Annotated in this window: 42 protein-coding genes; 30 read left to right on the forward strand and 12 right to left on the reverse strand. The window is 67.9% G+C overall.

Going from position 1 to position 51,260, the window contains the following annotated elements; translation table 11 throughout:
* Nucleotides 1-987 (forward strand): hypothetical protein (locus tag MJ777_RS06690; protein WP_239374183.1); only part of this gene is annotated, 987 nt, incomplete at its 5' end.
* Between the two features lie 163 nt (nucleotides 988-1,150).
* On the opposite strand, the gene MJ777_RS06695 is transcribed toward MJ777_RS06690, so the two are convergent.
* The 4 genes from MJ777_RS06695 to MJ777_RS06710 form a co-directional block, all read right to left on the reverse strand.
* On the reverse strand, nucleotides 1,151-1,345 hold the full coding sequence (locus tag MJ777_RS06695; RefSeq protein WP_239311588.1) for a DUF5703 family protein: 195 nt from the start codon (nucleotides 1,343-1,345) through the stop codon (nucleotides 1,151-1,153).
* Nucleotides 1,346-1,407: 62 nt separating this feature from the next.
* Nucleotides 1,408-2,622, reverse strand: a complete 1,215-nt coding sequence (locus MJ777_RS06700) for a hypothetical protein (protein ID WP_239374186.1) — start codon at nucleotides 2,620-2,622, stop codon at nucleotides 1,408-1,410.
* Nucleotides 2,623-2,635: 13 nt separating this feature from the next.
* Nucleotides 2,636-4,228 carry a glycosyltransferase family 39 protein gene (locus MJ777_RS06705; RefSeq protein ID WP_239374264.1) on the reverse strand — a complete coding sequence of 531 codons (1,593 nt, stop codon included), beginning with the start codon at nucleotides 4,226-4,228 and terminating at the stop codon, nucleotides 2,636-2,638.
* Between the two features lie 33 nt (nucleotides 4,229-4,261).
* Nucleotides 4,262-5,755, reverse strand: a complete 1,494-nt coding sequence (locus MJ777_RS06710; protein WP_239311592.1) for an NAD(P)/FAD-dependent oxidoreductase — start codon at nucleotides 5,753-5,755, stop codon at nucleotides 4,262-4,264.
* A gap of 213 nt (nucleotides 5,756-5,968) precedes the next feature.
* Between MJ777_RS06710 and MJ777_RS06715 the strand changes: the two genes are divergently transcribed.
* On the forward strand, nucleotides 5,969-7,429 hold the full coding sequence (locus tag MJ777_RS06715) for a glycosyltransferase 87 family protein (RefSeq protein WP_239374189.1): 1,461 nt from the start codon (nucleotides 5,969-5,971) through the stop codon (nucleotides 7,427-7,429).
* Here MJ777_RS06715 and MJ777_RS06720 read toward each other — a convergent pair.
* A complete protein-coding gene (locus MJ777_RS06720) occupies nucleotides 7,387-9,330 on the reverse strand; it encodes a glycosyltransferase family 39 protein (protein ID WP_239374192.1) in 1,944 nt (647 codons plus the stop codon). The two genes, MJ777_RS06715 and MJ777_RS06720, sit on opposite strands and share 43 nt — an antisense overlap.
* Nucleotides 9,305-11,452: an AAA family ATPase gene (locus tag MJ777_RS06725; protein ID WP_239374195.1), complete on the reverse strand. Its 2,148-nt coding sequence runs from the start codon at nucleotides 11,450-11,452 to the stop codon at nucleotides 9,305-9,307. The genes MJ777_RS06720 and MJ777_RS06725 overlap by 26 nt, the downstream gene beginning before the upstream one ends.
* A gap of 170 nt (nucleotides 11,453-11,622) precedes the next feature.
* Here MJ777_RS06725 and MJ777_RS06730 point away from each other — a divergent pair, with 170 nt between their 5' ends.
* The 5 genes from MJ777_RS06730 to MJ777_RS06750 all read left to right on the forward strand — a co-directional run bounded on the left by MJ777_RS06730 (nucleotide 11,623) and on the right by MJ777_RS06750 (nucleotide 16,015).
* Nucleotides 11,623-11,847, forward strand: coding sequence for a hypothetical protein (locus MJ777_RS06730; protein WP_239374198.1), 225 nt, complete (start codon nucleotides 11,623-11,625; stop codon nucleotides 11,845-11,847).
* 22 nt (nucleotides 11,848-11,869) lie between these two features.
* Entirely contained in the window at nucleotides 11,870-12,589 is a 720-nt protein-coding gene (locus tag MJ777_RS06735) for a histidine phosphatase family protein (protein WP_239311274.1), read from the forward strand.
* 174 nt (nucleotides 12,590-12,763) lie between these two features.
* Nucleotides 12,764-13,753 carry an SCO1664 family protein gene (locus MJ777_RS06740; protein WP_239374201.1) on the forward strand — a complete coding sequence of 330 codons (990 nt, stop codon included), beginning with the start codon at nucleotides 12,764-12,766 and terminating at the stop codon, nucleotides 13,751-13,753.
* A gap of 139 nt (nucleotides 13,754-13,892) precedes the next feature.
* Entirely contained in the window at nucleotides 13,893-15,149 is a 1,257-nt protein-coding gene (gene mshC, locus MJ777_RS06745; protein WP_239374204.1) for a cysteine--1-D-myo-inosityl 2-amino-2-deoxy-alpha-D-glucopyranoside ligase, read from the forward strand.
* Nucleotides 15,149-16,015, forward strand: coding sequence for a hypothetical protein (locus MJ777_RS06750; protein ID WP_239311267.1), 867 nt, complete (start codon nucleotides 15,149-15,151; stop codon nucleotides 16,013-16,015). The genes mshC and MJ777_RS06750 overlap by 1 nt, the downstream gene beginning before the upstream one ends.
* Here MJ777_RS06750 and MJ777_RS06755 read toward each other — a convergent pair whose 3' ends face one another.
* Nucleotides 16,016-16,858 (reverse strand): PAC2 family protein, encoded by an 843-nt coding sequence (locus tag MJ777_RS06755; protein WP_239311268.1) that lies wholly within the window; start codon nucleotides 16,856-16,858, stop codon nucleotides 16,016-16,018.
* Between the two features lie 206 nt (nucleotides 16,859-17,064).
* Here MJ777_RS06755 and metH point away from each other — a divergent pair, with 206 nt between their 5' ends.
* The 9 genes from metH to MJ777_RS06800 all read left to right on the forward strand — a co-directional run bounded on the left by metH (nucleotide 17,065) and on the right by MJ777_RS06800 (nucleotide 29,756).
* Complete coding sequence (gene metH / locus MJ777_RS06760) at nucleotides 17,065-20,631, forward strand: methionine synthase (RefSeq protein WP_239374207.1); 3,567 nt, start codon at nucleotides 17,065-17,067, stop codon at nucleotides 20,629-20,631.
* A gap of 32 nt (nucleotides 20,632-20,663) precedes the next feature.
* Nucleotides 20,664-21,377 carry an HAD family phosphatase gene (locus MJ777_RS06765; protein WP_239374210.1) on the forward strand — a complete coding sequence of 238 codons (714 nt, stop codon included), beginning with the start codon at nucleotides 20,664-20,666 and terminating at the stop codon, nucleotides 21,375-21,377.
* A gap of 42 nt (nucleotides 21,378-21,419) precedes the next feature.
* Nucleotides 21,420-22,388, forward strand: coding sequence for a DUF5995 family protein (locus tag MJ777_RS06770; RefSeq protein WP_239311271.1), 969 nt, complete (start codon nucleotides 21,420-21,422; stop codon nucleotides 22,386-22,388).
* 132 nt (nucleotides 22,389-22,520) lie between these two features.
* A complete protein-coding gene (locus MJ777_RS06775) occupies nucleotides 22,521-24,521 on the forward strand; it encodes a PAS domain-containing protein (RefSeq protein ID WP_239374234.1) in 2,001 nt (666 codons plus the stop codon).
* 415 nt (nucleotides 24,522-24,936) lie between these two features.
* Nucleotides 24,937-25,920: an iron-containing redox enzyme family protein gene (locus tag MJ777_RS06780; protein WP_239374237.1), complete on the forward strand. Its 984-nt coding sequence runs from the start codon at nucleotides 24,937-24,939 to the stop codon at nucleotides 25,918-25,920.
* Nucleotides 25,917-27,488 (forward strand): fatty acid desaturase, encoded by a 1,572-nt coding sequence (locus MJ777_RS06785; protein WP_239312252.1) that lies wholly within the window; start codon nucleotides 25,917-25,919, stop codon nucleotides 27,486-27,488. Before MJ777_RS06780 ends, MJ777_RS06785 begins: the two co-directional genes overlap by 4 nt.
* Entirely contained in the window at nucleotides 27,488-28,228 is a 741-nt protein-coding gene (locus MJ777_RS06790; protein ID WP_239374240.1) for a 2OG-Fe dioxygenase family protein, read from the forward strand. The genes MJ777_RS06785 and MJ777_RS06790 overlap by 1 nt, the downstream gene beginning before the upstream one ends.
* A 5-nt stretch (nucleotides 28,229-28,233) precedes the next feature.
* Nucleotides 28,234-28,734: a GNAT family N-acetyltransferase gene (locus tag MJ777_RS06795; protein WP_239312258.1), complete on the forward strand. Its 501-nt coding sequence runs from the start codon at nucleotides 28,234-28,236 to the stop codon at nucleotides 28,732-28,734.
* 155 nt (nucleotides 28,735-28,889) lie between these two features.
* Nucleotides 28,890-29,756, forward strand: coding sequence for a ThiF family adenylyltransferase (locus tag MJ777_RS06800; RefSeq protein ID WP_239312261.1), 867 nt, complete (start codon nucleotides 28,890-28,892; stop codon nucleotides 29,754-29,756).
* A 126-nt stretch (nucleotides 29,757-29,882) separates the two neighbouring features.
* Here MJ777_RS06800 and MJ777_RS06805 read toward each other — a convergent pair whose 3' ends face one another.
* The 3 genes from MJ777_RS06805 to MJ777_RS06815 form a co-directional block, all read right to left on the reverse strand.
* Entirely contained in the window at nucleotides 29,883-32,423 is a 2,541-nt protein-coding gene (locus MJ777_RS06805) for an ABC transporter permease (protein WP_239312263.1), read from the reverse strand.
* 3 nt (nucleotides 32,424-32,426) lie between these two features.
* Nucleotides 32,427-33,392 carry an ABC transporter ATP-binding protein gene (locus MJ777_RS06810; protein ID WP_239312265.1) on the reverse strand — a complete coding sequence of 322 codons (966 nt, stop codon included), beginning with the start codon at nucleotides 33,390-33,392 and terminating at the stop codon, nucleotides 32,427-32,429.
* A gap of 258 nt (nucleotides 33,393-33,650) precedes the next feature.
* The gene (locus MJ777_RS06815; protein ID WP_239346643.1) at nucleotides 33,651-34,589 is read right to left on the reverse strand and encodes a PD-(D/E)XK nuclease family protein; all 939 of its coding nucleotides are present in this window, start codon (nucleotides 34,587-34,589) and stop codon (nucleotides 33,651-33,653) included.
* Nucleotides 34,590-34,960: 371 nt separating this feature from the next.
* Here MJ777_RS06815 and MJ777_RS06820 point away from each other — a divergent pair, with 371 nt between their 5' ends.
* Nucleotides 34,961-36,154, forward strand: coding sequence for a site-2 protease family protein (locus MJ777_RS06820; protein WP_239346617.1), 1,194 nt, complete (start codon nucleotides 34,961-34,963; stop codon nucleotides 36,152-36,154).
* The gene (locus MJ777_RS06825; protein ID WP_239346616.1) at nucleotides 36,151-37,089 is read left to right on the forward strand and encodes a tRNA (adenine-N1)-methyltransferase; all 939 of its coding nucleotides are present in this window, start codon (nucleotides 36,151-36,153) and stop codon (nucleotides 37,087-37,089) included. Before MJ777_RS06820 ends, MJ777_RS06825 begins: the two co-directional genes overlap by 4 nt.
* Before the next feature lie 61 nt (nucleotides 37,090-37,150).
* On the opposite strand, the gene MJ777_RS06830 is transcribed toward MJ777_RS06825, so the two are convergent.
* Nucleotides 37,151-37,480, reverse strand: a complete 330-nt coding sequence (locus tag MJ777_RS06830; RefSeq protein ID WP_239311195.1) for a ferredoxin — start codon at nucleotides 37,478-37,480, stop codon at nucleotides 37,151-37,153.
* A 120-nt stretch (nucleotides 37,481-37,600) separates the two neighbouring features.
* On the opposite strand from MJ777_RS06830, the gene arc reads away from it, so the two are divergent.
* The 5 genes from arc (at nucleotide 37,601) to prcA (ending at nucleotide 43,937) form a co-directional block, all read left to right on the forward strand.
* A complete protein-coding gene (gene arc / locus MJ777_RS06835; RefSeq protein ID WP_239311194.1) occupies nucleotides 37,601-39,406 on the forward strand; it encodes a proteasome ATPase in 1,806 nt (601 codons plus the stop codon).
* Nucleotides 39,407-39,818: 412 nt separating this feature from the next.
* Nucleotides 39,819-41,336: a depupylase/deamidase Dop gene (dop, locus tag MJ777_RS06840; RefSeq protein WP_370651647.1), complete on the forward strand. Its 1,518-nt coding sequence runs from the start codon at nucleotides 39,819-39,821 to the stop codon at nucleotides 41,334-41,336.
* Between the two features lie 289 nt (nucleotides 41,337-41,625).
* Nucleotides 41,626-41,844 carry a ubiquitin-like protein Pup gene (locus MJ777_RS06845; RefSeq protein WP_239311193.1) on the forward strand — a complete coding sequence of 73 codons (219 nt, stop codon included), beginning with the start codon at nucleotides 41,626-41,628 and terminating at the stop codon, nucleotides 41,842-41,844.
* 541 nt (nucleotides 41,845-42,385) lie between these two features.
* Nucleotides 42,386-43,210 carry a proteasome subunit beta gene (gene prcB / locus MJ777_RS06850; RefSeq protein WP_239311192.1) on the forward strand — a complete coding sequence of 275 codons (825 nt, stop codon included), beginning with the start codon at nucleotides 42,386-42,388 and terminating at the stop codon, nucleotides 43,208-43,210.
* Nucleotide 43,211: 1 nt separating this feature from the next.
* Entirely contained in the window at nucleotides 43,212-43,937 is a 726-nt protein-coding gene (gene prcA, locus MJ777_RS06855; protein WP_239311191.1) for a proteasome subunit alpha, read from the forward strand.
* A gap of 325 nt (nucleotides 43,938-44,262) precedes the next feature.
* Here prcA and MJ777_RS06860 read toward each other — a convergent pair whose 3' ends face one another.
* The gene (locus MJ777_RS06860) at nucleotides 44,263-45,033 is read right to left on the reverse strand and encodes a dienelactone hydrolase family protein (protein ID WP_239374243.1); all 771 of its coding nucleotides are present in this window, start codon (nucleotides 45,031-45,033) and stop codon (nucleotides 44,263-44,265) included.
* A gap of 162 nt (nucleotides 45,034-45,195) precedes the next feature.
* Between MJ777_RS06860 and pafA the strand changes: the two genes are divergently transcribed.
* From pafA to tatC, 7 genes are all read left to right on the forward strand, one after another.
* Nucleotides 45,196-46,554 carry a Pup--protein ligase gene (gene pafA, locus MJ777_RS06865; protein ID WP_239311189.1) on the forward strand — a complete coding sequence of 453 codons (1,359 nt, stop codon included), beginning with the start codon at nucleotides 45,196-45,198 and terminating at the stop codon, nucleotides 46,552-46,554.
* 13 nt (nucleotides 46,555-46,567) lie between these two features.
* Complete coding sequence (locus MJ777_RS06870; RefSeq protein WP_239311188.1) at nucleotides 46,568-47,206, forward strand: FKBP-type peptidyl-prolyl cis-trans isomerase; 639 nt, start codon at nucleotides 46,568-46,570, stop codon at nucleotides 47,204-47,206.
* Between the two features lie 154 nt (nucleotides 47,207-47,360).
* A complete protein-coding gene (locus MJ777_RS06875) occupies nucleotides 47,361-48,422 on the forward strand; it encodes a helix-turn-helix transcriptional regulator (RefSeq protein WP_370651646.1) in 1,062 nt (353 codons plus the stop codon).
* Nucleotides 48,419-49,408, forward strand: coding sequence for a YafY family protein (locus tag MJ777_RS06880; RefSeq protein ID WP_239311186.1), 990 nt, complete (start codon nucleotides 48,419-48,421; stop codon nucleotides 49,406-49,408). Before MJ777_RS06875 ends, MJ777_RS06880 begins: the two co-directional genes overlap by 4 nt.
* Nucleotides 49,409-49,417: 9 nt before the next feature.
* Nucleotides 49,418-49,675 carry a hypothetical protein gene (locus tag MJ777_RS06885; protein WP_239311185.1) on the forward strand — a complete coding sequence of 86 codons (258 nt, stop codon included), beginning with the start codon at nucleotides 49,418-49,420 and terminating at the stop codon, nucleotides 49,673-49,675.
* Nucleotides 49,676-49,803: 128 nt separating this feature from the next.
* Nucleotides 49,804-50,115 (forward strand): Sec-independent protein translocase subunit TatA, encoded by a 312-nt coding sequence (gene tatA, locus MJ777_RS06890; RefSeq protein ID WP_239311184.1) that lies wholly within the window; start codon nucleotides 49,804-49,806, stop codon nucleotides 50,113-50,115.
* Between the two features lie 42 nt (nucleotides 50,116-50,157).
* Complete coding sequence (gene tatC, locus MJ777_RS06895) at nucleotides 50,158-51,129, forward strand: twin-arginine translocase subunit TatC (RefSeq protein WP_239311183.1); 972 nt, start codon at nucleotides 50,158-50,160, stop codon at nucleotides 51,127-51,129.
* Nucleotides 51,130-51,260 lie beyond the last annotated feature (131 nt).

The following is a 51,260-nucleotide window of genomic DNA, read 5'->3' on the forward strand; positions in this document are numbered from 1 at the left end:
CCCGCGGCCGGCCCGGCAACCAGCCCGGCGCCGCTCTCCGGCGGGGCACGCGCGCGCGCGGACGCGCTGGCGGAACAGATCACGGCGCTGGCCGCCGGGCTCACCCGCGCGCTGGACGGGTTTGTCCAGGAGATGGCGGCCCTCGGCGATATGGCGGCAACGGAGGCACGGGTCGAGACCGTTGAGGCCGAAGCGGCCGAACGGGTCGCCGAAGCGGTCGCCCGGTCGGTCCGGGCCGAACAGGTCGCCCGCGAGGCGCAGGCCGCGCGGATCGAGGCCGAGGCCGTCGCGGCCGAGGCCGTCGCCGCGGTGGACCAGCTCGACGAGCGGCGGGCCGCTCTGGAGGCCGAACGGGACGCGTGTGCCGCGGCCCGCGACGAGGCACGGGCCGCCCTTGACACGGTGCGCGTCCAAACCGCGGCCGCCCTTGAGCAAGCCCGGCGGGAGGCCGACGCCCGGATCGAACAGGCCTGTACCCAGGCGACTGAGGAGATCAGCCAGGCTCGTCAGGCCGCGGATGCCGCTGTCGCGACGGCACGCGGCGAAGCCACGGCCTCCCTTGCGCGGGCCCGGGAGGAAGCCGCCCAGACCCTCGCCGCCGCCACCGCGGCTCGTGATGGCGCGCTGGCCCGGGCGGAGGCTTTCGAGCGGACCGCGACCGAGGCCCGGGCGGAAATCGAGCGGTTGCGCGCTGATCTGCTTCGCCAGCAAGAGGTCACCGATGCCGCGATCACCCGCATCCACGCTGATGCCGACAGGCGGCTGGACAACGCACAACGGGTGGCGGACGAACGCCAGGGGGTGCTCGTCGAGGCCAGGGCGGACGCCCGGGCCCGCGCCGAGCGCGCGGAACGGCAGGCCGACGAACTCGCCGCCGAGCTGCGCGCGGTACGGGCGGAGCTGACCGCGGCCCGTGACAGCCTCCGCGGGACTGGGCAGCCCGCATCCCAGATACGTCACCCCGACAGTAATGGTCAGTCACAGTGAGAGCGTGTGTGAGATCGGGCGTTCGATCAGGCAGCGGCGCCGGGGCGGATGGATCGCGAGGCGGCGGAGGGAGCCACCGGAGGTGGTGGGTGGCGACCGACGACAACACAGCGAGGTGCGTGCCCCAGCCCCGCGACGCCGCGTCCCCTATTGCCGGGCGCTCTCAGGTCGGCAGATAGCCGGGGAGCCCGCTCCGGCACCGCGGGCGGCGCAGAACCACCCGCCGGGAACCGTCTGGCAGCAGGCGGAGCCGCTCCAGCTCCCAGTCACCGAACTCGGCATGCAGGGTGAGTACCGCCAGCGCCTGAAGTCGATCCGTTCCGGGCGGTAGGTACAAACGTTGATACTCCACGTCCATGGCGCCACCGTAACGACACGGTGGGCGGTGAGAGCGACGAACCCTCGGGTTCACCCTGCCTGTCACGGCACGTAAAGACCAAGGAACGCAAGCGTGGCATACACCAGCATCATCGCGGCACTCACCGTCAGGACGAGACGTACGACATCATCACGCCGGGTAAGAGCGGCCGCGACAAACAGGAACGGGAAGGTTCCGTACGCATACCGTTCACTCGAATCAAGATTACTACCAGTGAGTACGGCGGCCATCGTGATGGCGGCCCACAGCGTGTACGAGGCCGGTAGCGTCCGCGCCATCATGACGAGCAGCAGCGCGAACAGCGCCAGCCATGGAACGTGCAGGCCGGTGCCCACTTCGCCATGGGTGATTCCCCGGGCCGCCGTCCACAGCACAGCGGCGGGATTCGACGAGCTGCCATGCAACGACTGCTGCCGTTGCACCCGCAGCGGCAGCAGCGCGTCCGCATAGGCGATCCACGACCACAGCCCGAACAGCGCGCAACCGGCCGCGGGCGCGACAGCCGCCGCCGCCCGCCGCAGCCGCTCCGCGACAGTGGCTGTCCCGAGCCCGCGAACGGTCTCGACAGCCGCCGGTAGGACCAACAGGATGCCAACGGGACGACACAGCCCCGCCAGCAGGCCGCAGGCGGTGGCAAGCTCCCACCGCCGGGTGCGCAGGCCCGCGAACACGCCAACGGCCAGCAGCCCCCACAATGCCTCGGTATAGCCCATGACCAGCACAAATGCGGGCGGCGCCAACGAGGCCAGCCACACCAGGCGAGACGTTGCCGCCGCGTCGAAGCCCTCGTACCTGGCCAGCCAGGCGAGGGCTGCCACAAAGACAAGGGCGATCACGTTCACGAGGAGCAGCAGCGTGATGCCGGTGTGACCGCCCAGCCCGGGAAGCAGGGTGACCCCACGGACCAGCAGCGGCAGTAACGGGAAGAAACGCAGCCCCTGCCCGCCGGCTCCGGCGTACCCGTGTTCGGCGATACCCGCGTACCAGCCGGCATCCCAGCCAAGCAGCCCGGTCAGCGTGAACGGTCTGCCCGTGGCTGGCTGCCCCGCGCCAAGCTGCCCGGTGATGCCGCCTTGCCCGGCGATGTAGCGGGCCAGGGCATAGGCCGCGCCAGTGACGACCCGGGTGGCACACCAGGCAAGGACAATATCACGCAGGGGCAGCGTCCGCCATCCCCGCCTGCTCGGCGTGCCCTGGCGGGGATGCGGCTGCGGCTGTGGCTGCGCGTGAAGCGCGGCCCGCGGCTGCGACGCCAACAACCATCACGCCCTAGGGCTGGAAGCGCAGGAGGGTGAAGTTCTCCCACACCCTGGCCGGTGTGCCCTGCCGCATGACCTCGTCAGCCCGTGGGCGGCTGTCCTGTAGACGGCCACGGACCTGGGTGCACAGGGTCTCATACGTCCGGTAGGCACCGGAGCCGGCGAGGAACACGGTGTTGGCGGGGCCGGCCTCGGCGAGCGCCCTGTCCGCGACGATCACACCGTTCGCCTTCGCGTTACGCTCCTCGTAGTCCGTCCAGTCAACCCGGTCCGGCGGCGCGTAGGTCGGAACGACATGTACGCGCATCCAGGCCGGGACGGTGCGGGCGAGTCCCGGGCCGAGCTGGTCCGGGCAGACAAGCAGCACATCACCGGGACGGCCGAGACGTGCCAGCGCCGACGCGGCCTCGCCCGCCTGGGTGCGGGTCCGGGACAGGTCGCCGTAACCACCGACGAGCCCGAGCAGCGCGCACACGACGATGATCCCGCGGAACAGCCGACTGTCCACGGCGACAGTCGCGCCAAGCCCGATGACCAGCAGGAACGGAACGAACGCGGTGGCGGTGTAACGATCCGCCCAGGCGTTGCCCACCACCTTCCCCGCGGCCACGGCGACGAACAGCGTCATGGTGGCCAGGAGGAACAGCGTCCGGCCGGGCTCCATGCCCTTCAGGTCGAACAGCACGTACCGGCCGTCGACCGCTCGGCCCGCGACACCCGCGGCGGCAAGCCCCGTGATGAGGAACAGCAGTGTCCGCCCCTGGGTGGTGGGACCACCTGCCCACTGCCCGTAGGCGTGCGCGATCGCCGCGAACGTCGCTGGTTCTCCCCACGGTGTTCCGGTGTGCGCCATCTGGTAGGAGAAGCCTCCCAGCCAGGGGGCGAACACAAGGCCCCCGGCGGCGATACCACCGAGCGCCACCAGCGGCGCCCGGACACCCCATGCCGGCCGCGGCCTCGCCAGGACCAGCAGAAGCCAGCCAGCCACGGTGAACAGCAGGTAGAAGCACCAGTAGTGGGTGAGCGCCAGCATGCCCGCACACAGCGCCAACGCGGCGACCGAGCCTGGTGAGCGCCGCCGCAGCGTGGCTTCCAGCGCCAGTCCGCCAGCCGCGGTCAGCAGCACCACCAGGCTGTACATCCGCGTCTCGGTGGCGAAGTACAACGCGAACGGTGAGGTGAGGTAGAGCACTGCCGTGACCCGTGCGGCCCGGACGCCCACGACCCGCCGAGCCAGCAGGAACAGCGGCCCGACAGCGGCCAGGTTCATCAGGGCCGACAGCGCCCGCACCGCGAACGTGCCGACGCCGAACAGCTCGATCCAGCCATGCAACAACAGGTAGTACAGCGGTGGCGAGCCATCCTGGCGAAGCCCGTCGAACAGCGTCGTGCCGGGCCCGGTCAACGGAAGCCGCGCAATGGCGACACTCTGCGCCTCGTCCAGCCACAACGCCTGGCGGGCGGAAAAACGCACCACCACCGCTACCGCAATGAAAACGAAAAGTGCCGCCTTGAAAGCAAGGCCAGCCCGTTTCGCGCGGGGCTGGCTCTCCGCAGCCGGCCCCGGGATGTTCTCCAGCGGCCGCACCGCCACGTCAGTCACGGTCAAGTCCCCCCTTCTGGTCCCGCGACTGCGCTAACGCGGTGCCTTCGCGTAACCGGGGGAGACCTCCTCGTGGTAGTCCTCCTCCACGTTGACGCCCCACACGTCGTGCTCGGCTCCGTCAACAAGGTTCTGGACGGTAAGCAGCGCGGTGTACATCGAGTGATCCTGATTGTTGTACCGATGCATACCGTTGCGGCCTACCGGGTGGACGTTTGGCGCGGCCTCAGCCAACCAGCCACGCATGATTTCCACATTCTTCTTGTAGTCCGCGTCATAGAACGGGTAGGCCTTGGGCATACGGACCACGAAACCGCGTTCCACCTGGTCCGCCGGGACAAGACCCAGCTGCGCGAGTTCCTTGGAGGCGAGTGCGATCAGGTCTTCATCGGGCATCGACCAGGTCTCGTCACCCTCGAACACGAAGTACTCCATACCCAGGCAGGTGCGCCCCTCCTTCACCAGGAACGGCGACCACGAGGCGAAATTCTGGATGCGCCCGACCAGCAGCTCGGGTGAGTGCACGTAAATCCAGTTGTCCGGGAAACCAGCGGACTCGGGCACCACGAGCGCGACGGTGAGGAAGTCACGGTAGCGCAGCGCGTTTGCCGCGGCCAGCACATGGTCGGGGGCGGGCGGGTCCATGACCCGGATCAGCGAGGAGAACGACATCGACGATATGATCTCGTCTCCGCTGTAGCGGTGCTCGGACCCGATGTCGGTCCGGGAGGCCTCCGGCGCGCCCGCTCCGGGACCGTACCCACCGGTGACCACGGTGGTCACGCCGGTGGCCCGGCCATCCGCGTGGTGAATCCTGCGGACCTTCTCCTCAAAAACGATCTTCCCGCCGCGCTTGGAGATTTTGTCCGCCGCGGCCTCCCACATCATTCCGGGCCCGTGTTTCGGGTACTGGAACTCCTCGATGAGAGAGGCGATGTCCTTTTGGTTCCGTTTCGGCATGACCGCGTTCATGATGGCATTGAGCAGCGAGAGGTTCTTGATACGCTGCGCCGCCCAGTCCGCCTCGATCGTGTTGGCCGGCACCCCCCACACCTTCTCGGTGTAGGTCTTGAAGAAGATCCCGTACAGGCGCCAGCCGAAACGGGCCGCGACCCAGCCTTCGAATTTCGTCTGATCCTGGGGCGGCCGGACCCGCGCCCAGGCGTAGGAGAGGATGCAGCGCACCGCCTCGAGCACACCAAGGCCGCGCAGGGCATTACCGGCACGCAGCGGGTAATCGAAGAGTTTCCCGTTGTACATGATGCGGCTCGACCGCGGGCGCATCAGAAAGTCCTCATCAGGCAAAATCTCGTGCCAGAGGGCCTCGACCTCGGGCACCTTGGTGAAGAAGCGGTGCCCGCCGATGTCGAATCGCCAGCCTTCACGCTCCGCGGTGCGACTGATGCCCCCCACCGTCGAGTCGCCTTCGAGGACCGTCACGGGTACGTCCCGCTTCACCAGCTCCCAGCCAGCTGTTAGACCTGCCGGTCCGGCTCCGATAACGATGACCTCGGGCTTTTCGGCCACTGTGCCTGACCTCTCCTCAACTTCGCACGCGATGGTCATCCGCGCGACACACCAAGAAGCCGGTGGACAATAGTCCGGCTCGGCTTCTCAGTCTGGCATGAGCCAGGCGGGCACCTGCCCGCGCCCCCTCGCGATTGCCCGGCACGATCTTCCGGCCGAACCCGCTCCGCGTCAGCCCGGTGGCTGGGTAAGGCTTCTGGCATGGTGCGGGTCATGACTGCGTTCCTACCCGGCCGGGCGAACAATCCGACCACCGCATCCGGGTGGTTTCGGCACGATCTCCCGGCCAGCGGGAACGTGGGTCCGCTGCTGCTCGGCTGGTGTGCCGTCGCGGCGGGCATCGCCGCGGGCGACGGGCGCGGCCCCTGGCCGTTGGCATTGGTGCTGGCCGGGTGGGGCGCGGTGCTCGTCAGTGTCGGCAACGTGGTCGTCGGCAACATGGTCGGCAAGGATGCCCGCGCTGGCCGCGGAGCGGTCTGGGTGACGCTGGCTGTGGTCCTCGCGGCCGGTGTGACGATGCGGCCTCGCTACTACGCCGCCGGCGGGTGGGCGGACGTCTCCGACGCGCTCGGCGTGGCCGGCGGGCTGCTCACCGCGGGGTCGATCCTGTGGTGGCTACGCCGGGTGCCAGGTGACCGCGCCGGAGCACGGTGGCTCGTGTCGCCATCCTGCTTCTGGTCGGTTGTCGGTCTCATGACAGGCGCCGGGATCGCAATGATCATTGCGGCGCCGCGGCCGCGTATCGATGTCTTCTACCTCCTTCAGGTGTCCGCCGACGGTCTGTTCGCGGGCGCGGACATGTACCGTCAGCAGTGGGCCCCCAGCCACACCGGGTATCCGGTGAACCAGCTGTTCGATGTCTACCCGTATCTGCCGGGGACGACGCTCGTCCTCGCGCCCTTCCGCCTGCTGCTCAGCGACGTCCGCTATGGTCTGCTGCTCGCCTCAGTGATCACAGCTGTCGCCATCCGCCGGATCATGGCTCGCAACGGCGCGCTGGGGGATACCGGGCTCCCGCCCGCGCTGCCGCTGCTCGTGCTGGCCTTTCCCGGATCCATGTACGCGCTTCAGCAGTCCTGGACAGAGCCGCTGCTCACGGCATGTGTCAGCGTGATGGTGTGGGCGGTGGCCGCGGGCCGGGCCCGCTGGGCGGTCGTCGCGTTCGCCGTGGCTCTCGCCAGCAAGCAGCACCTGGCGCTGCTGATCCCGGTCGCGGCGTTCTGGCCGGCGTTCGGGCCCAGACGCACGCTCGCCTCGGTCGCCGTCGCCGCGGCTGCCGTCCTGCCCTGGGTGGCCGTCGGCCCGGCGGACTTCTGGCGGGACGCGGTGATGACCAATCTTCGCTATCCGGTGCGCGGCGATGCGCTGTCCGTGCCCGGCGTGCTCTCCCACGTGGGGGTCACAACCGGTTTCGGGCCGGTGGCGGCCGCGCTGGTACTTGCCTACTGGCTCGCCTGGCGGGTGCGGGCCGACGCCGCCGGGTTCTGCGCGGGCGCGGGCGTGGTGCTGCTCACGTTGGACGTCATGAACAAACAGTCCTATTTCAACCACTACACGTTGCCGATGGCGCTGTTGGTGACCGCGCTCGCCGCCCAGGGCGAGCGCGGCCCAACAGCGCCGGCCGCGCCTGTTCAGCGCAACGTGGAGAAACGCTCCAGCGCGGCGCCCTCGTAGACCATGCGCCGGTCGACCTGGAGAGTGCGGTCACGCAAAGCGGCAAGTTGGTCCGAAACGACCGCGCAGGCACCTTCCAGGGTCTTGTAACCGTCCGCGCGCACAAGGAACACAGCGTGGCTGGGGCCGGCCAAGGTGTTCACCCGGGCCGCGAAGTCCGCACCGCTGGCCCGTCTCATCCGGGCCGCGTAGTCGACCCAGTCAACCAGCGCCGGCCCGCTCGCGTCCGCGTAGACGATCTGCCTGAGGTCAAGATCGCCATGGCGTTCGATAGCCCGGAACACCGCCGGGCCCAGCTGGTCGGGACAGTAGGCGACCACGTCCCCCGGCCGGGCCAGCGCTGAGATCCGATTCGCGATCTCCCCGGCCTGCGTGCGTTCCTGCCGTGCCATGTTCCAGCCGCCGGACAGGCCTGTCACGCAGACAATCATGATGATTGCCGTCCGCACCCGTCCGGGCAGCAGGCCGATGCCCAGCGAGGCGAGCAGCAGAAAGGCCGGCAGCGATATCCCCGTATAGCGTTCCGTGTAGGCACTGCCACCCATGGTGTTGACCAGGTAGGCGAGGGCGAGCGGAACCAGCCACAACGCGACCAGGTAGCGTCCTGGCAGCCGCCCGGTCGGGACGATGTGCAGCCCGTCGTCCTGCGGCCGGCCGGTCAGGCCGAGCAGCGCGGCTCCGAGCAGAACGACTCCGAGCAGCGCACCCGTCGACGTCGGCCCGGCCCAGTCGAACACCGTGTCCAGCAGCACCTGGGCCTGCACCCGCGCCGCCCACGGGGTGCCCGTGTGCAGCATCTGAAACAGGAACGACGGCATCCAGGGCGCGAACAGCACAGCCGAGGCAACCATCGCCAGCAGCGCGGACAGCGCGGAGCGGCGATAGGAAGGCCGCCGCCGGGCCTGCACCGCCAGGAACACCGCAACCGTCGTGACCAGCAGAAACGTCCAGTAATGCGTATAGACCAGCGCGGCGGTGGACACGGTCAGCAGCACCAGGCGGCGGCGGGACGGCTGTTCCAGCGCCCGCACCAACGCCAGCCCGAACAGCAGCACCAACAGCACCACCAGCGAGTACATCCGGGTCTCGCTTCCGTACCGGATCGCGTACGGAGAACACGCGAACAGCAGCAGGGCCGCCATCCCCACCCGGCCGGGCGTGGCCGCGTCACCGCTGCCGAACATCGCCGCCACCCGGCCGACCCGGCGGCCGGCAATCCAGGCAACCGGCAGCGTGCCCAGCGACAGGAGGCCCGACAGCGCCCGGACAGCGACATCCCCCGTTCCGAACAGCCTGATCCACATATGCAGGAGCAGGTAGTACAGGGGCGGCGAACCGTCGTGGCGCAGCGCGTCGAGCAGCCCACCGACCGGTCTGCGAGAGATCTCGACGGTGAGTGACTCGTCCAGCCAGAGGTGGCTCGGCGTCACGAACCGCAGGGACGCGCCAGCCCCGATCGCACCCAGCAGGACGGCTATCAGCAGCCTGCGGATCCACCGGTCCCACAGCGGTGCCCAGCCGGCTGGCGCTGACCGCCCGCTGGCACTGACCGGCTTCGCCACCTGCGCCGGCTGGCTACCCGGCCGCGCGAGGTCATGCCCGCGGTGAACCTCCGCCCGCGGTTTCGGGACGCTGGTGCGTGACCGCGCGGCGTCGATGATCGGTGCCGCGGACGGGACGGCCGCCGTCGATGCCGCCGCGGCCGGCATGACGGACACAGCCGCGGATGCGGGCAGGTCCGCCACCGGGCTCCCAGAAAGGTCGGTGCTCACCAACGAGACGGTACCCACAGTGTCACCAGCCCGATCGTCCATGTCAGCCGCTCGACGCGCCGCGCCGTGGCCGGCCGGCGAACCGCGGGCACGGCGCCGCGGCTCACCGGCCCTGACCAGCGGAGTCATCCGGCTCGACCGCCGCCTCGATCTCCTGCGCGAGCAGGGCGGGAAGAAGTGTGTTACGGCGCCGGCCGCCGGCCTGGCGCACCGCGCCCCGCAGCGCCGGGCCGCTCACCGACACCACCGACAGATGGCGCTGGGCCCGGGTCAGCGCGGTGTAGATCAGCGGACGGGTCAGCATCCGTCCCGCTTCTGGCGGGAACACCGCCACCACGGCCGGCCACTCGCTGCCCTGCGCCCGGTGGACCGTGACCGCCCAGCCGTGCCGCAGATCCCCGACAGCCCCGCTGGGGACATCGACATCGCCACCGGGAAAGGCGACCGTGAGCGCGCCCCGGTCACCTACGCCGCGTACCATCCCGATCTCCCCGTTGGCGAACCCGTCGTCCAGATGGTTCGCGGTGGCAACCACCCGATCACCCACATCGAATCCGCCCGCTGCCCCCGCACCGGGGTTGAGCACCTGCTTGAGCGCCTTGTTCAGCGCGGCTGTCCCGGCTGGGCCCCCGTGGACCGGAGTCACGACCTGAACGTCGGTCACCGGGATCCCCAGCGCCCGCGGGATGGAGTCGGTCACGAGCTGGACGACCCGGTGGGCTGCCTCTCCCGCGCTGCGGGCGGGAACCGCCACCACCTCGCGGTCCGGTCCGCGCGGTGGTGGCGGGAGCTCACCCGCGCGGACCGCCATGGCGAGTGTCGCGATCCCACCACCGTCGGCCTGGCGGTAGAGCCGCCGCAGTTCGGTGACGGGCGCCACCCCGGCGTCGAGCAGGTCAGCGAGCACCCGGCCCGGGCCGATGCTCGGTAGCTGGGCCGGGTCTCCGACGAACAGCAGATGAGTACCGTCGGCGCAGGCATCCACCAACGCGGCGGCGAGCTCGGCGTCGAGCATGGACGCCTCGTCGACGACGACGAGGTCGGCCTCGATGGGATTGTCCCCGTCACGCGCGAAGGCCCCGGAGGTTCCCTGCGCCTGCAACAGGCGGTGCAACGTGCTCGCGGGCCAGTCGCACAGCTCCTCCAGCCGCTTGGCCGCCCGGCCGGTCGGCGCGGCCAGGGCGATCCGCGCGCCGGCTGCCTGCGCGAGGCGTACAACCGCGGCCACGGTTCGGCTCTTGCCCGTCCCCGGTCCGCCGGTAAGCATGCTCACGCCGATGTCGAGAGCGGTGCGGGCCGCGTACAGCTGGCTCTGGTCAAGGCTCGCCAGGACCGCGGCAAGATCTTCCTCGGGGTCATCCCCGGCCGGGTCCTGCGCGCGGTCATCAGCGGGGATCTCGGCCGGGTCGAGCTCCCCGGGCCCGTCGTCGATGCCGTCGATGCCGTCCAGACTGTCGAACATGTCCGGATGGGCATCCGGCCCCGTGGGGGCCGTCGGCGCCGGCCGGCCGTTCCCTGGCCGGGTGTTCCCCGGGCGCAGCGGCTCGGCGATGGCCAGTAGCCGCGCGATGCCTTCGGCCAGTGTCTGTTCGGCCACGGCAAACCGCTCGAGCGCGGCCAGCTCACCGGTTATGACCACGTGGCCGTCCTCAACCGCGGCGCGCAGCGCCGTGGCCGGATCCGCGACACCATCACGGGCTGCGGCCCGCATGAGCGTGTCCAGCGGTGCCGCGGTGTCGCCGAAGCGGAAGGCCGCCCGGCTGAGCAGATAGGCGATCACGGCCGGGCCTCGCCGGGGGTCGTCGCGCCCCGCGCCCGCCACGCGGGCAAGGCGGTCCGCCTGGGTGAGTTCGGCCTCGCCCGCGGCAAGCAACGCCCAGGGATCCGCGCGTAACGCGTCCGCGACCCCCGGGCCGAGCTCGTCAGTCAGCCCGCGCACCAGGCGTGCCGGCAGATCAGCCGCAATCAGCAGCTCGGCCGCGCGGTAGGCGCCTTCAGCGGCGGCAAAGGAGTCGACCAGCCGCTGGGCCCGGGCCGGGGTGACACCCTCGACCGCTGCCAGCCGGGTCGCCTCAACGTCCGCCGGGCCGCGGATCCCGGCATCGGCGAGCCGGGCGGCGGTCGTCCGGCCGAGCCCCGGCCACAGCCCCGCCGCGCAGAATGCGCTGAAGACGATGGCAGGATCGGTCAGCGGCGCCTCGGTCGGGGCCACGCCGGAAGGCTGGTCAGTCGGCACTGTCTCGGCCTGCATGCCGGCAGCCTACGGCGTGTTTCAGAAGTCGCCGTTCGATCCGTTTCGATGCGTGGGGCTATGCTTCCCGGGACGGCTGAGCAGACGATCAAAAGATCGTGATCGTACACCCCTCAACCTCCTGGGCTTCCCGTTCACCGTTCGACGCCGCTTGTGGAGGGGACTTGCCGTTGAACATGCTGGAAGCCGTTGCGCTGGGCACTGCGCGGGGGCTGACGGAGTGCCTGGGCGTGGCTCCGGCGCTCCTCGCCGCTGCCGGGGGCTACGCCTCCATAGCCGGCCCGCTGAGATTCCTCGCCCACCACAGCACGCTGGCGTCTGTCCCCTACGGGGTGGGGCTGGGTAGCGGGGTCCGGCTCTTGGCGGCCGCCGGAGCCGTTGCGGCCATCCCATGATGATCTGCTCTGTGGATGCCCGGTGACCACCGTCCTGCTCGTCCGCCATGGTCTTACCGCCGTGACAGGCACTGTCCTGCTCGGCTGGACCCCGGGTGTCGGTCTTGACGACCGGGGCCGGGAACAGGCACGGGCGCTCGCGCGCCGCCTCGCGCCGGTTCCGCTTGCCGCGATCGTGTCCAGCCCGCTGCAGCGCTGCCAGGAGACCGCCGCGGCGATCGGAGCCCAGCGGCCCGAACCCACCGACGGTACGGACCAGGCACGTAGCATCACGGTCGACGACCGGCTGGGGGAGTGCCGCTACGGCGACTGGACGGGCCAGGAGATGAAGACCCTGGCCGCTGATCCGCTGTGGCGGACCGTCCAGGAGCACCCGAGCGCGGTGGTTTTCCCCGGGTCCGGGGGAGAGGCCCTGCGTGATACCGCGCATCGCGCGGTCACCGCGATCCGCGACTGGAACGCGAGACTCGGGCCGGACGCCGTCTGGCTGGCGTGCTCCCACGGCGATGTGATCAAGGCGATCGTCGCGGACGCCATGGGCATGCACCTGGATCTTTTTCAGCGCATCTCGGTGGATCCCTGTTCGCTGACGGTCATCCGTTACACCGAACGCCGGCCGTTCGTGATAAGGGTGAACGACCGAGGTGACGGGGTCGCGGACCTGCTGCCAGCTCCACGCACTGCCGATGGCGCGACCGATGGTGACGCCATCGTCGGTGGCGGCGCCGGAACGACCGAATGATCAATATGATCAACAAGAGCGCCCGGCGGCAGGAGCGTGGGGGCAGCGAGCGGGGTTGGGGCGTGTGCGTCGCGAGGGTGCCAGGCGGTCTCAACGCGCGATCACGGCTCCTCATGAGTTCTTGCCGGGGCCGCGGACCGCGGGGGTCATGAGCGGGCGGCGAGACTAAGAGACGTGAGTGAGTCTGTTTCCGGCATTGCGCCCAGTGAACGTCCGCCGCTCGAGCCGACTGACGCGGGGGGGCTCGACGCGGCCGGCGCTCTCGCGCTCCTGTGTGCCGGCGCGATAACCGTCACCGGCCGCTTGGTCGACGCCAGTAACGCGACCCTGTACTGCGAGATCAGCCACGATGGTGTCGTCGGGCACTGCGTCTACAAGCCGGTCCGTGGCGAGCGGGCGTTGTGGGACTTTCCCGACGGGACGCTCGCCGGCCGTGAACAGGCCGCCTATCTGGTCTCCGAGGCGACCGGCGCGGGGATTGTGCCACCCACGGTGCTGCGGGACGGCCCTTTCGGCGCGGGCATGGTCCAGCTGTGGATCGATACTGACGAGACCGTCGACCTGGTCGCGCTGACCCGCTCTGATGATCCTCAGCTACGGGCGATCGCGCTGTTCGACGCCGTGGTCAACAACGCCGACCGCAAAGGCAGTCACCTGCTGCCTGGCCCGTCCGGCCGGATCTACGGCATCGACCACGGAGTGACCTTTCATGCCGAGAACAAGTTGCGCACGCTGTTGTGGACGTGGCGGGGGCAGCGGCTGCGCGCCGACGAGCTGGAACTGCTGACCCGCCTGCGAGTGGCGCTCAGTGCCTCGGGAGCGGAGCCGCCTGGCCAAAGGCGACGCGATAATGATCTTCCCGCGTCGCCGGAGGCCCCAGAAACAGAGCCATATGGCCAAAGGCGACGCGATAATGATCTTCCCGCGTCGCCGGAGGCCCCAGAAACAGAGCCATATGGCCAAAGGCGACGCGATAATGATCCTCCCGCGTCGCCGGAGGCCCCAGAAACAGAGCCGCCTGGCCGGCTCGCGACGGCGCTCGTCGGCCTGCTCACGCAAACGGAGATCGAGAGCCTGCGCGCGCGGATCGAGCGGCTGCTGACCGAACGCCGCTTTCCGGTCCCGTCCGGCGACTGGCCGCCTATCCCCTGGCCGCCGTTCTGAGCGGCTCCGGCAAGAGGACTGTCCAGGCGGCGCCTCGCGATCCACGCGCCCCAGCCCCGCTCTTGATCCACGTTCTTCTTGCCGGTCGCTCTTATGGCAATTGGGCCCGTCTGACACGGACCCAGCTACGCTGACACGCATGCAATCCTGGCCGGCCCCCGCATGCTCTCGGCTTCCCGGCCGAGGATTCCCGCTCCGGGTTTTCGACACGGCCACCGGATCGGTGCGCCCGCTCGCGGCCGGGCCGACAGCCCGTATGTACGTCTGTGGGATCACCCCGTACGACGCGACGCATCTCGGGCACGCGTTCACCTACCTTACCTACGATCTCCTTGCGCGGGTCCTCCTGGACGCCGGCCACGACGTTCGCTATGTCCAGAACGTCACCGACGTCGATGACCCGCTGTTCGAACGCGCCAGGCGGGACAACCAGGACTGGCGGGAGATCGCCCGAAGCCAGATCGACCTGTTCCGGACGGACATGGCCGCGCTGCGCATCCTGCCACCAACGGCATATGTGGGAGCGGTCGAGTCGATTCCGCTGGTCATCGAACTCATCGAGAAACTGCGCGGCCGTGACGCCACCTACGAGGTGGACCGGGACATCTATTTCCCGATCGGGGCGGCTCCCCATTTCGGCGAGATCTCCCATCTGAGCCACGACATGATGGTCGACCGGGCGGCCGGCAATGGTGGCGATCCCGGCCGCCCCGGCAAGCGGAATCCGCTCGACCCCCTGCTGTGGCGGGCGGAGCGCCCTGGTGAGCCGGCATGGCCGTCGCCGTTCGGGCCGGGCAGGCCGGGCTGGCACATCGAGTGCGCCGCGATCGCCCTGGCCCATCTGGGGGAGCGGATCGACATCCAGGGCGGTGGTACGGACCTGATGTTTCCGCACCACGAATGCGGCGTTGCCCACGCGGAGGTGGCCAGCGGTGTCCGGCCGTTCGCGCGTACCCATGTGCACACCGCCATGGTCCACCTTGACGGTCACAAGATGTCGAAGTCGAGAGGGAACCTGGAGTTCGTGTCCCGGCTGCTGGTCCGTGGCGTGCCACCGGCGGTGATCCGGATCGCGCTCCTCGGCCACCGGCACACGGCCGAGTGGGAGTGGGCTCCCTCGCTCCTGGGCCTCGCCCGCGAGCGGCTGGTTCGCTGGCAAGCCGCGATCGGTCACGAGCGTGGCCCGGATACCCGGCCGCTGCTCGACGACGTGCGCCGGCACCTGGCCGATGACCTCGACGCGCCGTCCGCCGTCGCCGCTGTCGACCGCTGGGCGGGCGCCGCGCTCAGCACGGGAGGCGATGACCCGCAGGCCCCCGCTCTGGCGCATGCAATCATCGACTCGTTACTCGGGGTGGACGTTGAGCCGATCATGGCTGGAGGAAGTTCAGTTTGATGGGTGCCGACTACCGCCGGGCCGACACCGGCACCGACGCCGAACGGCCGAGGTTCGATGAGGTGGCGCGGGGTTATGATCCACGTCAGGTTGAGGAGTACCTGGCCACGCTGTGGCGGTATGCCAGCCAGGTGACGCGGCGGGCGGCTGCGGCCGAGGCGGCGCTGCAGGCTGACCGCCGCCGCCGCGAGGACGAGACGCGCCTGCCTGACCGCTTCGCCGCGCAGGCAGGCGGGCGGATCGGTCTCATGCTGACCATCGCCCAGCAGGAAGCAGACGAGATCGTCACAGGCGCCCGCAGCATCGCGGAGCAGGCGCTGGAGGAGGCGGTCGAGGACGCCGCCGCCAACCACCCGATCGTACGCAAGGCTCGTGAGCAAGCGGACAAACTGCTCCTCGACGCGGTCGAGGAGTCACGCCAGCGTGCCCGGCAACGCTGCGAGGAGATCGAGACGCAGATCGAGCGGGTGTCGGGAATCCTCGAGGGGCTACGGCACCAGCAGGGCGAGGTGCTCGGCGCGCTGCTGCGCGTGCGGAGCCTGATGGGCTCCGGTGAGATCGACCGTGCGGTCATGGACCTGGCTCGCGCCGGGACGACGGCCGCTACCGGGCCCGCGCAGCCGTCCGAGCAACCCGGAGCATATATGCCCACGGAGGTGCACAGCGCGGACCAAGGCGTGACGTACAGTCATAGCGCCCATGAACCCGTGGCGCATAAGCATCCGGCCGGCGGCTCGGCACCGGAGGCGGCCGGGGGCGGTGCCGGAGCCAGCTTCTTCATCCGGGCATCAACCACAGCGAGTAGCACCCGGCCGGCGTACCGCGGCGAAGACGACATCATCGATGCTGAGATCGTCGAGGAGTAGTCACTGGCCCCGCCGCCGCAGGTACCGTTCGAACTCACGGGCGATCGCGTCCCCGCTGGCTTCCGGCAGCTCGGTCTCGGGCTCCCTCGACTCCAGCGCGCGGACGTATTCGGCAACCTCGCTGTCGCCCGCGGCGAGCTCATCCACCTGGCGTTCCCACGCCCGGGCCCGCTCGGCCAGGTCACCCAGAGGGATCTCCATGTCCAGCAGGTCCTCGACCCGCCGTAGCAGGGCCAGCGTCGCCTTCGGGCACGGCGGGTTCGCCACGTAATGGGGGACAGCGGCCCAGAAGGACACCGACGCGAGCTCAGCGCGGGCACATGCCTCCGCGAACACCCCGACGATGCCCGTGGCGCCTTCGTACTTCGACGGCTCCAGCCGGAGACGGGCAGCGGTGGCCGGGTCCCCGGCGGTGCCGCTGATCGGCACCGGGCGGGTGTGCGGAGAATCCGCGAGCAACGCGCCGAGACTGATCACCATCTCGCTGCCGAGCGCGTGGACCGCCTCGATCAGCTCCTCGGTGAAACCCCGCCAGCGCATGTTCGGCTCGAGACCACGGATCAGGACCAGATCGTTGTCACCACGGTCGAGACGGGCGACCGACAGGCGTGTCGTCGGCCAGGAGATCTTGCGCGACGCGCCGTCGATCCCACTCACCGTGGGACGGTTGACCTGGAAGTCATAGTAGTCATCCGGATCAATGGCACCGATCACCGTCGCGTCGAATGCCGATTCCAGATGTTCGACAGCCGCGGACGACGCGTCCGCGGCATCGTTCCACCCCTCGAAGGCAGCCACTACGATCGGCGACCTTAGCTGCCCGACACCGGAGAACTCGATCACCTGCCACCTCCTGCCGCCCCGCGGCGGCCCACTGCCCCCGTGACAGTGCAACGGTACGTCCTACGTTGGTACGTGCCGGTGGTTCCTTGCGACCCGCTGTCCCAGCAATACCCGCTGCCCGGCCCGGCCCGCCTCGCCCCGCCGGGCGACAGGCCGCGACCGCGCCGGCCACATGGCTGGTAATCCGGACAAACCCGATGATGGCCATGAGTCACCAGCGCGATCGGCACGGGCACTACCGGTACGCTTTCCCGGTGCGAGAAGACCTGCTGTCCGCCTTGGCTGAGCGTGTGCTGGTAGCTGACGGCGCCATGGGAACGATGCTGCAGGCCGCTGATCTCAGCCTCGACGATTTCGAGAACCACGAGGGCTGTAACGAGATTCTGAACGTGACCCGTCCAGATGTGGTGCGGGCAGTACACGACGCCTACTTCGCTGTCGGGTGTGACGCAGTCGAGACGAACACGTTCGGAGCTAACCTCGCCAATCTCGGAGAGTACGGCATCGCTGACCGTATCGGGGAACTGGCCGAGACCGGCGCCCGGATCGCCCGTGAAGCCGCCGACTTCTGGAGCACGGCCGGCCATCCCCGGTTCGTCCTCGGCTCGGTGGGCCCTGGGACGAAGCTGCCCACGCTGGGACACATCACGTTCCCACCGCTGCGGGACGCCTATCAGCGGCAGGTCGCCGGGTTACTCGCGGGGGGCGTCGACGCCGTCCTGGTGGAGACCGCGCAGGACCTCCTGCAGGCAAAAGCGGCGATCATCGGGGCGCGCCGCGCGATGGCCGCCGCCGGCCGGCAGGTCGCCCTCATCGCGCAGGTCACCGTGGAACTGACCGGGACGATGCTGCTCGGTTCAGAGATCGCCGCCGCGCTCACGGCGCTTGAGCCGCTCGGCATCGACCTGATCGGTCTGAACTGCGCGACCGGGCCGGCCGAGATGAGCGAACACCTGCGTCACCTGGCCCAGCACGCCCGGGCCGGGCTCTCGGTCATGCCGAACGCCGGTCTGCCGGTGCTCGGCCGCGACGGCGCCACCTACCCGCTGGCCCCGGCCGAGCTCGCGGACGCGCTGGACACCTTCACCCGTGACTACGGCGCCGTGCTGGTCGGCGGCTGCTGCGGGACCACGCCCGAACACCTGCGCCAGGTCGTCGAGCGGCTCTCCGGCCGGGGCGTGGCCCCACGGCGGCCAGCCCCTGAAGCCGCCGCGGCATCGCTGTACCAGGCTGTGCCACTGCGCCAGGACACCTCGGTGCTGATGGTGGGCGAACGCACCAACACCAACGGTTCCAGGGCCTTCCGCGAGGCGTTGATCGACGGCCGATGGGACGACATCATCGAGATCGCCCGCACCGCCATCCGCGAGGGCGCACACATGATCGACGTCTGTGTCGACTACGTCGGCAGGGACGGCAGCATCGACATGCGGGAGGTCGCCGGCCGCTACGCCACCGCATCCACACTGCCGGTGATGCTCGACTCCACCGAGCCCGCGGTTATCGAGGCGGGGCTGGAATGCCTCGGCGGGCGCTCGGTAGTGAACTCGGTCAACTTCGAGGACGGCGCGGGGCCAGGGTCCCGCATCGCCACCGTCATGCCGATCATTCGCGAACACGGCGCGGCCGTTGTGGCGCTGTGTATCGACGAGGAGGGCCAGGCCCGCACGGTCGAGTGGAAGGTGCGGGTGGCCGAACGTCTGATCACCTACCTGACCGGGCAGTGGGGGATGCGCGAGTCCGACATCCTCATCGACGCGTTGACCTTCACCCTCGGCACTGGGCAGGAGGAGTCACGCGGTGACGGAGTCGCCACCATCGACGCGATCCGCGAGATCAAACGGCGCCACCCCGACGTGCAAACCATCCTCGGGCTGTCCAACATCTCCTTCGGTCTGAAGCCGGCCGCCCGGGTGGTGCTCAACTCGGTGTTCCTGGCCGAGTGCGTCGACGCCGGGCTGGACGCGGCGATCGTGCACGCCTCAAAGATCCTGCCGATGTCACGCATCCCGGATGAGCAGCGTGCGGTCGCGCTCGATCTGGTCTACGACCGGCGTCGGGACGGCTACAACCCGCTGACCAGCTTTCTGGACCTGTTCGCCGGTGTCGACAGCGGCGGAGACGGGCCGAGCCGGGCCGAGGAACTGGCCGCCCTGCCGCTGGACGAGCGGCTCAAGCAGCGGATCATCGATGGTGAGCGGACCGGCCTGGAAGCCGATCTCGACGAGGCGATGCGGTCGCGCGACCCATTGGCGATCATCAATGACACCCTGCTCGACGGCATGAAGGTCGTCGGCGACCTGTTCGGCTCCGGTCAGATGCAGCTGCCGTTCGTCCTGCAGTCCGCGGAGGTCATGAAGGCCGCGGTCGCCCACCTCGAGCCGCACATGGAGAAGACCGACAGCCGCGGCAAGGGCACGCTGGTACTGGCCACGGTCAAGGGCGACGTCCACGACATCGGCAAGAACCTGGTGGACATCATCCTGTCGAACAACGGTTACACCGTGATTAATCTCGGGATCAAACAGCCGATCAGCGCGATCCTGGACGCGGCGGCGGAGCACGCCGCCGACGCCATCGGCATGTCCGGGCTGTTGGTGAAGTCAACCGTGGTCATGAAGGAGAACCTCGCGGAGATGAACGCCCGCGGGGTGGCGGCCACCTGGCCGGTGCTGCTCGGTGGTGCCGCGCTCACCCGTGCCTACGTCGAGGCGGACCTGGCCCAGCTGTACGAGGGCGACGTCCGTTACGCCCGGGACGCCTTCGAGGGACTGGCCCTCATGGACACGATCATGGCGGCCAAACGGGGCGAGGCGCCGCCACTCGCGGACGACCCGCACCTGGCGCACCGCCGCGCCCGCCGGGAGCGCACCGAACGGATCAAGGCCACGCGGGCCGCGGCCCGCGGGGGAGAGCCCGTGGCCGAGCTGCCGCCCCGCTCGGACGTGGCCACCGACAACCCCATACCGGTGCCGCCGTTCTGGGGGGACCGGATCGTCAGGGGCATCCCGCTGGCCGACTACGCCTCCTTCCTGGACGAGCGGGCGACCTTCCTCGGCCAGTGGGGGCTGCGCGGCACCCGTGGCGGCGAAGGAGCGTCCTACGAGGAGCTGGTGGAGACCGAGGGACGTCCTCGGCTGCGGATGTGGCTGGACCGCATCGCCTCCGAGCGGATGCTGGAGGCCGCCGTCGTGTACGGCTATTTCCCGTGCGTCAGCAAGGGTGAAGACCTGATCGTCCTGTCCGGCGACGGTACGGAGCGGGCCCGTTTCGCCTTCCCTCGCCAGCGTCGGGACCGCCGGTTGTGCCTGGCTGACTTCTACCGGCCGGAGGAGTCCGGCGAGGTGGACGTCGTCCCGTTCATGATTGTGACGATGGGGAGACGGATCAGTGAGGTCGCGGCCGAGCTGTTCGCCGCCAACTCCTACCGCGAGTACCTGGAGCTGCACGGGCTCTCGGTCCAGCTCACCGAGGCGCTGACCGAGTACTGGCACAAGCGGGTCCGGGCCGAGCTGCTGCTGCCGGATGGCACACCCACCGGTGCCGCCGACGCGGGCGAGCTGGCCGCCGTCTTCCGGCAGGGCTACCGCGGGTCCCGCTACTCCTTCGGCTACCCGGCCTGCCCCGACCTGGAGCAGCAGGCCGGGGTGTTCGAGCTGCTGCGGCCGGGACGGGTCGGCGTGGCGCTGTCCGAGGAGTTCCAGCTCGTGCCGGAACAGTCCACCTCCGCGATCATCGCGCACCATCCCGAGGCAAAGTACTTCGCGGCCTGACACGGCCTGACACGACCTGATATTCAGATCAGATGAACGTTGACGATGGTGTTGCGGCCGTCCTGTTCGACATGGACGGCCTGCTGGTCGACACCGAGCCACTGTGGACGGTGGCCGAGCACGAGCTGGCGGAACGCCTCGGCGCCCGGTTCACCCCCGAGATCAAGGCCGCGATGATCGGGCACGGCGTCGACACCGCCCTGCCGCTGATGCTGTCGATGCTCGGAGTGCCCGACGCCGACCCGCACGCGGCCGCCCGCTTCCTGATCGAGCGGACCGCCGAGCTGCTTGGTGAGCCCGACCGGATCGTCCCGATGCCGGGTTCCATCGCGCTGCTGGACACGCTGGCTGGCGCGGGGATCCCGACCGCGCTGGTGTCGTCGTCGTTCCGCGTGCTGATGGATCCCGTCCTCGCCGTGATCGGCCTGGACCGGTTCGCGGTGACGGTCGCCGGGGACGAGGTGAGCCTGCGCAAGCCGCATCCCGAGCCGTACCTGACGGCGGCCGGGCTGCTGGGCGTGGCACCACACCGCTGTGTGGTCCTCGAGGACAGCGAGGCCGGCGCCCGTGCCGGCATCGACGCGGGCTGCGCGACCGTTCTCGTCCCGTCGTTCCCGATGACCGCGCCGTCAGTGGTCACCGCCCGGTCGACCGTGCTGTCGAGTCTGCACGAAGTCACCGTGGGCCTGCTCGGCGGGCTGGTCGCGCCGCCAGCTGGAAAATCACGACTTTTTATGGACAAATAACCCTATACTTGATCTATGCTGTCCTCACCTCGCTTAACGGATATGGCGACCGGTTTCCGCGCGCTCGCCCTCGCGATATTCACGATCGGGCTGCTCCCGCTCGCCCTGGTCGCGACCATACTGCCAGCCGCCCGGCCCGCCGCGGCCTTGACGGTGGGGCCGGTGGACATAAGCGGTTCCGCACCAATTCTTGTCAACACGCCGGCACTGCTGCCAGCGCTTCCGATCCCCTACACATCGCCGCACCCGACCGCCTGCGCGGATGGCAGCCTCAGCTGCGTCGACACCACAATAAGCAATATGATTAATCGATTCACGCCGCTGGCCGCCGGATGCGCCCACAGCGCCGTCTTCTCGCTTGCCTATCTGCGTACGACCGAGGAATACCGGCGAGCCGCGGCCCAGCCCGGATTCTTCGCCGACGTCGCCTATGTGACCACCGAGGACACAATGTTCGCGGGGGAGTACTTCGACGCCTACGACGCCTGGGCCCGCGGCGACATCGCACAGGTGCCACGCGCGTGGCAGATCGCCTTCGATGCCGCGGACACCTCCGCGGTGTCCGGTGCCGGTGACCTTCTTCTTGGCATGAACGCCCATGTCAACCGCGATCTGCCATATGTACTGGCCGCGCTGGGCCTGGTCACGCCGGATGGCGCGAGCCGCAAACCAGATCATGACAAGGTCAACGTCTTCCTCAACCAGGTCGTGGAACCGCTGCTGGACGAACTGGCGGCCCGGTTCGACCCGTCGACCAACGATCTGTCCACTCCGCTCGGGATCAGCTGGACGGCGCTCATGCAGATTCTGGAGACATGGCGAGAGTCCGCGTGGACGAACGCCGAGCGGCTCGTCAGAGCGCAGACTCCGCAGGACTGGGCAACCGTGGCCAATCAGATCGAGGCCACGGCGGCGACGACAGCCGCCACCGTCAAGGCGACCTACGCGTACCATCCGCCCCTGACCAGCAGCACCAGCCGCGATTCCTACTGCGCCGTCCATCACGGCTGACCCCGCCGCTCTGGGCTGATTGCGCTGCCTGGCTGGTTGCGACACCTGGTGCACGGGGGTGGGACACGCAGTTGCGCGGATGTCGGAGAATCCGTGTAGAGGTCCGTATGACATGGGGGACGGTGTTGCGCAGTGTCTGTCTTAAATCAGTCCGGATCGAATCACTCCGCGGAGGCGGGTGACATAGGTGACCGTGGCGGAGCCGCGATCGGTCAGGGCCACACCACCGAACAGGCCACGGCTCCTCCGCTGTTGGACACCTTGAGTGAGGTTGTGTTCCGGACCGACGCGCAGGGCCGCTGGACCTACCTCAATCAGGCCTGGACGACGCTGACCGGGTTCGAGATCGAGGCCAGCCTCGGCACCGGTTTCCTGGAGTACGTCCATCCAGACGAAGTGGAGCACACCATCGCGCTGTTCATGGCGGTGGTCGAGGGCGGAGCCGATCACTGCCATCATGAGACCCGGTACCGCACCCGGGACGGAAGCTACCGGTGGGTGCAGATACGGGCCAGCGTTCAGCGCGGCCCCGACGGCGAAGTGATCGGCAACGTCGGGACGATCATAGACACCACCGGCGCTCGAGCCGGCTCGGTGGCGATCGGTGAGCACAATGCCATGCTGGAGCTGGTCTCCCAGAATCTCCGGCTCGACGGGGTGCCGGTAGGGGTGATCATCTATGATCATACCCTGCGGATAGCGCGCAGCTCCCTGGTGGTCAACCAGCTTCTTGGTGTCCCGCAGGATTGCGGCGACCCGCTCCAGCAGCTCGTTGACCTCCTGCGGCCGAGCGACAACAAGGGGCAGACGCTGGGGGGCGACTGGGGGATGGTTGCGGTCGCGCTGCAAACCAGCATGCCTCAACTCGGTGACTTCGACCTGATCCACGGTGCTGGAACAGGCCGGTCACTGCGGCTGTCAGTGATCCCGTTCTCCTATCAGGAGAAGATCGCGCTGGCAGTCATCTTCTCGGACGTCAGCGACCTGCGCAGGGCTGAGCGCCACCAGGCGGGTCTGGCTCTGCTGGGTCAGCACGCGCTGTCCGGTCTCGATCTGCCGGCCCTGCTCGTCAAGGCCGGCGAACTGGTCACGTCGACCCTGGATGTCACGCTGTGCGATCTCCTCGAAACCGAGGAGGCCGCGGACGGCGAAGCCAGGATGACCGCCCGGGTATCCCTCGGCCGGCCAGCGGGCGCGCGATCCCTCGGCTCATTGCCAGCTGCCCCGACATCACTGCTTGGCCAGATCCTCAGCGGGGATCAGCCATTGCTGATCGACAAGTCGGATCCCACGACCCGCGTGAACAGCGAAGACGGGCAGTGGCCGTGGATGGATGGCTGCCGTGCCACCGTCGGGGCTCGTATCGGCCCGGTCGGGCGCGCGTTCGGGGTGCTGGCCGTCCACAGCAGCACGCCACGGCGGTTCATGCTGGACGAAGTGCACTTCGTCCAGGCCGCGGCGAACATGCTCGCGCTGGCCGTCGAGTTGTCCCGCGCTCAGAACGATCGGGAGAGACTCGCGGTCTACGAGGACCGTCACCGTATCGCCCGAGATCTGCACGATGTCGTCATCCAACGGCTGTTCGCGACCGGGCTGCAGCTTCAGGCGGTCGGGAGGGCTGTCGCGGGTGAACCGGGCGTGCGCCTGAGCGGGGCGGTCGAGGAGCTGGATCAAACGATCGACGAGATCCGCCGTACCATCTTCGCGCTGAGTCCGCTGAGCACACACATCGGTGACCTGCGGGCCGAAGTTCAGCGGATCGTCACACAGGCGGAGGCCTACCTGGGCCTGACGCCCATCGTCCGCCTGGAGGGACCGATCGATGACGGCGTGCCCAGGCCGATACATCAGCATCTGCTGGCCGCGCTGCGCGAGGCGCTCGCCAACATCGCCCGCCATGCGCAGGCCGACCACATCGCCGTCCGGGTGAGCGTCAGCAGCGATGACGTCCTGGTCGAGGTCCACGACGACGGACGCGGACCGGGCAGGGCAGCCCGCACTGGCGGTCTCGCGAACCTGTGCCAACGGGCGCTTGGCCTCGGTGGCCGGATGGAGTTCGGGCCGGGGAACAACGGCACCGGAAGCACGCTGACCTGGCAGGTGCCCCTCGCGTGGCAGGCGTCCGAGTCGTAACGCGATTTTTATTCGCACACTTTTTCTTATATAAGAATATTCTTATACTGATTTTTCAGCCAAGAGCCCCGAGCCACCTCCGTACCGCCAACCGGCCACCCCGGCGTGCCCACGTCCGCGTTCCCGCCACGGGATGCGGTCGACAGCCGCCGGGAAAACCCGCGCCCCATCAGCCCGCTGGCACGGTTGTCTGCCAGCGGGCTGATGGTAATGCCGCTGGTCACGGGTTTCTGATGCGTCTGAGACGATTTTCTTCCACTATGGATAGGCACGACAGGGACGTAGTGGGCCGGCGTCCACTGCCTCAGCAAAGGAAGAGCGTCGAACAGGCGCGCATCATCCGGCGTGCCGCGCCAAGGAGGTGAACCGCGTCTGTCTCTGTGCTCGATCAACGCGGATCGGAATGACATTTTTTATGCTAATTGGCTCAGCATTTCCCCGACACACCCTGACCGCGCCGCTAGCCCGGCCCGATGTCATCGAACGTGCATTCCCGACGGCTGGTGACGGTGATCCTGCCAGCCAGCTGGACGTACTACGGCATCTGCATGCCTACTACACGGCTTACCTCGCCGGCGCGCAGGACTTCGAGCGCGTCCCGTGCCTCAACACCGATCCACAGATTCGGGAGATCGAACGGGCCTGGCACACCTCGCGTGAGTCGCGGGTGGACCTGGCGAGGTTACCCCGCTCGGTCGACGAGTTCCAGGAGTGGTTTCTCACCACCGCCAGGAACCACGAGCAGCCCGACTTCTGCCACTACCTCGAGCATGAGGCCAGCCTGCCCGAAATCGCGCTTTTCGTAGCGGCCGAGGAGCTGGTCGACGGCAGATTCGACGATCTGGTCGCCTTGGCCCAGGTAGGTCTTTCAGGCGCGGCAAAGATGACCATCGCGGAGAACTACTGGGACGAGATGGGACGCGGCGATCCGAGCCAGGTCCACACACGCCTGTTCGCCTCTTCCAGCGCCTACATGTCGAGCCTGCTTGCCGCCCACGGCGCCGGCATCGACGATCTGGAGTGCGCCGAAATCTACGAGAACGCCTGCCTGCTGATGTCCTATGGCATCCACCGCCATCTCACCCCGCGTGGCCTGGGCGCGATGGGAGTGCTGGAACAGAGCGCGTCGCCGCGCTTCGAGGCCATGGTCCGCGGTTGTGCTCGGGCCGGCGTGCCGGATACGGCCATCGAATACCAGCGCCTGCACATCCATGTCGACGCGGACCACGGGAAAGAATGGCTTGAGAACGTGCTTCTGGCGCTCGCCGGCACGTCACCGGCGGTCCTTCGGGAGATCTGTCTCGGCGTATGTATCCGTGTCGATGTGGCGGACGCCTATTATCAAATGATCTTAATGAGGATGCGCCGGCTGCGAACGATCATCAAAAGCCTGTCATGAGTGAACACGATGTTCCGGCGGCGCTGCTGGCCCGCACCCTCGTCACCCGGCAGGACGAGATGACCTTTCTGGGGCGCATCTGCGTCGCAGGCATACTCACCTCAATCGGCGGCTGGCTGGCGCTGCGGTCCTCTGTTCTCCCAGCCATGGCCGGCGTGCTGCTGCTCGCGGCGATGATGGTCCACTGGGTCGAGCTGGCGCACCAGTGCCTGCACCACAGCGCGTTCCGGTCGGCCCGTCCGCACCGCCCGGTCGGCATGGCCATGAGCCTGCCCTTCCTGGTCTCCTTCAGTCACTACCGGGTGCGCCACCTCCAGCACCACAAGAATATAGGCACGGCCGCCGACACCGCGTTCTTCGATTTCGACACCCGACAGCACATGACATTTTCATCATTTCTCCGTGAACTCCTCAACTATGGCCGGGTAGTGTCCGTAGCGCGTTCCACAGGGCAGTCACTCAAGGGAGAATGGAGATATTCCGGGGGTCAGATCAGCCCAAAGACGCACCGCTATGTCACGGCCGAGTACCGTATTATCGGTGCTTTCCTCGCTATCCTCGTCATCGCCGTGGCGCTCGGCGGTGGCCAGCTGGTCCTACGGCTGTGGCTGCTACCGTTCCTCCTTGCCACCCCGCTTCATTTCCTCATTGAGCTGCCTGAACACATTTACTGTGACAGCGATTCCAGGAATATTCTACGCAACACTCGTTCGATTACAGGCAGCCGCTTTTCCCGCTGGTTCACCAACAGCAACAACCTACATGTCGAGCATCATCTGGCGATGCTGGTGCCGTTACAGAAACTGTCGCCGCGGCATCCACTCGTCCAAGCCCACGGGACATATGTGCTCACCAGTTACCCAGTCTTCTACCAGAAGTTCCTGCACAGCCTGTCGCTTCGCCGCCGTCAGTCTCAGCAGGCGCCGAGGGAACCAGCTTTCTACCACGCCGGCTCCCTCGAACTGCAGCGCGAGTTCGGCACCGAACGGCTCGCCCAGCACATCGCCGACCGGTACGTGGCACCCGCCCTCTCCACACAGGATGTATCGATCATCGAGGCGGCGGACTGCTTCTACCTGGCCACCGCCGATGCCGACGGGCGGCCGGACTGCTCGTACAAGGGAGGATTTCCTGGTTTCGTGCGGGTAACCGGCCCGCACACCTTCTGCTTTCCTAGCTACGACGGCAACGGAATGTTCCGCAGCCTCGGCAACATCCGGGCCAACCCGGCGGTGGGACTGTTGTTCATCGACCCCGGAAGGCCGGTGAAGCTACGTATCAACGGTGCTGCCAGCGTCCACACCGACCCGGCGCGGACCAGTGAGTTCATCGGCGCGGAAGCGGTCGTCGAAGTCCGTGTACGGAATATCTTCGAGAATTGTCCGCGGTACCTGCACGACCGTGTGACCGGGCAACATTCGAAGCACTGCCCGCGGGAGAACTATCAGCCGCCGGACCCGGAGTGGAAGAAGAAGAGCGAGTACGACGGCATGGTACGGCGTTTCGACGACGCCGGCGCCCCAGCCCTGCCTCATGTCCTCGCAGACCCACCAAGGAGGCCACAATAATGGGACCGGTCCGCTCTGTCACCCGAGAGCTGGGTACGGTCGGTTACGCGCATGGCAGTATCGCCGCCGAGCTCGGGGTCACCGCCACGCCGGGGTCGCCCTGGGACTCCTTCGCACAGTCCTGGAACGACCTGCCCTTCGACCGGTACATGGCCGACCACGGCCGCTACCGGCAGCGTCGATACGCCGAGTTCCACCTCGTTCCGGCCAGCGGCACCGTCGAGCTGCTGCCGCACCGCGCCTACACACAGACCACGACGACGAACTATCTTAACGGCGGGATTGAACGGCTTTTCGCGCCCATGCAAGCCGTAACAGCCAGCAGCCCAGTGCTTCGTACGGCGCTCCGCTGGGCCTGCGGCGAGCTGCAGGCATTGACAGGTCACCCGGCCTGGTTCGCCCAGGTCTTCCAGAACCGGATCATCTGCGGCCCCGGACTCATCGGTAAGCCAACGCCAGAAGGCGCCCACCATGACGGTGTCGACTATGTCCTGACGGTTATGGTCGAACGCCACCAGGTGGTGGGAGGCGTCAGCGTCCTCTACCACGACAGTGATCACAGAAAGCTCCTGGAACTAGCACTCGACGGAGCGGGCGGATTTTTGTTCAACAACGACAAAACGACCCTGCACGCCGTTACGCCTATCAACAGCATCTCGCCGCCAACCGAAGGGCATCGGGATGTCCTGATAGCAATTTTTACCCACATGGAAGACGGCAAAATTCCACTGACGGGATGACAAATATGGAGATAAAATTCCAGGATCTGACACACGATGATGAGGACCTGGTCATCGAATTTCTCGTCGAACTCTACCCGACGGTGTCCGAGGCGGTCTTACGTAAGCGCTTCAGCACTATTTCCTCCGCCGGGTGGCACTGCACAGTGGTGCTCGTTGACGGTATGCCGACCGCGCTCGGGGGCTACTGGATACAGACCCGCTTCTGGTGCGGGCGTTACATGTACCTTGATCACTTCGTGACTCACAAATCACAGCGTTCGCTGGGGGTCGGCAGAGCGCTGCTCGACCACCTCCTGCAGCTGGCCCGCGACGAGAACTGCGAAACGGCCTGTTTCGACTCCTTCATCGCCAACGAAAGAGGGCAGAAATTCGGGCATCGTGCTGGCTTCGAAAACGTCGGGCTCCACTTCGTCCTGGACCTCACCAAGCCCACGGCCTTGCCACTGGCAAGCAACACAACCAAGTCCGCGGCCCCACTGTGGGCAGGGAACAGGACGTTCTGAGCTACCTTGCGGATACTCGTTGATCCGTGCATACGGCGCCGCGGACCCGGTGCCGTACCCGCCACGTCAGGCAACGACACTCCACCCGGCGGCCTTGACAAGCGCGTCCCGAACACAACTGTCCACAACCTTCACCTGATGATAAGGCCGAGATCATGACCGATCCGACCGCCACGGCGAACCCCTATGCGCGTGACGTCCTGTTCAGCCGGATGCTGGGAATCATCGACGAGACCGAACTGAAGACCCTGGCCACGAAGACAATCGCGGTGCCGGGCTGTGGCGGTGTCGGTTATACCCATGCCGAGACGCTGGTACGCATGGGGGTCGGCGGGGTGCACATCGCCGATTTCGACACCTTCGGCCCGGAGAATTTCAGCCGCCAGTTCGGCGCCACCGTGCACACGGTGGGAGCACGTAAGGCGGACGTGCTTGAGGAACGTCTCCTGTCCATCAACCCGGAACTACGGATCCGGAAGATCGAGGGCATTTCCAAGAAGACGGTCGACGAGTTCCTCGACGGTGTCGACGTCGTCTGCGATGCCTTGGACTATTTCGTCATCGAGCCACGGATCATGGTCTACGGCGGCGCCCGAGAACGATCGATCCCGGTAGTCATGTCCGGCCCAGTAGGCTACGGCGCGACACACCACTACTTCGACCCCGAGGGCATGGGCTTCGCTGATTTCTTCGACCTCACTCCGGACCTGAGCGAGCAAGAAAAAATCACAAACTTTGGTCTGGGGATCGCGCCGCTGGCACTTCAGGACAGCTACCTGAAAAACTCCGTCATCGACTTCGAGGCCCAGACAGGTGCCGCGGTCAGCAGTGCGTGCCTGCTGGCCACGACGCTCAGTACGACGTCCGCCTTCGCGCTGCTCCTAGGCAAGGAGATGTTCGTCAAACCGGTACCCTATATCTACCATATCGACTATCTCGTCGGACGTTTCGTCGAACATCATCTGACGGGTGGAGTGCGGAAACTGAAGGAACGCATGGCAGCCGGCGACACGCCCGTGTAGAAGCGTCCTGGCCGCAGGCTGCCCTATGACGTCATGCATGTCGGGCAACCCGTGGGATCCTGTCTGTGTCATCGCGCCGCCCCAGTGGCGCGATGACACAGCCGGACAGTCCCATCCTCGGGCGCGCTAAGTCGTCGCGATTGCCCGCAGGATGTCCATCTTCGCGGCCCGGCGGGCTGGGAAGATGGCCGCGAGGACGCCGAGCAGACCGCCTATGATCACGACGGTGACGATCGTCCCCAGCGGGTAGGCGAACGCGTTGATACCCTGATCCTTGAGGGCAAGGGTCAGCGCCCAGCCGAAGAAACTACCGACGGCGACCCCGAGCACCGCTCCGAACACGGCGATCACCACCGCCTCGAGCCGTACCATCCTGCGTAGCTGGCGTCTGCTCATGCCGACGGCGCGCAACAGCCCGATCTCCCGGGTCCGTTCGATGACGGAGAGAGCCAACGTGTTGACGATCCCGAACAGCGCTATCACGACGGCTAGCGCCAGCAGGACGTAGACGAAGCCCAGCAACTGGTCGACCTGCTTCTCCTGCTGCCGGACGAACTCGGACTGGTCACGCACCTGCACGTTGGGATACGACCGAGTAACGGAGCTGATTTCATTCCTCACCTGGTCGATTTTCGCGTCCGAAGCAATCCTGACCATGACGAACATGTCGAGGTCGGAATTGTAGTGTCGGCTGAACTCACTCAGGGAGACGAGGTACTTGCCAGCTACCTGGCTTTTCTGGTACGTCCCGGCGAGGGTGAGCATGGTCGGGCCATCCGGGAAAAGTACCGGAACCTGCTGACCGACGGCGAACCCGTCAGCTGTCACGGTGTCACTATCCATGATGATGGTCCCGTTGCCAAGCTTGGTGAGATCCCCGGTCACCTGGTGCAACGCGAGCAGCTGCGGCAGGGCGACCGGGTCACCCGCCAGGAGCGTCGCCTTCTTCCCCTTGATGTCAGCGATGTCCGACCGCAGCCCCGTGACCAGGTCGATACCCGGCCTGCCCCGCAGGGAACGGGCTATCTCGGGGCTGAACCCCTGGCCGAAGCCCGAACCAGCCAGGTAGAAGTCCGCACCGAGACTGTTACTGACCGTTTCTTTGACTGAATACTTGATAGATGCGCCGAGTACCGAGAAAGCGCTGACCAGCGCAAGGCCGATCATCAGCGCGGATGCCGTCGAGGCGCTGCGGCGCGGGTTACGCATCGCGTTCTCGCGGCCGAGGCGGCCGGTAGCACCGAACACAAGGGGGAGGGGAGCGCCGATGAACCTGGTGATGGGCCTGGCAAGCAGCGGAGAGAGGGTGGCGATACCGAGGAAGCACAATCCAGCACCGATGCCGACCAGCGCGGCCCCGGACTTCCCGGTGACAGCGGTCAGCCCGTATACGAGAAGAAGCGCGCCGATCCCGCTCAGGGCGCACCCAGCCATGCCACGGATACGCAGGGAACGCGTGGGCAGGACGAAGGTCTCGCGCATCGCGGCCACCGGCGGGACCGACGCGGCTTTACGCGCGGGAATGAAGGCGGCGACCGCCGTGACGACAATTCCGACAGCATAGGCGACGATCACTGTTCGGGGCCGGAAAACCAGCCCTCCGCTGGGCAGCGACACCCCGAACGCCGCGATCGCCACTCGCAGCAGAAGGGCCAGCACCGCACCGAGCAGCAGCCCGGCAGTCGCGCCGACGAACCCGACGACGCCCGCCTCAAACTGGACCGAAAGCCGTACCTGGCGCCGGTTTGCGCCCAGCGCCCGCAGCAACGCAAGCTCCCGGACCCGTTGGGCCACCAGCATCGTGAAGGTATTGAAAATGATGAAGGCACCCACGAAAACCGAGATTCCCGCGAACACCAGCAAAAACGTGGAGAAACCGCCGACGGCTTTTTGTACCGCGTTCGCGTTCTCATCGGCGAGCTGTTTGCCCGTGATCGCCTCGACGCCCGCGGGCAGGACCCTGGCGATCCGATCGCGAAGCTCGGTCTGGGACAGCCCGGCGACGGCGGCGACTCTGATCGAGGTGAACTCGTCCGGAGCCAGCAGCACGCGCTGCGCGGTGGGGGTGTCGAAGGCGATCACCGTAGCACCGCCGACGCTGTCCTGCCCGGACACCCGAAACGTCCCGACCAGGGTGTAGACGGCGGGCGTGCCCTTGGTCAGCACCGTCACCTGGTCGCCGATCACCAGCCCCGCCTTGTCCGCGCTGCCCTTGTCCACGACGATCTCCTGGCCGTGCGGCTCCCGGCCCGAGGCGATGTCGACCGCGGACAGCGGCGTGCCACCATCCCAGCTGGTGCCGATCCCAGGCGCGCCGCCGGTATCACGGACCTTGCCGGTGCGGGGGTTGACAAACACGGCTGTTCCGTCAACATCGCCGATGGCCGCCCGGACACCCGGCACGCCTTTGATCACTTCCAGTAGGGAGCTGGGAACGGGCCGGTTGGGGCTGTTCCCAGCGGAATCATCGTCCACTGCGTTGATCGTCCGAACCGACACGCTGATGTTCTTGGTGACGTTGGCGAACAGCGTGTCGAAGGTGTGGTTGAGGGTGTCGGTGAGCACCAGCGTGCCGGTGACGAAACTGACCCCAGCCACGACCGCAAGGGCGGACAACATCAATCGGAGCTTGCGGGCCAGCAGGATCTTAAGGGTGGTACGCAACATTGTTCAGGCCCTGCCCGCTGGTCCGTGGCCGGTACTTCCGTCCAGGGCCGCCGGTTCCCCATCCGGCCAGGCCTGCCCCGCGGCCTGGTCCACAGCTTGGTCCGCCCGGCCATCCTCCCCCATATCGGCCTTCTGCTGGAGCTGGTCGAGGCGTTTCATCCGCTCAAGAACGCTTTCGGCGGTCGGGTCCGGCATCGAGTCGACAAGTTTTCCGTCAGCGAGGAAGACAACCTCGTCGGCGAAGGAAGCCGCGGTGGGATCGTGGGTGACCATCACGACGGTCTGCTTGAGATCACGCACGGAACGCTGGAGGAACGACAGCACCTCAGCTCCGGACCTGGAGTCCAGATTGCCGGTGGGCTCATCCGCGAAGATGATATCCGGCCGGGTGACCAGCGCGCGGGCGCACGCGACCCGCTGCTGCTGGCCGCCGGACAACTCGGACGGGCGATGTCCCAGGCGTGGCGCGAGGCCGATCGCATCGATCACCTGCCGCATCCATGCCTGGTCGGGCCTGCGGCCCGCGATGTCGAGGGGAAGCGTGATGTTCTCCGCGGCGGTCAGTGTCGGCAGCAGGTTGAACTGCTGGAACACAAAGCCGATGCGGTCACGGCGAAGGTGGGTGAGCTGCTTGTCCGACAACCGGGACAGATCCACATCACCGACGAAGACCTGGCCTCGGGTCACGGTGTCAAGGCCTGCCAGGCAGTGCATCAGAGTCGATTTCCCCGACCCGGACGGCCCCATGATCGCGGTGAACCGCCCGCGGGGAAAAGAGACATCGATGTCACGCAGCGCGGTGACCGCGGTCTGCCCGGATCCATAGATCTTGACCAGCCCGGCGGCCCGCGCCGCGGGAACCACCTCCGTTCCCGTACCGAGCCCGCCGTGGGCCGGATTCGAGGAGGCCACCGGCCTGGCGGAAGGAGCGGACGGATCAGTGCCGGAAGCCCGGCCCGCTCGGCTCATGAAAAAAGCTCCCTTCGAAAGCCACGGTGACGCCACCTTTGGCCGATTATGCGCAAGATTCTGTCCGATGGATCATCAATACCACCGCGATACCGCCGTCCCCGGTACTGTCCCATCCGCGCCCGCCCGTCCCGTCAGCCGCTTCACCGCTGCTCTGGCAGAGGTGGATCCGCATTGTCGGCAGACGGCAGAAGAACCGAAGATTCGCCTGCCGCGGACTTCAGTGAATCCCCGCCGAGCGTCGCTGTCCCCCCACTGTCAGCCAGCTGCCTCAGACACCGTCGGCGCGGGTTCATGGGCGCCCGCGCCGCCCTCGCTATCGGATGCGGGCAGCGGTGGTGGCGTGCCACCGAACGCCGGGCACCGGGACTTGTGATCACACCAATCGCACAGTCTGCTCGGGGTTGCCCGCCAGTCACCTGTATGGCGTGCCCGGCTGATCGCCGACCACAGCGCGCCTATCTTCCGTTCGGTCGCCCGCAAGTCCGCCTCATCGGGGGCGACCCGCAGCCAGGTGCGGTCCGCCAGGTAGTAAAGCCGCAGTTCACGAGGGACCACGCCGCGGATCCGCCAGACCAGGTAGGCGTAGAACTTCAGCTGGAACAACGCCGAGCCCTCAAACGCCTGCCCCGGCGCGCGCCCGGTCTTGTAGTCGATGACCCGTAGCGCCACCCCGTCCGGGGTCGTCGCCTCGTCGAGCCGGTCGATATATCCGTGCAGGCGTACTCCGGAATCGAGCACGTGCTCGATGTAGAGCTCCCGGGCGGCCGGCGCCAGGCGGGCCGGATCCTCCAGGCTGAAGTACCCGGCCAGCAGCGCCCGGGCCGAATCCATCCACACCGCCCGCTCGGCGTCGTCCGTGAACAAGCCGGCGAGTTCTGGTTCCCGAGTGAGCAGATCACGCCAGGCCGGCTCCAGCAGCGCCTCGGCCGTGGTGATCGTGCGACCGGGAGGGGGATGATCGAACAGCCGTTCCAGCACGGAGTGGACGACCGTTCCGCGCACCGCGGCCGAGCTCGGGGGTTCGGGCAGCCGGTCGATCACGCGAAACCGGTAACGCAGCGGGCAGCTCATGAAGTCACCCGCCCGCGAGGGCGAAAGCGAACCGACGACGCGGACCTGATCCGGCGAAGAATGATCATATGGGGACGGAGTCTGCCCACCGGATGTGCCGGCAGCCCCCGTGGAAGGCTTCATGGCTGTGGACCATAAGCCGCCGCTCCGACAATCTCGCCGACGCCTTGGGCGGCAGCCCGCTCAGCCGGGGTCCCCGGACAACCGCCCGCCATAGAGCCCGGGGTCCCCGGATCGCGGCGGAGCCGCTATCCACCACCACCAACCCGATCAAGCGTCATCGCCAACGGCGATGACGCGCCCCCCGGACAACCGCCCGCCATAGAGCCCGGGGTCCCCGGATCGCGGCGGAGCCGCTATCCACCACCACCAACCCGATCAAGCGTCATCGCCAACGGCGATGACGCGCCCCCCGGACAACCGCCCGCCATAGAGCCCGGGGTCCCCGGATCGCGGCGGAGCCGCTATCCGGGGGAGGCCGTAGCATCGCACACATGGCCGATCAGCCGGACCAGGTCCATCGTGTCACTCCCCCTGCCGCGGGCAACGGCAGCGGTGGTGACCAGCCCCGTCACGCACCCGGTCTGCTCATCGGGCGGGTCCGCGGCGTACCGGTGTACCTGTCTCCGTTGGCGCTCGTGTTCGCCGTCATCATCTGCTGGCTGCTGATCGGTCCCAATCGGGACCGATTGCCGGATGTCGCCGACAGCCGCCTGTATCTGTTGGCCGCTCTTACCGCGACCGGATTCGTCGCCTCGCTGGTCATCCATGAGCTCGGCCATTGCCTCATGGCACTGGGGTTCGGTCTCGGCGTCCGGGCGGTGACCGTGCACGGATTCGCCGGGTTCACCGAGATATCGCCGGAGCCTCAGACACCGGTCCGTGAATTCCTGGTGGCCGGTGCGGGTCCAGCCACCAACGGTCTGCTCGCGGGTGTGGGTTTTGCCCTGCTGACGGTGGTGGACAGCGGTACGCAGCCCGGTGTCGTCATCCTTGACCTTACCGTGACCAATCTTGCCCTCTGCGTGTTGAACCTCGCGCCCGGCCTGCCCTTGGACGGAGGCCGGCTGGTCGTGGCCGCCGTCTGGGGCGCCACCAAGAACAAGCTCCAAGGCATCCGGGTCGGCGCCTACGGCGGTTTCCTGGTCGCCGTCCTGCTGGCGCTGTGGGGCCTGTTCGCCCCCGGTAGCGACTTCGGCGGTGTCTACCTGCTCGGTGTGAGCGCGTTCATCGCGGCTGGGGCGTATCAGCTGTTGCGGCAGGCTCAGATCCACATGCGCCTGCCAGGGGTATCCGCCGGTCGGCTCGCGCGTCGCACGCTGCCGGTGGAGGGTGCCGTGCCGCTCGCCGAGGCGCTGCGGCGGGCGCGTGAGCTCGGCGCGAGCGCGGTGGCTGTCGTCGGCTCCGACGGGACACCGCTCAAGGTCATGAACGGGTCGGCCGTGGACGCCCTGCCCGAGCATCGCCGGCCGTGGATGACCGTGGACGAGGTGAGCCGAACGCTCGAGCCCGGCATGGTGCTCGACGCTGAGCTGGAAGGTGAGGATCTGTTGGCAGCCGTGCGGGGCACACCGGCGTCCGAATACCTGGTGACGCAGGGCGGCCGCCCGGTCGGCATCCTCGCCATGGTCGATCTGGTCGCTCGCATCGACCCAGCGGGCGCTGCCCGGTCGGCGGTCCGCTCGTGAACCGGCCGCCGACCGGTGCGGCGCACCGCCGCGGCGCCTTCACCAAGGGCGACCGGGTGCAGCTGACCGACCCCAAGGGGCGGCGCCACACCGTCCTGCTCGAGCCCGGCCGCCAGTTCCACACCCACTCCGGCGCTATCGAGCACGACGACCTGATCGGCCGGGACGACGGCGTGGTCGTGACAAGCACCGGCGGGACACCGTACCTGGCGCTGCGTCCGCTGCTGACCGACTTCGTCCTGTCGATGCCGCGCGGCGCAGCCGTGGTCTACCCCAAGGACGCCGCGCAGATCGTGGCGTACGCCGACCTCTTCCCAGGCGCGCGGGTGCTGGAGGCCGGGGTGGGTTCGGGCGCGTTGTCCTGCTCGTTGCTGCGGGCGGTCGGCGATACCGGGCGGCTGGTCTCCTACGAACGGCGGCCCGACTTCGCCGAGATCGCCCAGAAGAACATCGAGGCCTTCTTCGGCGGGCCGCATCCCGCCCACACGCTGCGGGTGGGGGATCTGGCCGAGGCGACCGAGCGCGACATGGACCGGGCGGTGCTGGACATGCTGGCCCCGTGGGAGGTGCTGGACGCGGTGAGCGCCGCGCTGGTGCCGGGCGGGGTCGTCTGCGTCTATGTGGCCACCACCACCCAGCTCGCGCGGGTGGTCGAGGCACTGCGCGAGTACGGCACGTTCGCCGAACCGGCGGCGTGGGAATCGATGATGCGCACCTGGCATGTGGATGGGCTGGCCGTACGCCCGGACCACCGGATGGTCGGTCACACCGGCTTCCTCGTGACAGCCCGGCGGCTCGCGGACGGGGTCACCCCGCCACCGCGGCGACGGCGCCCGGCGAAGGGCGCACGGCCCGACGTGACCGAGCAGACGTCCCCAACGCCCGGTTCCGCGCTGTCGGATTCCCGACAGGGGGCAGAATCGGTCGTACGTTGATCCGCGCTACGGCTCCCCGGCGGGGAGCCGTAGCGCGACAGCGCGTTGCGAAACAGACGGTTCAGCTGCCCGGCCCGGCCTCGAGGGTGCCGTCGGGACGCTGCACGTAGATGCAGTTGCCCGGGCAGTCGTCCGCAGCCGCGACCACATCGCCTACCAGCGGCAGTGGTATCGGTACCGATTCACCGGGTTTCGTGCGCAGCAGCCCGTCCGGCCCCTTCACGTACGCCAGCCCGTCAACATCGAACTCGAAGACGGTCGGAGCAAACTGGACGCAGAGTCCGTCTCCGGTACAGGCGTCCTGGTCGATGCGTACCCGCAACGCCGGCGGTGTTGTTGGTCCGGTGAGATTCCTGGGCGTTGCCACAGAGCTCCGATCTTCTGTCACCATGGCACCGTAACTCGCTGTTTACGGCAAAGCAGGCTCGTAGTCGTCAGACAGGCGTGCCAGCGGCGGTCACAACGGTAGTGTTGGGTGCGTCCCGGTCAGCACGGGGGAGGTGGAGGCGCGGTGTCCGGTCCCCGTTCGGGCTCTGGCTCCGGTGGGAGCTCGGGTCGTCCAGGTGATGGAGATTCACGAGCGTCGGCATACGAGAAGGAAGTGCACGAGCTCACAACTCAGGTCGCCTTCCTTGAGGAGGAGGTGGCCATGCTGCGGCGGAGACTCAACGAATCCCCGCGGCAGGTCCGTGCCCTTGAGGAACGATTGGCTGAGACACAGGCGGATCTCGTCGGTGTCAGCGGGCAGAACGACAAGCTCGTGGCCACGCTGCGCGAAGCTCGCGACCAGATCATCGCGCTGAAGGAAGAAGTCGACCGGCTCGCCCAGCCGCCGAGCGGCTATGGGATCTTCATCGGGTCGTACGACGACGGCACGGTCGATGTGTTCACCCAGGGCCGCAAGTTGCGGGTGACGGTGTCACCGAACGTTGGCGTGGTCGATCTGAGCCCCGGGCAGGAGGTCATGCTCAACGAGGCCCTCAACGTCGTCGACGCACGCGCGTTCGAACGCCACGGTGAGATCGTCCTGCTCAAGGAGATCCTTGAGAGCGGCGATCGAGCTCTGGTCATCGGCCACACCGACGAGGAGCGCGTGGTCATGCTCGCCCAGCCGCTGCTGGACGGACGGCTGCGGGCCGGTGACTCGCTGCTGGTCGAGACCCGGTCAGGGTACGCCTTCGAGCGCATCCCCAAGTCCGAGGTGGAGGAGCTGGTTCTCGAAGAGGTCCCGGATATCGGCTACGAACAGATCGGCGGCCTCAAGGGCCAGATCGAGTCGATCCGTGACGCCGTCGAGCTGCCGTTCCTCTACAAGGATCTCTTCCTTGAACACAAACTGAAGCCGCCGAAGGGCGTCCTGCTGTATGGCCCGCCCGGCTGCGGCAAGACGCTCATCGCCAAGGCGGTGGCGAACTCGCTCGCGAAGAAGGTCGAGGCACAGACCGGCCAGGGCAGCGGACGGGCGTTCTTCCTGAACATCAAGGGCCCGGAACTGCTGAACAAGTACGTGGGCGAGACCGAACGGCAGATCCGGCTCGTGTTCCAGCGGGCGCGCGAGAAGGCGTCCGAGGGCATGCCCGTGATCGTGTTCTTCGACGAGATGGACTCGATCTTCCGGACCCGCGGGTCAGGAGTGTCCTCGGATGTCGAGAACACGATCGTTCCGCAGCTGCTCAGTGAGATCGACGGCGTCGAGCAGCTGGAGAACGTGATCGTGATTGGCGCGTCCAACCGCGAGGACATGATCGATCCGGCGATCCTGCGGCCGGGGCGGCTGGACGTGAAGATCAAGGTCGAACGCCCGGACGCCGAAGCGGCCAAGGACATCTTCGCCAAGTACGTGACGCCGGATCTCCCGTTGCATCCGGAGGATCTCACCGAGCACGGTGACAGCCGGGAGGCGACCTGCCAAGGGATGATCCAGCGGGTTGTCGAACGGATGTACGCCGAGACGGAGGAGAACCGCTTCCTCGAGGTCACCTACGCCAACGGCGACAAGGAGGTCCTGTATTTCAAGGACTTCAACTCCGGCGCGATGATCGAAAACATCGTCGCCCGTGCCAAGAAGATGGCCGTCAAACAGCTCATCGAGGGAGGCGTGAAGGGGCTGCGCATGCAGCACCTGCTCAATGCCTGCATCGACGAGTTCAAGGAGAACGAGGACCTGCCCAACACGACCAACCCGGACGACTGGGCGCGTATCTCCGGCAAGAAGGGCGAGCGGATCGTCTACATCCGCACGCTCATCACCGGCACCAAGGGCACCGAAGCCGGCCGGTCCATCGACACGATCGCCAACACGGGCCAGTATCTGTAACCGATATCTGTAACCGATTTTCGCGGTGGAAGCCCGGACACCGGGTGACAAGGCGCTGTACCGGTGGTGGGCAGGGTGGGATCTCCCGCCCTGCCCACCACCGGTGTTCTCCGCTGCCTCCGTCTCGTGACGCGCCCCCAGCCTCGCTTCTTGATCTACATTTCCTGTTGCCGGAGCCGCTCAACGCTCCCTCGCCAGCCGCGGCCCTCAGCCACATCACATCGCATCGCGCAGACCATGATTTTTACGTCCGCCCCTGATCGGTTATGTGCCTGGGGCAGGGCTGTCAACGGCTCGTATGTCGTTGGCAGCGTGCCGCTCGGCCTGTTTTCGGAGATCCGCCAGACAGTCACGCACAGTCAGCCATCGAATCCAGGTCTCGGTACGGCCGCAAAACACCTACGCTGAGAGTGTGAGCGTTCGCCGGATCATGGGAGCCGAGACCGAGTACGGCGTGTCGGTGCCCGGTCAGCCAACCACCAACCAGATGCTTGCCTCGTCGTTGGTGGTCAACTCCTACGCCAGCCGACAGGCAACCGGCACGAGCCGGGCCCGGTGGGACTTCGAGGAGGAGTCACCGCTGCGCGACGCACGCGGCTTCGAGCTCCCCCGCGAGCCCGTGGCCGATCCGTCGGCTCCCGCCAACGAGGACGACCTGGGGCTCGCCAACGTCATCCTCACCAACGGCGCGCGCCTCTACGTCGACCACGCCCACCCCGAGTACTCCACCCCCGAGGTGACGAACCCGCGCGACGCGGTGCTGTGGGACAAGGCCGGGGAGCGGGTCATGGCCGAGGCCGCGCGGCGGGCGCTGTCCGTCCCGGGCACGATGCCGGTGCACCTGTACAAGAACAACACGGACAACAAGGGCGTCTCCTACGGCTGCCACGAGAACTACCTCATGGCCCGCTCCACACCGTTCGCCAACATCGTCCGCCACCTCGTGCCCTTCTTCGTTTCCAGGCAGGTCGTGTGTGGCGCCGGCCGGGTCGGCATCGGCGTGGACGGCCGTGAGGCCGGTTTCCAGCTGAGCCAGCGGGCCGATTTCTTCGAGGTCGAGGTCGGGCTGGAGACAACCCTGAAGCGTCCGATCATCAACACCCGGGACGAGCCGCATGCGGACCCGGAGAAGTACCGCCGGCTCCATGTGATCATCGGCGACGCGAACATGAGCGAGATCTCGACCTACCTCAAGATCGGAACTACCTCGCTTGTCCTCGCGATGATCGAAAGTTCCTGGCTGGATGTCGACCTGACCGTCGACAACCCCGTGGCCGGCCTGCGGGCGGTCTCCCACGACCCGTCCCTGCGCCACCTGCTGACCCTCGGGGACGGCCGGAAGATGACCGCCGTCCAGCTGCAGATGGAGTACCTGGAGCAGGCCCGCAAGTACGTCGAGGACCGCTTCGGCACCGACCTGGACGCCCAGACCGCGGACGTGCTGGCACGCTGGGAATCAGTCCTGGTCCGTCTTGAGGACGACCCGATGAGCTGTTCCCGGGAGCTGGACTGGGTCGCCAAGCTCGCCATCCTGGAAGGCTACCGGGCCCGCGACGGTGTCGACTGGGACGCTCCGCGCCTGCAGCTGGTCGACCTGCAGTACTCCGACGTCCGGCCCGACAAGGGCCTCTACAACCGCCTGGCCGCCCGCGGGCGGGTCGACCTGCTGCTTGACGAGAACGAGATCGTCCGTGCCATGACCGAGCCCCCGCACGACACCCGGGCGTTCTTCCGCGGCCGCTGCCTGGCGCTGTATCCCCAGCAGGTCGCCGCCGCGTCCTGGGACTCGGTCATTTTCGATGTCGGGCGTGACTCCCTGCAACGGGTACCCACCCTGGAGCCGCTGCGCGGAACCCGGGCGCACGTGGGCGAGCTGCTGGCCCGCTGCCCGACCGCGCTGGACCTCGTGGACGCACTCGCCAAGGGCTGACCCACGGCCGCGGCCTCGCGGCCTCGCGGAAGCATCGGCAACCGGTCATATCCCGACATGGGAGAGTGCGCCTGCGCGCGCCGGCGTGGGAGGTGGCCAGCGGCGTATTGCGCCGTGGGCGGACGTCGCGACGTGCGGGCCGGATCGTGATGAAGTGGTGCTCTGACGTGGCCCCGTGCACTCCTCGACGTCGCTGCCGCCAGGGCGAGGTTGACGGCGGCGCCCGCGAGCGGTTCAGGATGGCGGAGCCCGGGGATAGTGTCGCTTCATCACGATCGAAGGAGGTCTCATGCCTACCAAGGACACCGGCGGCGGTCAGCAGCGCTCGGGGCGCAAGGCGGACCAGAGCGACGAGGTCGAGGTCGAGGAGTCCAGCGCCAGCGACCTCAAGGAAAGGCACGAGAAGCTGTCCGAGGACGTTGATTCCCTGCTCGACGAGATCGACGACGTACTCGAGGAGAACGCCGAGGAATTCGTGAAGGGCTACGTACAAAAAGGGGGGGAGTAAGAGCGTGTGTGAGATCGGGCTTTCGATCAGTGAGCCCCGTCCAGGCGCCCCCGGGCAAGGCGGAAGGCCGAAGCGATACCGGATGAGTTGTCTCGGTGTGGCCGACAACGCGGCCAGGGGGCACCTGGACGCGGCGAGGCGGAATGACGATCTCACACACGCTCTCAGAGGCTCCGGCAACCGGGCCCGGCTCGCGCCGCCTGGTCGGCGCCTCGCGTCATCGCTGCCCGTCCGTTGCCGCGCGATGCACGGGTACGGCTCGTCGGTCGCCACCCACCATCTCCGGTGAGTCTCCGCGCCGCTTCGCGACCCATCCACCCGGACACCGCTTCCTGATCGAACGGCCTCCTGCCGGAGCCCGCAAGCGACACCTGTTCTCTGATCACAGCAGGCCGCACGGGAATGAGCTTGCCGACATGCCGGCTCCGACGCTGGCTGGATCAAGTGACATCGTGTGCGGCAACGGCACCGTTGGTCTCGGGAACCTCACCGACGACCGGCGACCGCCGGCCCAGGCAATCAACTATCTGAAGGGGGATTTGTGGCTGATCCAGCGGGAGTCGCGGGGCGTCTACCGTCTGTGTTCATGACACCGGGAACGTCGTCGTTCACCGAGTTCCTGGCCACGGCCGCGCCCGATCTGCTCCCGGGCGCGCGCGAGCGGCTGCCGGTCGCCGCCACCGAGGTGGCCCACGGCACGACGATCGTGGCGGTGGCGTTTCCCGGCGGCGTGATCATGGCCGGTGACCGCCGCGCGACCATGGGCAATGTGATCGCACAACGTGACGTCGAAAAAGTGTTTCACGCCGACGAGTACTCCTGCGTCGGGTACGCGGGCACGGCCGGGATCGGTGCGGACCTCGTCCGCCTGTACCAGGTCGAGCTCGAGCACTACGAGAAGATCGAGGGTTCGACCCTCAGCCTGGACGCCAAGGCCAACCGCTTGTCATTCATGATCAAAAACAACCTTGGGATGGCTCTGCAGGGACTCGCGGTCGTCCCGTTGTATGCCGGTTACGACCTCGACACCGGCAAAGGGAGGATCTTTTCCTACGACATCACCGGGTCTCGGGCCGAGGACAGCTCCTTCCAGGCCATCGGATCGGGCTCGGTGTTTGCCCGCGGCGCGCTCAAAAAACTCGTCCGGGCGGACCTGACCGCGACGGAGGCGGTGCGGGTCTGTGTCGAGGCCCTGTACGACGCCGCCGACGACGATTCCGCGACCGGCGGTCCCGACCTCGTCCGCCGTCTCTACCCGGTGGTCGCCTCGGTTACCGCGGACGGCTTCCGCCGCTTCCTCGATGACGAGGTGGGCGCTGTCGTCGAGGCCGTCGTCGCTGACCGCATGACGAACCCGGGAGGCTGACATGACCATGCCCTTTGGCTACGCCAGCCCAGAACAGCTCGTCCGGGACAAGTCCGAGTACGCCCGCAAGGGCATCGCCCGCGGCCGTAGTGTCGTGGTGCTGACCTACACCGACGGCATCCTGTTCGTCGCCGAGAACCCCTCGTCGACCCTTCACAAGATCAGCGAAATCTACGACCGGATCGCGTTCGCCGCGGTCGGCAAGTACAACGAGTTCGAGAACCTGCGGACTGCCGGCGTGCGCATGATGGACGTCCGCGGCTACATGTACGACCGCCGTGACGTGACCGGGCGAGCGCTTGCCAACTGGTACGCCCAGACGCTCGGCACCCTGTTCACCGACAGCATCAAGCCGTACGAGGTGGAGATCGTGGTCGCGGAGGTCGGTGAGCGGGCCGAGGACGACCAGATCTACCGGCTCACCTACGACGGGTCGATCGCGGACGAACGTGGATTCGTGGCCATCGGCGGGCAGTCCGAGCAGGTCAGCGCATCCCTGAAGGAACATCACGCGGACGGCCAGCCGCTTGCCACCGCGCTGAGAGCAGCCGTGAACGCGCTGCGGGCCGGCACGCCCGCGGGCGGTAACGGCGACCGCGCCCTGTCCTCGGCAAACCTTGAAGTGGCCATGCTCGACCGCACCCGCAATCGCCGGCTGTTCAAGCGCATCTCCGGCACGCAGCTCGACGTCCTGCTCGCCGAAACCGCGGACAAGGACGACCGCTAGGACGGGTTCTGAAAGCCGCCCCACAAAATCGATCATATTGCGGCACACCGACAGGCCATCGCGTACGCTTGGCCTGTCGGCACCGGTCGGTCCGCGATGCCGGGCTTGCGCAGCGCGCGCTGCTGCCCGGCTCACCGACAACAGCCAATACGGCTGATACGGCTGATACGGCTGATAGCGGCGATGATCTGGGACGTGGCCCGCGGGGCGGCGGGCAACGGGGTTCCCAGCCAGCGCGAAGCGGTGGCTGGAATACGGCGAGCAGCGGTGCAGGCGGCTCGGTGCAGGGGCGGGTGTGCCCGCACCGCCGCCGGCGCTCCCAGCGCTATCCCGGGGCCACCTGGCTACGGAGCCAGCTCAGCGTCCTGCGCCAGGCGTCCCGGGCCGCCTCGGGCCGGTAGACCTCCGCACGGTCGTCGCTATGGAAGGCATGTCCCGCGCCCGGATAAACGATCAAATCGGTCGGTACCGCTGACGTCGTGGCCGCCGCCCGCAGCACCTCGATCTCCGCCCGGCTGATCAGCGCGTCGTCCTCACCGTAGAGACCGAGCCACGGCGTGCGCAGCGAGGGGGCGATCTCCACCAGGGGCGCGCACCCCTCCCAGTACGGCGTGCTCACGCCGCCGCCGTAGAACGACACGGCCGCGCCCATGCTGTGACGGGCGGCGGTGCCCAGCGCCACCGTCCCGCCCATACAGAAACCGATCACCGCTGTCCGCTCGGGGCCAAAGCCGTTGTGCGCGAGATGGGCCAGGCAGGCGTCGATGTCCGCCGCGATGGCCGGGCCGGTCAGGGTACCCATCCGCGCGACCGCGGTAGGCCAGCCACCCGCCGGCTCGACCTCGGCGAAGCCGTCCCGGTGGTAGAGGTGCGGTGCCACGGCGAGCCAGCCGGCCTGGGCCAGCCGCGCGCAGACCGAGGTGAGGTAGGGCGTGATGCCCCGAGCGTCGTGAACCACGATGACCCCGCCGTACGGTGGGTCGTCCGCGGCCGGCGCCACCACCGTGGCGGGAACAGCGCCGCCCAGCGTCGCGACAGTCCGCAACTGGCCGTTCTCCGACTGGTTGATCTCCGACTGGTTGATCTCCGACGTCATGTCCGCCATCCTGCCCACGGCCGGCCCATTCGAACATAGCGGGCGACCGACGGCTCCTGGGCTGACTACGCACAGTTCCCGCATACCGCCGCCACGACGACGAAAGCGCCGGTGCGGGCGTCCGGCCACACCGCGGCGCGCGCGAAGCATAGGGTCATCGGTGTGGATCGCCGCATCTTCGGCCTGGAGAACGAGTACGGCGTCACCTGTGTCTTCCGTGGGCAGCGCAGGCTGTCTCCGGACGAGGTGGCGCGGTACCTGTTCCGGCGGGTCGTGTCCTGGGGCCGCAGCAGCAACGTCTTCCTGAAGAACGGTGCCCGGCTCTATCTCGATGTCGGCAGCCATCCCGAGTACGCCACCCCCGAGTGCGACTCCGTTCCCGATCTCGTCACCCATGACAAGGCCGGCGAGCGCATCCTGGAAGGGCTGCTGGTCGAGGCGGAACGACGCCTGCGCGAAGAGGGCATCGCCGGGGACATCCATCTGTTCAAGAACAACACTGACTCGGCCGGGAACAGCTACGGCTGCCATGAGAACTACCTCGTCGGCCGGCACGGCGAGTTCAGCCGGCTCGCGGACGTCCTGGTGCCGTTCCTGGTGAGCAGACAGATCCTGTGCGGGGCGGGCAAGGTGCTGCAGACCCCTCGCGGCGCCGTGTACTGCATCTCGCAGCGCGCCGAGCACATCTGGGAGTCGGTGTCCTCGGCGACGACCCGATCCCGCCCGATCATCAACACTCGGGACGAACCGCACGCGGACGCCGAGCGTTTCCGGCGCCTGCACGTGATTGTCGGCGACTCCAACATGAGCGAGACCACCACCTTGCTCAAACTCGGCTCGACCGATCTCGTCCTGCGCATGATCGAGGCTGGTGTGGTGCTACGGGACATGTCCCTGGAGAACCCGATCCGGGCGATCCGGGAAGTCAGTCATGACATGACCTGCCAGCGTAAGATCAAACTGGCGAGCGGGCGCGAGGCCAGCGCTCTGGAGATCCAGCGTGAGTACTTCAGCAAAGCGGTCGAGTTCATCGAGCGCCGGGGCGGGGACGCGATCGCCAAACGTGTCCTGGACCTGTGGGGCAGAACGCTTCTCGCGATCGAGACCGACGATCTGGAGCTGGTCGCCCGCGAGATCGACTGGGTGACGAAGTACGTGCTGATCGACCGGTTCCGGCACCGGCACAGCCTGTCCCTGGCCTCACCCCGGATCGCCGAGCTGGACCTGAAATACCATGACATCCACCGTCAGCGGGGCCTGTACTACCGGATGGAGCGGGCCGGGCTGGTGGAGCGGGTCAGTCGTGACCTTGATATTTTCGAGGCGAAGTCCATCCCGCCGCAGACTACCCGGGCGCGGCTGCGTGGTGAGTTCATCAAGCGTGCGCAGGAGAAACGGCGCGACTTCACCGTCGACTGGGTGCACCTCAAGCTGAACGACCAGGCTCAGCGCACGGTGCTGTGCAAGGATCCGTTCCGTTCCGTCGACGACCGAGTCGACAAGCTCATCGCCAGCATGTGAGGACCACCCGCCTGTGACCGACCTTCGCCGCCCCGTCAAGGGCGTCCAGCTCTCCCTCTCCCGGGCCTTCGGCGGACCGGGAGAAGCGCCGATCACGCCTGCCGCGGCCAGGTGCCTGTCCGCCGCGCTGTCAGCGGTTCTGCTTGCCTGCGCACTCGCCGCCTGCGGCAGCTCCACCGCGCCCGACGGGACCAAGGCCGCGCCGGTACGGCTGGCGGACACCCTCGGCCCCGCCGCCAGCGGCGTGGGGCTGCCCGCGGTCACCGGCGCGACCGACCTCAAGGCCAAGCCGACGATCGCGGCCGGGTCCGGTACACCCGGTACCAAGCTGCTGACCAGGGATCTCGTGGTCGGTACCGGAGCGGCTGCCACCACGCAGAGCACGGTCTCGGTGCAGTACGTCGGAACGCTGTGGACCACCGGTGAGGAGTTCGACTCCAGCTGGAGCCGCGGACAGGCCGCGATCTTCCCGCTGAGCGGTGTCATCCCAGGCTTCCAGCAGGGCATCGCCGGCATGAAGACCGGCGGTCGCCGGGAAATCGTGATCCCGCCGGACCTCGGCTACGGCTCAACGGCCCAGGGGCCGATTCCCGGCGGCTCGACCCTCGTCTTCGTCGTGGACCTGGTCGGGCTGCAGGCGACGGATCGCTGACGCAGGGCGACTGGCCAGCGGGGATGCGGCATCGCGGGGAAGGGCTGAGGTGCGCACTGCGTGTCAGTGCTTCCCCGCGATGCCGCATCCTTGTCGCCGGCCGCTCTCACCGGCCGCTCCTGAAGATCCAACGCGGATGGCCTAGCCTCATACGGTGTCCCGTCGGCGGTTGGAACGGCTGCTGAACCTTACGATGTGCCTGATGGCAACATCACGTTTTCTCACTGTGGCCGAAATCGGCGAACTCGTGGACGGTTTCGCCCCTGGCGAGACCGCCGAGGAGCAGGAGGCGTTCCGCCGGATGTTCGAGCGGGACAAGCAGTACCTACGCGACCTCGGCATCCCGCTGGAGACCGGATCGAACTCGTTCCTCAGCGATGACGTCGGGTACCGCATCCGGCGCAGCGACTACGCGCTGCCGGAGATATCCCTCGACCCGGACGAGGCGGCCGCCCTCGGGCTCGCCGCGCGGCTGTGGTCGAGCACGTCGCTGGCGGCCGCGAGCGCAAGCGCGCTACTCAAGCTCGCGGCCGGGGGCGCTCCCACGCTGCCCGGCCCGGACGGCCTGGAACCCCGCGTCGGCACGACCGAACCGGCGTTCGCGCCGTGCCTCGCGGCGGTCCAGGCCGGGCAGGCGATCCGCTTCCCCTACCGCAAACCGACGGAGACCGAACCGAGCGAACGCTGGGTCCAACCGTGGGGTGTGGTGTCCTGGCGGGGACGTTGGTACCTGGCCGGGCATGATCAGGACCGCGCCGCGGCCCGGGTGTTCCGGTTGTCACGGGTGACCGGCACCGTGCGCCCGGTCGGACCGCCCGGGGCGGTCCGGATGCCCGAAACCGTCGATCTGCGGGCGCTGGTGTCGGCGTCCGCGCCGCCGGAACGGACCCGCACCGCCGTACTGCGGATACGTCCGGGGACTGGCCACGCGCTGCGCCGGCACGCCCGTGTCCTGTCCGCGGCGACCGGGCAGGACACGGGCGTGCCGGGCATGACCGGGATGGACATCGTAGAGATTGACTACTCCGATATCGAGCGCATGGCCCGCTGGGTGGTGGGGTACGGCGATGACGTCCTGGTGGTACGGCCCCGGCAGCTGCGCACCGAGGTGGTGCGCCGGCTGACCGACGCGGCGTGGGCGCACACCGTACCGGGCGGCCAGGCTCCCCGGCCGTGCACGGAGCGGGCACCGACCGCGGGACCGGCGGCACCGTGAGCCCGTCGGCCGCCGAAGCCTCGACCGATCGACTGAGCCGGCTGCTCGCCCTGGTGCCATGGCTGCGGGCGCACCCGGGCGTCACCCTCGACGAAGCCGCCGCGACCTTCAGGATCAGCGTACGGCAGCTCCGGGACGATCTTGACCTGTTGTTCGTCTGCGGCCTGCCTGGCGGTGCGCCCGGTGACCTCATCGACCTGAGCTACTCCGCCGATCAGGTCACCGTTGTCGACCCGCAGACCCTTGACCGGCCGCTGCGGCTGTCGGCGGACGAAGCCATGGCGCTGGTTGTCGCGGCCCGCACCCTCGCCGAGGTGCCCGGGCTGTCCGCCCGCGACGCTCTCGACCGCGCGGTGGCGAAACTGGAGAAAGCGGTCGGGGCCCTGCCCGCGGAACGGGTCAGGGTCGAGCTCGATGCCCAGGACGAGGTCCTGCGCATCATCCAGGACGCTGTCGCCCGGAAGCGGCGGCTGCACCTTCGCTACCTGGTCTGGTCCCGCGACGAACTCACCGAACGTGATGTCGATCCGATGCGGGTACTGGCCCGTGACGGCCGCTGGTACCTGGAGGGCTGGTGCCATCGGTCGAAGGCGGTCCGGCTGTTCCGGCTGGACCGGATCGACGGTTCCCAGGGGGTCACCGTTCTCGACCTCCCGGCCGCGCCGCCGCCCACGGCGGCGCCGCGCGAGACCACGGGCAGCCTCTACCAGCCCGGGCCATACGATCTTCGGGCCGTGCTCGAACTGCATCCGGGAGCCCGCTGGGTTGCCGACTACTACCCGGTCGAGTCCCAGCGGGAGATCGGAGCCGGCTGCCTGCTGATCGAACTGCGGGTGTCGGAAACAGGCTGGTTACGCAGACTGGTGCTGGGTCTCGGGGACCAGGCACGGGTGGTGGAGCCGGCGGAGCTCGCGGCCGAGGTGCACGCTGTCGCTGTCCGTGCCTTGGCTGCCTACGGCCTCCAGCCCCGGCCGCGAGCGGGGTAGGTTGATCCCGTGCGTTGGCTGCTCATCGACTGTGCTCTTGTCCTGCTGGCCTGCGTTGCGCTTGGCGCGTTGGCGTATCGCCTGTTCAGCAGGGTGCGCCTGGTCACCAGTGAGGTCGGGAAGCTGCGGGACCGGCTGGCCGGCCTCACCGAGGAGACGGCCGCGTTGGCTGGACGGCTCGACGCCGCCGAGGCCAGCGCGAGACTCGGTGAGCGGGCATCGGCCGGGCCGGGCAGCCGGTCACGACACGACAGATCCTGGTTATGAGCCCGTCACGTGCATAACATCAGGCCGTTGTCTGACGAGGCCAGGCTAGCCGACGTAACATCAAGCCGACGTAGTATCAGGCGCGCACCGGTCGTTGGGACCGGACATCGAAGTGAAGGAGGCACGCCATGCCCAATCTCGGTACCCCCGAGCTTCTGATTATCGCGTTTGTGGTCATCCTGCTGTTCGGATCCAAGAAACTACCCGAGGCGGCACGCTCGGTCGGACGCTCACTTCGGATCTTCAAGGCCGAAACCAAGGGCCTCAGCCAGGATGATGAGAACCCCACCGTGACCGCGCCGCCGCAGGCCCAGCCGGCACCGGCACCACGGCCGATCGAGCCCGCCCCGGCGGTTGCGGCTGCGCAGCAGGCCACGGCTGGCGCGCCGTCGGTCAACGGCCACTCCGTCACGGCAGGCGACAGCGGCCTCCAGCGCTGACACATCCCTCACCCTCTCGTCCACGAGCAGGAGTCGCCGCCCGTGCCCCGGTTGCCCACACCGCGGCGGATCGTGCAGGCGGTGCAGTTCCGCCGTACCAGGACGGTCGAAGACAGCCGGATGTCGCTCACCGAGCACCTTCGTGAGCTGCGCGACCGGCTGGCGAAGGCGCTGATCGCGCTAGCCATCGCCACCGTGGTCTGCTTCATCTTCGAACCGCGTATTTTCGACCTCCTGAAGGAGCCGTACTGCTCGTTGCCGGCGAAGTCCCGTGCCGGTGGCGGAGAATGCCAGCTGTACTTCTTCGGCATCCTCGACGCTTTCATGATCCGATTGAAGATCTCGCTCATCGCCGGAGCCGTGGTCTCGGCCCCGGTCTGGCTCTACCAGCTCTGGTCGTTCATCACGCCAGGGCTGCACCGCAACGAGCGCCGCTGGTCACTGGCGTTCGTCAGCTCTTCCCTGGTGCTGTTCACCCTCGGTGGCTACTTCGCCTATCTGACCCTGAACAAGGGCCTCCAGCTGCTGCTCGGTTTCAGCGGAGACGGTCTCGTCAGCCTGCTCGACGTCAACAAGTACCTCTCCTACGTCATCGCGATGCTCATCGTGTTCGGGCTGTCGTTCGAGGTCCCGTTGCTGGTCGCGATGCTGAATCTGGCAGGCGTGGTTCCCACGCGGACATTGCGCGCGTGGCGCCGTCCCGAGATCTTCCTCGTGTTCGTGTTCGCCGCCGTGGTCACACCGAGCCAGGACCCGTTCACAATGATTGCTCTCGGCCTGCCCATGTGTCTGCTGTACGAGGTCGCGCTCATTATCGGCTGGGTCAATGACCGGCGCCGGGCCCGCCGTGGCGACACATCGCCGTACGCGGATCTCGATGACGACGAAGCTTCACCGCTCGACTTCGACGATCTCCCGCGGCCGGACGAGCGCTCCAGCGGTGGCGACCCGGTGGGAACCACCGTGGGCACCGGCAGTACACCGTCGAACGCGGCTCACCTCGACGTCACCTGAGCACCACCGCCCGCCCTCCGCTCCTCGCTCTGGCCGCTGGGCGGCCCCGGCCGCAGGGCGTTCGACCAGGGAGCGGCGTCCGGGTGGATGGATCGCGAGGCGCCGCCCTGGCGACGCGAGCCGGACGGTCC

It is taken from the genome of Protofrankia sp. Cj5 (assembly GCF_917627405.1).
Taxonomy (GTDB): domain Bacteria; phylum Actinomycetota; class Actinomycetes; order Frankiales; family Frankiaceae; genus Protofrankia.

Excerpts from the sequence above, each read along its gene's own strand:
- MJ777_RS06695 (WP_239311588.1), bottom strand. The coding sequence starts at position 1,345 with ATGGACGTGGAGTATCAACGTTTGTACCTACCGCCCGGAACGGATCGA.
- MJ777_RS06715 (WP_239374189.1), top strand. The coding sequence starts at position 5,969 with ATGACTGCGTTCCTACCCGGCCGGGCGAACAATCCGACCACCGCATCC.
- MJ777_RS06720 (WP_239374192.1), bottom strand. The coding sequence starts at position 9,330 with ATGACTCCGCTGGTCAGGGCCGGTGAGCCGCGGCGCCGTGCCCGCGGT.
- MJ777_RS06725 (WP_239374195.1), bottom strand. The coding sequence starts at position 11,452 with ATGCAGGCCGAGACAGTGCCGACTGACCAGCCTTCCGGCGTGGCCCCG.
- mshC (WP_239374204.1), top strand. The coding sequence starts at position 13,893 with ATGCAATCCTGGCCGGCCCCCGCATGCTCTCGGCTTCCCGGCCGAGGA.
- MJ777_RS06750 (WP_239311267.1), top strand. The coding sequence starts at position 15,149 with ATGGGTGCCGACTACCGCCGGGCCGACACCGGCACCGACGCCGAACGG.
- metH (WP_239374207.1), top strand. The coding sequence starts at position 17,065 with ATGAGTCACCAGCGCGATCGGCACGGGCACTACCGGTACGCTTTCCCG.
- MJ777_RS06765 (WP_239374210.1), top strand. The coding sequence starts at position 20,664 with ATGAACGTTGACGATGGTGTTGCGGCCGTCCTGTTCGACATGGACGGC.
- MJ777_RS06770 (WP_239311271.1), top strand. The coding sequence starts at position 21,420 with ATGGCGACCGGTTTCCGCGCGCTCGCCCTCGCGATATTCACGATCGGG.
- MJ777_RS06780 (WP_239374237.1), top strand. The coding sequence starts at position 24,937 with ATGCTAATTGGCTCAGCATTTCCCCGACACACCCTGACCGCGCCGCTA.
- MJ777_RS06785 (WP_239312252.1), top strand. The coding sequence starts at position 25,917 with ATGAGTGAACACGATGTTCCGGCGGCGCTGCTGGCCCGCACCCTCGTC.
- MJ777_RS06790 (WP_239374240.1), top strand. The coding sequence starts at position 27,488 with ATGGGACCGGTCCGCTCTGTCACCCGAGAGCTGGGTACGGTCGGTTAC.
- MJ777_RS06795 (WP_239312258.1), top strand. The coding sequence starts at position 28,234 with ATGGAGATAAAATTCCAGGATCTGACACACGATGATGAGGACCTGGTC.
- MJ777_RS06800 (WP_239312261.1), top strand. The coding sequence starts at position 28,890 with ATGACCGATCCGACCGCCACGGCGAACCCCTATGCGCGTGACGTCCTG.
- MJ777_RS06805 (WP_239312263.1), bottom strand. The coding sequence starts at position 32,423 with ATGTTGCGTACCACCCTTAAGATCCTGCTGGCCCGCAAGCTCCGATTG.
- MJ777_RS06810 (WP_239312265.1), bottom strand. The coding sequence starts at position 33,392 with ATGAGCCGAGCGGGCCGGGCTTCCGGCACTGATCCGTCCGCTCCTTCC.
- MJ777_RS06815 (WP_239346643.1), bottom strand. The coding sequence starts at position 34,589 with ATGAAGCCTTCCACGGGGGCTGCCGGCACATCCGGTGGGCAGACTCCG.
- MJ777_RS06820 (WP_239346617.1), top strand. The coding sequence starts at position 34,961 with ATGGCCGATCAGCCGGACCAGGTCCATCGTGTCACTCCCCCTGCCGCG.
- MJ777_RS06830 (WP_239311195.1), bottom strand. The coding sequence starts at position 37,480 with ATGGTGACAGAAGATCGGAGCTCTGTGGCAACGCCCAGGAATCTCACC.
- MJ777_RS06845 (WP_239311193.1), top strand. The coding sequence starts at position 41,626 with ATGCCTACCAAGGACACCGGCGGCGGTCAGCAGCGCTCGGGGCGCAAG.
- prcA (WP_239311191.1), top strand. The coding sequence starts at position 43,212 with ATGACCATGCCCTTTGGCTACGCCAGCCCAGAACAGCTCGTCCGGGAC.
- MJ777_RS06860 (WP_239374243.1), bottom strand. The coding sequence starts at position 45,033 with ATGACGTCGGAGATCAACCAGTCGGAGATCAACCAGTCGGAGAACGGC.
- tatA (WP_239311184.1), top strand. The coding sequence starts at position 49,804 with ATGCCCAATCTCGGTACCCCCGAGCTTCTGATTATCGCGTTTGTGGTC.